Origin of the sequence: Streptomyces sp. NPDC096132, assembly GCF_044763345.1 — a bacterium.
In the GTDB taxonomy this organism is placed as follows: Bacteria; Actinomycetota; Actinomycetes; order Streptomycetales; family Streptomycetaceae; genus Streptomyces.
The window spans coordinates 130,955-186,829 of record NZ_JBIWGA010000016.1; the positions used below are offsets into that span (position 1 = coordinate 130,955).

Annotated in this window: 50 protein-coding genes and 3 pseudogenes (1 of these 53 running past the window's edge); 19 read left to right on the forward strand and 34 right to left on the reverse strand. The window is 71.7% G+C overall.

Going from position 1 to position 55,875, the window contains the following annotated elements; all coding sequences use genetic code 11:
• Positions 1-328 precede the first annotated feature (328 nt).
• Positions 329-1,099, forward strand: a complete 771-nt coding sequence (locus tag ACIRF9_RS33145; protein WP_403829704.1) for a phytanoyl-CoA dioxygenase family protein — start codon at positions 329-331, stop codon at positions 1,097-1,099.
• 28 nt (positions 1,100-1,127) lie between these two features.
• Here ACIRF9_RS33145 and ACIRF9_RS33150 read toward each other — a convergent pair whose 3' ends face one another.
• Complete coding sequence (locus ACIRF9_RS33150; RefSeq protein ID WP_403829706.1) at positions 1,128-2,852, reverse strand: glycoside hydrolase family 6 protein; 1,725 nt, start codon at positions 2,850-2,852, stop codon at positions 1,128-1,130.
• A 91-nt stretch (positions 2,853-2,943) separates the two neighbouring features.
• Complete coding sequence (locus ACIRF9_RS33155) at positions 2,944-4,437, reverse strand: cellulase family glycosylhydrolase (protein WP_403829709.1); 1,494 nt, start codon at positions 4,435-4,437, stop codon at positions 2,944-2,946.
• 316 nt (positions 4,438-4,753) lie between these two features.
• On the opposite strand from ACIRF9_RS33155, the gene ACIRF9_RS33160 reads away from it, so the two are divergent.
• Both ACIRF9_RS33160 and ACIRF9_RS33165 read left to right on the forward strand, forming a co-directional pair.
• Positions 4,754-7,669, forward strand: a complete 2,916-nt coding sequence (locus ACIRF9_RS33160; RefSeq protein WP_403829711.1) for a glycoside hydrolase family 48 protein — start codon at positions 4,754-4,756, stop codon at positions 7,667-7,669.
• A 214-nt stretch (positions 7,670-7,883) separates the two neighbouring features.
• Entirely contained in the window at positions 7,884-10,550 is a 2,667-nt protein-coding gene (locus tag ACIRF9_RS33165) for a cellulose binding domain-containing protein (protein ID WP_403829714.1), read from the forward strand.
• A gap of 64 nt (positions 10,551-10,614) precedes the next feature.
• Here the strand turns inward: ACIRF9_RS33165 and ACIRF9_RS33170 are convergent, their stop codons facing one another.
• Positions 10,615-12,486: a rhamnogalacturonan lyase gene (locus ACIRF9_RS33170; RefSeq protein WP_403829717.1), complete on the reverse strand. Its 1,872-nt coding sequence runs from the start codon at positions 12,484-12,486 to the stop codon at positions 10,615-10,617.
• 39 nt (positions 12,487-12,525) lie between these two features.
• Positions 12,526-13,483 (reverse strand): annotated as a pseudogene (locus ACIRF9_RS33175) (helix-turn-helix transcriptional regulator).
• A gap of 40 nt (positions 13,484-13,523) precedes the next feature.
• On the opposite strand from ACIRF9_RS33175, the gene ACIRF9_RS33180 reads away from it, so the two are divergent.
• Positions 13,524-14,024: a hypothetical protein gene (locus tag ACIRF9_RS33180; RefSeq protein WP_403829720.1), complete on the forward strand. Its 501-nt coding sequence runs from the start codon at positions 13,524-13,526 to the stop codon at positions 14,022-14,024.
• Positions 14,021-14,527, forward strand: a complete 507-nt coding sequence (locus tag ACIRF9_RS33185) for a hypothetical protein (RefSeq protein WP_403829722.1) — start codon at positions 14,021-14,023, stop codon at positions 14,525-14,527. Before ACIRF9_RS33180 ends, ACIRF9_RS33185 begins: the two co-directional genes overlap by 4 nt.
• Here the strand turns inward: ACIRF9_RS33185 and ACIRF9_RS33190 are convergent.
• The 3 genes from ACIRF9_RS33190 to ACIRF9_RS33200 form a co-directional block, all read right to left on the reverse strand.
• Complete coding sequence (locus ACIRF9_RS33190; protein ID WP_403829725.1) at positions 14,466-15,239, reverse strand: class I SAM-dependent methyltransferase; 774 nt, start codon at positions 15,237-15,239, stop codon at positions 14,466-14,468. The two genes, ACIRF9_RS33185 and ACIRF9_RS33190, sit on opposite strands and share 62 nt — an antisense overlap.
• 100 nt (positions 15,240-15,339) lie before the next feature.
• The gene (locus ACIRF9_RS33195; protein WP_403829728.1) at positions 15,340-15,645 is read right to left on the reverse strand and encodes a 4a-hydroxytetrahydrobiopterin dehydratase; all 306 of its coding nucleotides are present in this window, start codon (positions 15,643-15,645) and stop codon (positions 15,340-15,342) included.
• A 111-nt stretch (positions 15,646-15,756) separates the two neighbouring features.
• Positions 15,757-16,851, reverse strand: coding sequence for an ADP-ribosylglycohydrolase family protein (locus tag ACIRF9_RS33200; RefSeq protein ID WP_403829730.1), 1,095 nt, complete (start codon positions 16,849-16,851; stop codon positions 15,757-15,759).
• A gap of 60 nt (positions 16,852-16,911) precedes the next feature.
• Here ACIRF9_RS33200 and ACIRF9_RS33205 point away from each other — a divergent pair, with 60 nt between their 5' ends.
• Positions 16,912-17,742 (forward strand): helix-turn-helix domain-containing protein, encoded by an 831-nt coding sequence (locus ACIRF9_RS33205; protein ID WP_403829731.1) that lies wholly within the window; start codon positions 16,912-16,914, stop codon positions 17,740-17,742.
• Positions 17,743-17,756: 14 nt separating this feature from the next.
• Here the strand turns inward: ACIRF9_RS33205 and ACIRF9_RS33210 are convergent, their stop codons facing one another.
• Positions 17,757-18,194, reverse strand: a complete 438-nt coding sequence (locus ACIRF9_RS33210; protein ID WP_403829734.1) for a hypothetical protein — start codon at positions 18,192-18,194, stop codon at positions 17,757-17,759.
• A 292-nt stretch (positions 18,195-18,486) separates the two neighbouring features.
• On the opposite strand from ACIRF9_RS33210, the gene ACIRF9_RS33215 reads away from it, so the two are divergent.
• The 3 genes from ACIRF9_RS33215 to narJ all read left to right on the forward strand — a co-directional run bounded on the left by ACIRF9_RS33215 (position 18,487) and on the right by narJ (position 20,984).
• Entirely contained in the window at positions 18,487-19,350 is an 864-nt protein-coding gene (locus tag ACIRF9_RS33215) for a helix-turn-helix domain-containing protein (RefSeq protein WP_403829736.1), read from the forward strand.
• A 60-nt stretch (positions 19,351-19,410) separates the two neighbouring features.
• A complete protein-coding gene (locus tag ACIRF9_RS33220) occupies positions 19,411-20,217 on the forward strand; it encodes an SAM-dependent methyltransferase (protein ID WP_403829739.1) in 807 nt (268 codons plus the stop codon).
• Positions 20,218-20,426: 209 nt separating this feature from the next.
• Positions 20,427-20,984, forward strand: coding sequence for a nitrate reductase molybdenum cofactor assembly chaperone (narJ, locus tag ACIRF9_RS33225; RefSeq protein ID WP_403829741.1), 558 nt, complete (start codon positions 20,427-20,429; stop codon positions 20,982-20,984).
• Positions 20,985-20,993: 9 nt separating this feature from the next.
• On the opposite strand, the gene dnaK is transcribed toward narJ, so the two are convergent.
• The 7 genes from dnaK to ACIRF9_RS33260 all read right to left on the reverse strand — a co-directional run bounded on the left by dnaK (position 20,994) and on the right by ACIRF9_RS33260 (position 30,144).
• Positions 20,994-22,865, reverse strand: coding sequence for a molecular chaperone DnaK (gene dnaK / locus ACIRF9_RS33230; protein WP_403829744.1), 1,872 nt, complete (start codon positions 22,863-22,865; stop codon positions 20,994-20,996).
• A gap of 141 nt (positions 22,866-23,006) precedes the next feature.
• Complete coding sequence (locus ACIRF9_RS33235) at positions 23,007-23,897, reverse strand: glycerophosphodiester phosphodiesterase family protein (RefSeq protein ID WP_403829747.1); 891 nt, start codon at positions 23,895-23,897, stop codon at positions 23,007-23,009.
• Between the two features lie 95 nt (positions 23,898-23,992).
• The gene (locus ACIRF9_RS33240) at positions 23,993-24,421 is read right to left on the reverse strand and encodes an OsmC family protein (protein ID WP_403829750.1); all 429 of its coding nucleotides are present in this window, start codon (positions 24,419-24,421) and stop codon (positions 23,993-23,995) included.
• Positions 24,422-24,479: 58 nt separating this feature from the next.
• On the reverse strand, positions 24,480-26,279 hold the full coding sequence (locus tag ACIRF9_RS33245; protein WP_403829753.1) for a hypothetical protein: 1,800 nt from the start codon (positions 26,277-26,279) through the stop codon (positions 24,480-24,482).
• Entirely contained in the window at positions 26,276-27,325 is a 1,050-nt protein-coding gene (locus ACIRF9_RS33250) for an ATP-binding protein (RefSeq protein ID WP_403829756.1), read from the reverse strand. The genes ACIRF9_RS33245 and ACIRF9_RS33250 overlap by 4 nt, the downstream gene beginning before the upstream one ends.
• 176 nt (positions 27,326-27,501) lie before the next feature.
• The gene (locus ACIRF9_RS33255) at positions 27,502-29,658 is read right to left on the reverse strand and encodes a phage holin family protein (RefSeq protein WP_403829759.1); all 2,157 of its coding nucleotides are present in this window, start codon (positions 29,656-29,658) and stop codon (positions 27,502-27,504) included.
• A gap of 84 nt (positions 29,659-29,742) precedes the next feature.
• On the reverse strand, positions 29,743-30,144 hold the full coding sequence (locus ACIRF9_RS33260; protein ID WP_403829762.1) for a hypothetical protein: 402 nt from the start codon (positions 30,142-30,144) through the stop codon (positions 29,743-29,745).
• Between the two features lie 84 nt (positions 30,145-30,228).
• On the opposite strand from ACIRF9_RS33260, the gene ACIRF9_RS33265 reads away from it, so the two are divergent.
• Positions 30,229-31,002, forward strand: coding sequence for an MBL fold metallo-hydrolase (locus tag ACIRF9_RS33265; protein WP_403829764.1), 774 nt, complete (start codon positions 30,229-30,231; stop codon positions 31,000-31,002).
• Positions 30,999-31,631, forward strand: a complete 633-nt coding sequence (locus ACIRF9_RS33270) for a DedA family protein (protein WP_403829767.1) — start codon at positions 30,999-31,001, stop codon at positions 31,629-31,631. The genes ACIRF9_RS33265 and ACIRF9_RS33270 overlap by 4 nt, the downstream gene beginning before the upstream one ends.
• On the opposite strand, the gene ACIRF9_RS33275 is transcribed toward ACIRF9_RS33270, so the two are convergent.
• From ACIRF9_RS33275 to ACIRF9_RS33290, 4 genes are all read right to left on the reverse strand, one after another.
• Positions 31,628-32,698, reverse strand: coding sequence for an MBL fold metallo-hydrolase (locus ACIRF9_RS33275; protein WP_403829769.1), 1,071 nt, complete (start codon positions 32,696-32,698; stop codon positions 31,628-31,630). The genes ACIRF9_RS33270 and ACIRF9_RS33275 overlap by 4 nt on opposite strands.
• Positions 32,695-33,942, reverse strand: a complete 1,248-nt coding sequence (locus tag ACIRF9_RS33280) for an aminotransferase class I/II-fold pyridoxal phosphate-dependent enzyme (RefSeq protein ID WP_403829772.1) — start codon at positions 33,940-33,942, stop codon at positions 32,695-32,697. The genes ACIRF9_RS33275 and ACIRF9_RS33280 overlap by 4 nt, the downstream gene beginning before the upstream one ends.
• 231 nt (positions 33,943-34,173) lie before the next feature.
• On the reverse strand, positions 34,174-35,061 hold the full coding sequence (locus tag ACIRF9_RS33285; RefSeq protein WP_403829775.1) for a hypothetical protein: 888 nt from the start codon (positions 35,059-35,061) through the stop codon (positions 34,174-34,176).
• Positions 35,062-35,200: 139 nt separating this feature from the next.
• On the reverse strand, positions 35,201-35,989 hold the full coding sequence (locus ACIRF9_RS33290) for an RNA polymerase sigma factor SigF (protein WP_403829778.1): 789 nt from the start codon (positions 35,987-35,989) through the stop codon (positions 35,201-35,203).
• A 285-nt stretch (positions 35,990-36,274) separates the two neighbouring features.
• On the opposite strand from ACIRF9_RS33290, the gene ACIRF9_RS33295 reads away from it, so the two are divergent.
• From ACIRF9_RS33295 to ACIRF9_RS33315, 5 genes are all read left to right on the forward strand, one after another.
• Positions 36,275-38,065: a thiamine pyrophosphate-requiring protein gene (locus tag ACIRF9_RS33295; RefSeq protein ID WP_403829781.1), complete on the forward strand. Its 1,791-nt coding sequence runs from the start codon at positions 36,275-36,277 to the stop codon at positions 38,063-38,065.
• Positions 38,066-38,153: 88 nt separating this feature from the next.
• Positions 38,154-38,534 carry a DUF2795 domain-containing protein gene (locus ACIRF9_RS33300; RefSeq protein ID WP_403829784.1) on the forward strand — a complete coding sequence of 127 codons (381 nt, stop codon included), beginning with the start codon at positions 38,154-38,156 and terminating at the stop codon, positions 38,532-38,534.
• A gap of 203 nt (positions 38,535-38,737) precedes the next feature.
• Positions 38,738-39,283, forward strand: coding sequence for a type 1 glutamine amidotransferase domain-containing protein (locus ACIRF9_RS33305; protein ID WP_403829787.1), 546 nt, complete (start codon positions 38,738-38,740; stop codon positions 39,281-39,283).
• Entirely contained in the window at positions 39,280-41,382 is a 2,103-nt protein-coding gene (locus ACIRF9_RS33310) for a catalase (RefSeq protein ID WP_403829790.1), read from the forward strand. The genes ACIRF9_RS33305 and ACIRF9_RS33310 overlap by 4 nt, the downstream gene beginning before the upstream one ends.
• Positions 41,383-41,594: 212 nt before the next feature.
• Entirely contained in the window at positions 41,595-41,906 is a 312-nt protein-coding gene (locus ACIRF9_RS33315; protein ID WP_403829793.1) for a hypothetical protein, read from the forward strand.
• 173 nt (positions 41,907-42,079) lie between these two features.
• Here ACIRF9_RS33315 and ACIRF9_RS33320 read toward each other — a convergent pair.
• Positions 42,080-42,376, reverse strand: a pseudogene (locus ACIRF9_RS33320) (DUF6158 family protein); the annotation flags it as partial.
• 65 nt (positions 42,377-42,441) lie between these two features.
• Between ACIRF9_RS33320 and ACIRF9_RS33325 the strand changes: the two are divergent.
• The gene (locus ACIRF9_RS33325) at positions 42,442-43,551 is read left to right on the forward strand and encodes a Vms1/Ankzf1 family peptidyl-tRNA hydrolase (RefSeq protein WP_403829796.1); all 1,110 of its coding nucleotides are present in this window, start codon (positions 42,442-42,444) and stop codon (positions 43,549-43,551) included.
• Positions 43,552-43,768: 217 nt separating this feature from the next.
• Here the strand turns inward: ACIRF9_RS33325 and ACIRF9_RS33330 are convergent, their stop codons facing one another.
• Both ACIRF9_RS33330 and ACIRF9_RS33335 read right to left on the reverse strand, forming a co-directional pair.
• Positions 43,769-45,388: an ABC-F family ATP-binding cassette domain-containing protein gene (locus tag ACIRF9_RS33330; RefSeq protein ID WP_403829798.1), complete on the reverse strand. Its 1,620-nt coding sequence runs from the start codon at positions 45,386-45,388 to the stop codon at positions 43,769-43,771.
• A gap of 42 nt (positions 45,389-45,430) precedes the next feature.
• Entirely contained in the window at positions 45,431-46,117 is a 687-nt protein-coding gene (locus tag ACIRF9_RS33335; RefSeq protein WP_403829801.1) for a histidine phosphatase family protein, read from the reverse strand.
• A 196-nt stretch (positions 46,118-46,313) separates the two neighbouring features.
• On the opposite strand from ACIRF9_RS33335, the gene ACIRF9_RS33340 reads away from it, so the two are divergent.
• The gene (locus ACIRF9_RS33340; RefSeq protein WP_403829803.1) at positions 46,314-47,135 is read left to right on the forward strand and encodes a class I SAM-dependent methyltransferase; all 822 of its coding nucleotides are present in this window, start codon (positions 46,314-46,316) and stop codon (positions 47,133-47,135) included.
• A 53-nt stretch (positions 47,136-47,188) separates the two neighbouring features.
• On the forward strand, positions 47,189-47,359 hold the full coding sequence (locus tag ACIRF9_RS33345; RefSeq protein WP_403829806.1) for a hydrophobic protein: 171 nt from the start codon (positions 47,189-47,191) through the stop codon (positions 47,357-47,359).
• Between the two features lie 42 nt (positions 47,360-47,401).
• Here ACIRF9_RS33345 and ACIRF9_RS33350 read toward each other — a convergent pair whose 3' ends face one another.
• The 12 genes and pseudogenes from ACIRF9_RS33350 to ACIRF9_RS33405 all read right to left on the reverse strand — a co-directional run.
• Positions 47,402-47,686: a gas vesicle protein K gene (locus ACIRF9_RS33350; RefSeq protein ID WP_403829808.1), complete on the reverse strand. Its 285-nt coding sequence runs from the start codon at positions 47,684-47,686 to the stop codon at positions 47,402-47,404.
• Positions 47,683-47,871, reverse strand: coding sequence for a gas vesicle protein (locus ACIRF9_RS33355; protein ID WP_403829810.1), 189 nt, complete (start codon positions 47,869-47,871; stop codon positions 47,683-47,685). Before ACIRF9_RS33355 ends, ACIRF9_RS33350 begins: the two co-directional genes overlap by 4 nt.
• Positions 47,868-48,728 carry a GvpL/GvpF family gas vesicle protein gene (locus ACIRF9_RS33360; RefSeq protein WP_403829812.1) on the reverse strand — a complete coding sequence of 287 codons (861 nt, stop codon included), beginning with the start codon at positions 48,726-48,728 and terminating at the stop codon, positions 47,868-47,870. The genes ACIRF9_RS33355 and ACIRF9_RS33360 overlap by 4 nt, the downstream gene beginning before the upstream one ends.
• 182 nt (positions 48,729-48,910) lie before the next feature.
• A pseudogene (locus tag ACIRF9_RS33365) lies at positions 48,911-49,222 on the reverse strand (gas vesicle protein); the annotation flags it as partial.
• Positions 49,219-50,358 (reverse strand): SRPBCC family protein, encoded by a 1,140-nt coding sequence (locus ACIRF9_RS33370; RefSeq protein WP_403829814.1) that lies wholly within the window; start codon positions 50,356-50,358, stop codon positions 49,219-49,221. The gene ACIRF9_RS33370 and the pseudogene ACIRF9_RS33365, both read right to left, overlap by 4 nt.
• Positions 50,355-51,080, reverse strand: a complete 726-nt coding sequence (locus ACIRF9_RS33375) for a DNA primase (RefSeq protein ID WP_403829817.1) — start codon at positions 51,078-51,080, stop codon at positions 50,355-50,357. The genes ACIRF9_RS33370 and ACIRF9_RS33375 overlap by 4 nt, the downstream gene beginning before the upstream one ends.
• Positions 51,077-51,340, reverse strand: a complete 264-nt coding sequence (locus ACIRF9_RS33380; RefSeq protein WP_403829819.1) for a gas vesicle protein GvpG — start codon at positions 51,338-51,340, stop codon at positions 51,077-51,079. Before ACIRF9_RS33380 ends, ACIRF9_RS33375 begins: the two co-directional genes overlap by 4 nt.
• A gap of 7 nt (positions 51,341-51,347) precedes the next feature.
• A complete protein-coding gene (locus tag ACIRF9_RS33385) occupies positions 51,348-52,100 on the reverse strand; it encodes a GvpL/GvpF family gas vesicle protein (RefSeq protein WP_403829821.1) in 753 nt (250 codons plus the stop codon).
• Positions 52,097-52,537 carry a gas vesicle structural protein GvpA gene (locus tag ACIRF9_RS33390; protein ID WP_403829823.1) on the reverse strand — a complete coding sequence of 147 codons (441 nt, stop codon included), beginning with the start codon at positions 52,535-52,537 and terminating at the stop codon, positions 52,097-52,099. Before ACIRF9_RS33390 ends, ACIRF9_RS33385 begins: the two co-directional genes overlap by 4 nt.
• Positions 52,538-52,625: 88 nt before the next feature.
• Positions 52,626-52,913, reverse strand: a complete 288-nt coding sequence (locus tag ACIRF9_RS33395) for a gas vesicle protein (protein ID WP_403829825.1) — start codon at positions 52,911-52,913, stop codon at positions 52,626-52,628.
• A 181-nt stretch (positions 52,914-53,094) separates the two neighbouring features.
• Positions 53,095-54,024, reverse strand: a complete 930-nt coding sequence (ligD, locus tag ACIRF9_RS33400) for a non-homologous end-joining DNA ligase (RefSeq protein WP_403829827.1) — start codon at positions 54,022-54,024, stop codon at positions 53,095-53,097.
• Positions 54,021-55,875, reverse strand: partial view of a transketolase gene (locus tag ACIRF9_RS33405; RefSeq protein WP_403829829.1) — the 3' portion only. It continues 8 nt past the right edge of the window; the window shows 1,855 of its 1,863 coding nt (coding positions 9-1,863); its start codon lies beyond the right edge, outside the window; it ends in the stop codon at positions 54,021-54,023. Before ACIRF9_RS33405 ends, ligD begins: the two co-directional genes overlap by 4 nt.

A 55,875-nucleotide genomic window follows, 5' to 3' on the forward strand; every position in this document is an offset into this window, starting at 1 on the left:
GCCGGGGCCGTGTCCCTGGCCGGGGCCGTGTCCCTGGCCGGGGCCGTGTCCCTGGCCGGGGCCGTGTCCCTGGCCGGGGCCGTGTCCCTGGCCGGGGCCGTGTCCCTGGCCGGGCTCCTCGCCCTGGCCGGGCCCGTGCTCTCGCTTCTGCTCCTGCGGGTGGTGCGCCATGGTGGTCAGCCTCTCGTCCGGTATGCCGTCAGCGTGCGCCGACGCACCGCACCAAGGCCACTCGTGTTGCCGGGACGGCAAAAACCCACCCGGCGCTCTCCGCCGGGACGGCAAAAACGGGATGCGGGGCGCGCACCGGATCCCGGACGATGACCCGATGGAGGACGAGCTGGTCGAACGGTTCCTCGAGGACGGCTTCGTACGGATCGAGGGCGCCTTCCCGCCGCGGGTCGCCGCGGACTGCGCGAGGCTGCTGTGGCGGGAGACCGGTTACGACCCCGACGATCCCGGCACCTGGCAGGAGCCGGTGGTGCGGGTGAGCGGGATGACTGACGGCCCGTTCGCCGCCGCGGCCAACACACCGGTGCTGCACGAGGCGTTCGACCTTCTGGTCGGCGAGGGGCGCTGGATGCCCCGCTACTCCCTGGGCAGCTTCCCGCTGCGCTTTCCGCACGAGACCGAGCCCGACGACGCGGGCTGGCACATCGAGGGCAGCTACCAGCCGGAGGGCGCGTCCTGGCCGTACACCAACCTCCGCTCCAAGGACCGCGCCCTGCTGATGCTGTTCCTGTTCAGCGAGGTGACCGAGGCCGACGCACCGACCCGCATCCGGGTCGGCTCCCACCTGGACGTCCCGCCGCTGCTCGAACCGTACGGCGAGACGGGCGTCCCGGGCTTCGAGATCGCCGCCCGTCTGGAGGAGGCCTCCGCGGGGCGGCAGGTCGCGTACGCCACCGGCCGCCCCGGGGACGTCTACCTGTGCCATCCGTTCCTGGTGCACGCGGCCCAGCCGCACCACGGCACCCGCCCCCGTTTCCTGGCCCAGCCGCCGCTGTGTCCGGCCACTCCCTACGAGCTGGAGCGGCCGGACGGGGACTACTCGCCGGTGGAGTTCGCGATCCGCCGGGGCCTGGCCCGGGAGGGCTGAGCCCCGGCGCGTCCCACCGTCGCCGTCACTACAGCGGCGGGTAGGCGTTCTGCATCAGCTGCTGGAACTGGGCCGAGAACCAGTGCCCGGACAGCGGGGCGTTCGCCAGGGCACCCGACATGTTGTTGCCGTTGCGCGGGTTGCCCGTGTAGGTCGGGTCGCACATGCGGTCGAAGCCCTTGCCCTCGTCGTTCGGGATGGCGGAGCTGGAGCCGTCGGACTCACCCGGCGGCTTCATCCACACGTAGGCGTCGATCCCGGCGGCCGGAGCCGCCTGCGGGCGCTCGCCGAGGCCGGCGCCGGACTGGTTGCACCAGTTGCCGATGTGGATCCGGCGGTCGTAGCGGCCGCCGTCGACGTACGTGTCCACGCTGGTCGTGGCGCCCGGTCCGGTGGGCCGGGCGGTGCCGCCCCAGCCGTTGCGGGAGGTGTCGATCAGCATGCCGATGTTCGACCGGAAGCCGGTGGAGACCAGCTGGGTGCGGAAGGCCTGCGCGTACGACAGCTCGTCGACGTACCGGTTCCAGTCCACCCACTTCGACTGGCGTACGGAGGTGCCGTTGACGCTGTCGTTGATGGTGAAGTTGTTCTCCTTCAGGGCGCTGTAGTTCGCCGTGTTGGTGATGAACCCGTGTACATCGTCTACAGTCGCCCCTTCCGCGGTGGCGGCCTGGTAGAAGAGCTGGGCGGAGGGCGCGAAGTTGTCGTCCCAGCCGAGCCAGCCGTGGTGACCGGCGTCGATGTAGTTGTAGACGTTGGGGATGTCGCCGAGCTTGTTCAGGGCGTAGCCGACGCCCTTCACGTAGTTGCCGTTGGCCTTCATCGTGTCGCAGGCCGCGGTGGCGGTGGGCCGGCTGCCGGTGTTGGTGACCAGGTTGGGCAGCGAGTCGATCTCGATGGTGGTGACGATCCGCAGGCCCGCGTACTTGCTGTCGGCGAGGATCGCCGCGATCGGGTCGATGAACTGCGTCTTGTACTTGTCGATCTCCGTCGGGCCGAGTTCGCCGTTGGAGGCGAGGGCCGCGCAGTCACGGCCGGGCAGGTCGTAGACGACGAGCTGGACGACCTCTTCGCCGCTGCCCTTCTGGGCGAGGGCCGCGTCGAGGTGGGCGCGCAGGCCCATGCCGCCGCTGACGCCGTTGATCGCGGCGATGCGGTCCAGCCAGACACCGGTGGGCTGGTTGGAGATGCGGGATCCACCCGTTTCGGCGGCGGCCTTCGCCGACCACTCCGGGTTCACGTACACCTTGGCGCCCGCGTAGGGGTTGTCGACCCTGGTGGAGGGGGTGCCCGGGTCGGTCGGGGTGCCGGGGTCGGTGGGCCCGCCGGTGCCGCTGTCGACGTTGCAGGTGACGCCGTCGAGCGTGAACGTGGTGGGCACGGCGTTGGTGCCGCTGTAGGAGGCCTGGAATCCGAAGCTGACCGAACCGCCGGTCGGCAGCGTCCCGTTGTAGGTCTCGTTGTTCGCGGTGACGGCCGTACCGGACTGGCTGATCTTCGCGTTCCAGCCGTTGGTGATCTGCTGGTTGCCGGCGTACGCCCACTTCACCGACCAACTCGTCTTCGCGGCCGAGTTGTTGGTCACGGTGACGTTGGCGGTGAAGCCGGTGTCCCACTGGTTCTGCACCTTGTAGTCGACGCTGCACGGGATCGCGGCGATGCCCGGATCCCCGGGGACCACCGCGAGCGCCGTCCCGGAGGCGCCGGCGACCAGCGCCAGCGCGGCGAGTATCGCTGTTCTGCTACGGCTCATGAGTGCGGGTTTCCTTGTCCGTTGCGGGAGTTGTCCGTTGCGGGTCTGTTCCGTTCCCTTGGGGTCGTGCGGCTCTCTTTCTCGGTCGCGCCTATCCGTCGAGGGCGCGCAGACGGTCGCGCAGCCCGGTGCCGTACGCGGTGGGGGTGCCGTCGTAGTTCGAGATGAGGGACGGGCCGGAAGAGCAGTCCCAGGTGTTCCAGGTCCAGCCGAGGTACGACAGACCACGGTCGTCGAACCACTTCATGACCTGGTCGACGAAGGAGTGCGCGCAGGTGTTCTCGCCGATCTCCCCGGCCACGAGCGGCACTTGGGCGGCGACGGGGGCGAGCGTGGAGTTCCAGCAGCTCTCGTTCGCACAGGAATTGAAGTTGTAGACGTGGTACGCGGCCGCGAGATTGCCGGTCGGGTCCGTGGGCTTGTACGTCAGCCACTGGCCGAGGTCGTTGGAGTAGGCGATCCCGCCGGCGAGGATCACGTTCTGGGCGCCGGTCGCCCGTATGGAGTCGACGAGATCCTGCATACCGGCGACCTCGTACCCGATGCCGGGGCAGGTGCCGCCGTCCCGCCAGCACTGCCAGGCCTGGGTGGTCGTGGAGGTCGCACGGTCCGGGTAGGGCTCGTTGAACAGGTCGAACACGACGGCCCGGTCGCTCTTGAAGGTGTTGGCCACCGACGTCCAGAACGACGGTGTGTACTGCATGTCGGGCATCGGCTTCTGGCAGCTCGCGTGCACGTCGGAGCAGCCGGCCGAGTTGCCGGTGTACTGGCCGTAGGTCCAGTGCAGTTCGACGACCGGTGTCATGCCGTGCCCCTCGACACGGGCCACCAGGTCCTTCACCGCGTTGATGTAATTCGCCCCACCGTAGGCGGAGTTGATGTTCGACAGCCCTAGCCAGCACTCCTCGTTGAGGGGGATGCGGACGGTGTTGGCGTTCCAGTCGGCGATCGCCGCGACCGCGGCGTCGTCGACCGGGCCGTCCCAGATGCCTCGGCCCTGCACGCACATGAACTCGCCGCCGGACCGGTTCACGCCGAGCAACCGGCGGGTCCGGCCGTCGGCGTCCACGAGCTGGTTGCCCAAGACGTGCAGGGCGGGCGGCGCGTCACCGGTGTCCGGCGGGTCGGTCGGGGGCGGGGTCGTCGGTGTGGGGGTGGGGGTGGGTTCACTGTCGACGTTGCAGGTGATGCCGTTCAGCCTGAACCTCGTCGGTACGGCGTTCGTCGCGCCCTTCGAGGCGATGAAGCCCGCGCCGACGGCGGCACCGGTGCCGAGAGAACCGTTCCAGCTCTCGTTCGCCGCGGTGACGGTCGTACCCGACTGGGACCACTTGGCGCTCCAGCCCTGGGTGACCTTCTGCCCGCCCGCGAAGTCGAAGGTCAGGCTCCAACTCGACACGGGGGCCGCGTTGTTGGTGATCGTCACGGCACCCTGGAAGCCGGCGTCCCACTGGCTGGTGACGGAGTACTCCACCGTGCACGCGGGTGTGGCTCCCTGAGCCGTCATGACCGGCAGAGCCACGCCCGTCCCGAGGGCGACCGTGCCGGCGACGGCTAAAAGGAGTGAACGAGGGGGGTGTCGCATGAGCGACTCCTTGCAGCTCAGCGCGTCGTGACGGACGCGTCGACTGATGGAATCGCTCCCACTGGTGTCTCGAAGCTAGCGCCAAGCGCTGGCAAAGAACAGGGGAGTCGCTGACTTTCCCTCAACTTTCCGGCGTCGAATCTTTTCGACTCTTCAAGCATCTTGACCGCTCCCACCCCCGTCCCCACTATGGGAGCGCTCCCACTGGTTCAGGGCTTGTTGCTCCTCCCCCCACCGCAACGCCGACGGCCGACCGCCGACTGTCTACAGTCGCCCGCCGACCGCCGACTCCGAGCCGCAAGGAGGAACCGGAACCATGGACCCCTCACGCAGACGCCGCGCGGCGCGGCGCCTGTGGACCGCCGCCGTGGCGGCCCTCGCGCTTCCCCTCGCCATGCTGAGCACGAGCACGACTCCCGCCCAGGCGGCCGCACTTCAGTGCAGCGTCGACTACAAGACGAACGACTGGGGTTCCGGCTTCACCACGGACCTCACCCTCACCAACCGCGGCACGGACCCCATCAGCGGCTGGACCCTGACGTACTCCTACACGGGCAACCAGAAGCTGACGAACGGCTGGAACGGCACCTGGTCGCAGTCCGGCCAGCAGATCACGGTCAACAACGCCACGTACAACGGGACGATCGCGGCGGGCGCCGCGGTGAGCACCGGCGCGCAGTTCACCTACAGCGGCACCAACGCCGCCCCCGCGAGCTTCGCGATCAACGGCACCACCTGCACCGGCGCGCACCAGCCGCCCATCACCGTGCTGACCAGCCCCACCGCGGGCGCGGTCTACACCCAAGGGGACGCGGTCCCGCTCGCGGCGACCGCCGCGGCCGCCGACAGCGCGACCATCACCAAGATCGAGTTCTACGACGACACGACCCTGCTCGGCACCGACACGACCTCGCCGTACACCCTGTCGGCCTCCGGGTTGTCGGTGGGCAGTCACTCGCTGGTGGCGAAGGCCTACGACAGCCTGGGCGCGTCGGCGTCGTCGACTCCCGTCGGCATCACGGTCGCCTCGGGACCGGCCGTGGTCGCCTCCACGAACCAGCTGGCGGTGCAGCAGGGCAAGACCGGCACCTATGAGCTGAAGCTGTCGACCCAGCCCTCGGCCAACGTGACCGTCACGACCGCCCGTACCAGCGGCAACACGGGCCTGACGGTGACCGGCGGCGCGTCCCTCACCTTCACCCCGTCCAACTGGAGCACCGCCCAGAAGGTGACCGTCACCGCGGACGCCTCGGGCACGGGCGCGGCCACCTTCGAGTCGACGGCCACCGGCCATGCGAAGGCGTCGGTCACGGTCACCGAGATCGCCGGCAGCAAGGCGTACGACGCCCGCTTCCTGGATCTCTACGGCAAGATCACCGACCCGGCGAACGGCTACTTCTCCCCCGAGGGCATCCCCTACCACTCGGTGGAGACCCTGATCGTCGAGGCGCCGGACCAGGGCCACGAGACGACGTCGGAGGCCTACAGCTACCTTCTCTGGCTGCAGGCCATGTACGGCAAGATCACGGGTGACTGGACGAAGTTCAACGGCGCTTGGGAGATCATGGAGAAGTACATGATCCCCACCCATGCCGACCAGCCGACGAACTCCTTCTACAACGCGTCGAAGCCGGCGACGTACGCGCCGGAGCTGGACACGCCGAACGAGTATCCGGCGAGGCTGGACACGGGCGTGTCGGTGGGATCGGATCCGATAGCCGGTGAACTGAAGACTGCATACGGTACGGACGATGTCTACGGTATGCACTGGCTGCAGGACGTCGACAACGTCTACGGCTACGGCAACGAACCCGGCAAGTGCGAGGCCGGCCCGACCGCGACCGGACCGTCTTACATCAACACCTTCCAGCGGGGTGCGCAGGAGTCGGTCTGGGAGACGGTTCCGCAGCCGACCTGCGACGCCTTCAAGTACGGCGGCACGAACGGGTATCTGGACCTGTTCACCGGCGACTCCTCCTACGCCAAGCAGTGGAAGTTCACCAACGCCCCGGACGCCGACGCGCGAGCCGTGCAGGCCGCGTACTGGGCGGACATCTGGGCCAAGGCTCAGGGCAAGGGCAGTGACGTTTCGGCAACCGTCGGCAAGGCCGCGAAGATGGGCGACTATCTGCGGTATGCGATGTACGACAAGTACTTCAAGAAGATCGGCAACTGCGTCGGTCCGACCGCCTGCGCGGCCGGCACCGGCAAGGACGCCTCGCACTACCTGCTGTCCTGGTACTACGCCTGGGGCGGCGCCACGGACACCAGCGCCGGCTGGGCCTGGCGCATCGGCTCCAGCCACGCCCACGGCGGCTACCAGAACCCCCTGGCCGCCTACGCGCTGAGCTCCTACGCCGACCTCAAGCCCAAGTCGGCGACGGGACAGGCCGACTGGGCCAAGTCCCTCACCCGGCAGCTGGAGTTCTACCGCTGGCTGCAGTCCAGTGAGGGAGCCATCGCGGGCGGCGCGACCAACAGCTGGGCGGGCCGGTACGCCACTCCCCCGACCGGCACGTCGACCTTCTACGGGATGTACTACGACCAGCAGCCCGTCTACCACGACCCGCCGTCCAACCAGTGGTTCGGCTTCCAGGCGTGGTCGATGGAGCGGGTCGCCGAGTACTACCAGCAGACGGGGAACGCGCAGGCCAAGACGGTCCTCGACAAGTGGGTCGACTGGGCGCTGTCCAAGACCACGATCAATCCGGACGGCACCTTCCTGATCCCCTCCACCCTCCAGTGGTCGGGCCGGCCCGACACCTGGAACGCCTCGAGTCCCGGCGCCAACACGGGACTTCACGTCACCGTCGCCGACTACACCAATGACGTCGGCGTGGCCGCCGCGTACGCGAAGACATTGACGTACTACGCCGCCAAGTCCGGTGACACGGAGGCGAAGACGACCGCCAAGGCGCTCCTGGACGGCATGTGGACCAACTACCAGGACGCCCTCGGTATCGCGGTCCCCGAGACCCGCGCCGACTACAACCGCTTCGACGACGGCGTGTACGTCCCGAGCGGCTGGAGCGGCACGATGCCGAACGGCGACACGATCAACTCCTCCTCGACCTTCGCCTCGCTGCGTTCCTTCTACGAGAGCGACCCCGCCTGGTCGAAGATCGAGAGCTATCTCGCGGGCGGTGCCGCGCCCGTGTTCACGTACCACCGGTTCTGGGCCCAGGCGGACATCGCCCTGGCCATGGGTTCGTACGCGGAGCTCCTCGAATAAGTCCCCGCTAACGCTCCGCGTACCGCGCCGGGCGGCCCCCTTCCCGCATGGGGGGCCGCCCGGTAGTCGCACGTTCCGCACGACGCACCTCTCGCGCCACGCACATGTCGCGCGACGCACGTCCGCACATCACGTCTCGCACATCGCACGTCTCGCACATCGCACGTCTCGCACTCCCCCCGCACACATGGCATCGCGAGGAAGGACCCCCACCGTGCGAAGAAAGCGCATTCTCACGGCCGTACTGGCGCTCGCGGCCGGCCTGCTCGCCGGCGGCCCGCCCGCGCTGGCCGCCGACGGCGGCCCGAAGGCGACGCTGGCCGCAGAGTCGTACACCTGGAAGAACGCCCGGATCGACGGCGGCGGCTTCGTCCCGGGCATCGTCTTCAACCGCAAGGAGAAGAACCTCGCCTACGCGCGCACCGACATCGGCGGCGCCTACCGCTGGCAGGAGGCGAGCAAGACCTGGACGCCGCTGCTGGACCCGGTCGGCTGGGCGGACTGGGGGCACACGGGCGTGGTGAGCCTGGCCTCCGACTCCGTGGACCCGAACAAGGTGTACGCGGCGGTCGGCACGTACACCAACAGCTGGGATCCGGGGAACGGGGCCGTGCTGCGGTCGGCCGACCGCGGCGCCAGTTGGCAGAAGACGGACCTGCCCTTCAAGCTCGGCGGGAACATGCCCGGCCGCGGCATGGGTGAGCGCCTCGCGGTCGACCCGAACAAGAACAGCGTGCTGTACCTGGGCGCGCCGAGCGGCAAGGGCCTGTGGCGGTCGACGGACTCGGGTGTCACCTGGTCGCAGGTGACGAACTTCCCCAACGTCGGCAACTACGTACAGGATCCCAGCGACACCAGCGGGTATGCGAGCGACAACCAGGGGATCGTCTGGGTCACCTTCGACGAGTCGACGGGCACGTCCGGTACGGCGACGAAGACGGTCTACGTCGGGGTCGCGGACAAGGACAACGCGGTGTACCGGTCGACGGACGCCGGGGCGACCTGGTCTCGGCTGGCCGGTCAGCCGACGGGATACCTGGCGCACAAGGGTGTACTGGATACCGTCAACGGCTATCTGTACATCGCATACAGCGACAAGGGCGGCCCGTACGACGGCGGCAAGGGCCGGCTGTGGCGGTACACGACGGCGACCGGGACCTGGACCGACATCAGCCCGGTGGCCGAGGCCGACACCTACTACGGCTTCAGTGGGCTGACGGTCGACCGGCAGAGGCCCGGCACCGTCATGGCGACCGCCTACAGTTCCTGGTGGCCCGACACCCAGATCTTCCGCTCCACGGACAGCGGCGGCACCTGGACGAAGGCGTGGGACTACACGTCGTATCCCAACCGCTCGAACCGGTACACGATGGACGTGTCGTCGTCGCCGTGGCTGACCTGGGGCGCGAACCCGTCGCCGCCGGAGCAGACGCCCAAACTGGGCTGGATGACCGAGGCGTTGGAGATCGACCCGTTCAACTCCGGTCGCATGATGTACGGGACGGGCGCGACGATCTACGGCACGGAGAACCTGACCAACTGGGACAGCGGAGGCCAGTTCACCGTCAAGCCGATGGTGCAGGGGCTGGAGGAGACGGCGGTCAACGACCTCGCCTCTCCCCCGACCGGCGCACCGCTGCTCAGCGCCCTGGGTGACATCGGCGGCTTCCGGCACACGGACCTGACCAAGGTGCCGTCGATGATGTTCACCTCGCCGAACTTCACGACGACCACCAGCCTCGACTACGCCGAGACCAACCCGAACACGGTGGTCCGGGTCGGCAATCTGGACTCGGGTCCGCATGTGGCGTTCTCGACGGACAACGGCGCCAACTGGTTCGCGGGGACGGATCCTTCGGGGGTGAGCGGCGGCGGGACGGTGGCCGCGGCGGCGGACGGCACCCGGTTCGTGTGGAGTCCGGCGGGCACCGGTGTGCAGTACACGACCGGCTTCGGCACCTCGTGGCAGGCGTCGAGCGGGATCCCCTCCGGTGCGGTCGTCGAGTCGGACCGGACCGACCCCAAGACCTTCTACGGCTTCAAGTCCGGCAAGTTCTACGTCAGTTCGGACGGTGGAGCGACCTTCACGGCGAGTGCCGCGAGCGGCCTGCCCAGCGGTGACAGCGTGCGCTTCAAGGCGCTGCCCGGCACGAAGGGCGACGTGTGGCTGGCGGGCGGGGCGAGCGACGGCGCGTACGGGCTGTGGCACTCCACCGACTCCGGCGCGAGCTTCACCAAGCTGTCCACGGTCGAGCAGGCCGACACCATCGGCTTCGGCAAGGCGGCGACGGGCGCCTCGTACCAGACGCTCTACACCAGCGCGAAGATCGCCGGAGTGCGCGGCATCTTCCGCTCGACCGACAAGGGCGCGACCTGGACGCGGATCAACGACGATGCGCACCAGTGGGGTTGGACGGGCGCGGCGATCACCGGTGACCCACGCGTCTACGGGCGGGTGTACGTCTCGACGAACGGCCGGGGCGTCATCTACGGCGACACCTCCGACACCAGCGGAGGCGGAAGCGGAGGCGGCGACGGGGGTACGGACCCCACACCGACCGGTGCCTGCGCGGTGACCTACACGATCACCAACCAGTGGTCCGGCGGCTTCCAGGCGGACGTCAGGCTCGCCAACACCGGGACGAGCGCCTGGTCCGGTTGGAGCCTCGACTGGGCTTTCCCCAACGGCCAGTCGATCTCCCAGCTGTGGAACGCCGACTACACCCAGACGGGTTCGGCGGTGACCGCGAGGAACGTCAGCTGGAACGCCAACGTCGCAGCCGGCTCATCCGTGAGCTTCGGCTTCACCGGCACCTGGACGGGCTCGAACACGAAACCGACGGCGTTCAAACTGGGCGACCAGAGCTGCACGGTGAGTTGACGGCCCGATGACCGTGGGTGCGCGACCCCGGGCCGATACGGCCGGGGCGCGCACCCACGCTCGTTCAGGGGGTGTAGACCGTCGGGCGCGGTGCCGTCGGCATGCCGTTGCCGATGTAGAAGCTCGGGTGCGGCGGTTGGTTGTACGCCGTGTTCTGCCAGGCCAGACCTGTGCGGTACATCGTGTCGTGCAGGAGGGTCGTGATCCTCGTCGTCGTCTCGTACGGCGTCGAGTAGATCCGCAGGGCCGTGTTGTCGCCGGTCGGCCAGACGACCTCCTCGCGCCAGTCGCCGAGGATGTCGCCGGACAGGGACGGGGTGGCCTTGGTGCTGTTGTTGGAGTGGACGTTCGAGCCGGTCAGCAGGCGGATGTCGGAGGACGTGCCGTACTTGTCGATGTGGGTGCCGTCCAGGAGTTCGCGGGTGGTGTCGGCGTCCCACCAGGACAGGAAGTTGACGGAGGACGGTTCGCGGCCCTTGGTCGCGCCCGCCTCGTCGCGGATGGAGGAGTCGGAGGCGGACCAGACCTCGGCCCCGTCGTTGCCCGCCCAGATGTCGCCGGCGACGCCGCGGCCGTTGTCGCAGCAGGCGGCGAGCTGCCAATTGACGGTCCCGTCCGCCGGGTTGATGTACAGCTCGGCGGGCTGGCTGCTCGACTCCGAGACCTTGAAGTACTCCAGGCCCGCGTGGGACGGGTCGAGGTCGCCGAGGTGCTGGGCGTCGCCGTGGCCCGTCTTCGTCGTCCACAGGCCGTTGCCGTTGTCGTCTACCGCCATCGCACCGTAGACGATCTCGTCCTTGCCGTCGCCGTCGACGTCTCCGACGGAGAGGCTGTGCGAGCCCTGACCGTCGTATCCCTTGCCGGAGTTGGTGGAGGAGTTGGTGTCGAAGGTCCAGCGGCGGGTGAAGGTGCCGCCCCGCCAGTCCCAGGCGGCGATCACCGTGCGCGTGTAGTAGCCGCGCGCCATGATCAGGGAGGGGCGGGAGCCGTCCAGGTAGGCGGTTCCGGCGAGGAAACGGTCGACGCGATTGCCGTACGAGTCGCCCCAGGAGGAGACCGTGCCGCGGGCGGGGACGTAGTCGACGCTCTGCATCGCCTTGCCGGTCTGGCCGTTGAACATGGTCAGGTATTCGGGTCCGGACAGGACGTAGCCGCTGGAGTTGCGGTAGTCGGCCGACGAGCTGCCGATCACCGTGCCCGTGCCGTCGACGGTGCCGTCGGCCGTCTTCATGGCGACCTCGGCCTTGCCGTCGCCGTCGTAGTCGTACACCTGGAACTGCGTGTAGTGGGCGCCGGACCGGATGTTGCGGCCCAGGTCGACGCGCCACAGGCGGGTGCCGTCGAGCTTGATGCCGTCGAGGATGGTGTTGCCGGTGTAGCCGGACTGGGAGTTGTCCTTGGCGTTCGTAGGCTGCCACTTGAGGACGAAGTCCAGGGCGCCGTCGCCGTCGAGGTCACCCACGGAGGCGTCGTTGGCCTCGTAGGTGTACGCCACTCCGTCCGGGGTCGTGCCGCCCGCGGGCGGGGTGAGGGGAACATCCTTGTAACCGGTGCGCAGTTGGACCGCGTGGACGGAGTCGGCCTGTTCGACACCGCCCACGATCGCGCGGACCGTGTAGTCGGCCTGCGCGGGGGCGCCGGAGTGGAAGTAGTTGGTGGAGCCGGTGACCGGGGTCGAGTTGACCTTCGTGCCGGCCCGGTAGACGTTGAAGGAGACGCTGTCGGGGTCGGTGCCGAGCCAGCGCCAGCTGACCAGGTTGCCGCTGTCGGTGTGGACGCTGACGACGCCCCGGTCGAGGGCTTCGACCTGGCGTGCGGTGGCGGCTTCGGCGGTGCCGGTGCCGAGCGCGGTCAGGCCGGCGGCGACCAGGGCCGCCGCGGCCGTCGCCGCCGAGAGGAGGGCTCGGCGTCTGCGGTGCTTGTGCGGGTGCTGCACGGGGCGAACCTCCAGAGAGGACGGACGGGTTCCGCACTCTCAGTCGCCACGGGCTTCGGCCACGTTGCCGTATCTTTCGGCCAGTTCGGCCGCCGTGCGGGCGATCCGGAGGCGCAGTTCGACGGGTTCCAGGACCTCGATGCCCGTGCCGAGACGCAGGAACTCGCCGTGGGCGTGGTCGACGGACTCGATGGGGACCGTGGCCCGGATCCAGCCGTCCGTGTCCGCCGGTCCGTCGACCGTCATCGGCCGTCCGAGCGTCACGCCCGGCGCCAGCCGCACCACCGCCTCGGCCGTGTACAGCCGCCGGTGGAAGTCGCGCTGGTACGCGGTCCAGTGAGCGGCCAGGTCGAAGTCGTCCGGGCGGGTGAACTGCTCGTCGGTGCTCGTGAGTTCGAGGATCTGGTCGACGCGGAAGGTACGCGGGCCGGGTCCGGCCACCACGTACCAGCGGCCCGCCTTCAGGACGAGGCCGTACGGTTCGACGCGGCGATGTACGTCGGTGGGTGTCCGCCAACGACGGTATACAATATGCAGGATTCGGTTGCCCCATACGGCGTCGGCTACCGCCGGCAGATACGGCACCTCGTCCGCACCCGCGTACCAGCCCGGCGCATCCAGGTGAAAGCGCTTGCTGAGCCCGGTCGGCCTGCTCCCGCAACTCCGCCGGCAGGGCGGCGCGGACCTTCAGCTGGGCGGCGGACAGCACCGGGCCGAGGCCGAGGTCGGCGGCGGGACCGGGCACCGCTGCGAGGAAGAGGGCCTCCGCCTCGCCCGTGGTGAGGCCGGTGAGGCGGGTGCGGTAACCGTCGAGGAGGCGGTAGCCGCCCGCGTGCCCGGCGTCGCCGTACAGCGGGACGCCCGCGGCGGCCAGTGCGTCCATGTCCCGGTAGACCGTACGCACCGACACCTCCAGCTCCTCCGCGAGCTGGGCGGCGGTCATCCGGCCCCGGGTCTGGAGGAGCAGCAGGATCGAGACGAGACGGGCGGACTTCACTGCCACAGGATGTCAGTGAAGCGGCCCTAGCGTCCTCCCCATGGCTCCCACCTCCGTTTTCACCGAGAAACTGCTGACCGTTCCGCCCCCGATCGAGGTGGCGGGGCGGTGGGTCAAGCGCTATCACGTCACCTCCGACCCGGCGGGCATCGCGCCCGAGGTGGAGCGGGCGGCGTACGCGTTCCTGCCGGAGTTGCTGCCGGAGCCGGACGGGACACCGCCGGCCACGTTCGTCGTGCTGCACCGGGGCGACGACACCGGCGCCTACCTGAACGCGTACAGCTGGGTCTGGGACAACGTCCTGCACTTCCGGGGCGCGGCGGCGGGCCAGCCGGTGCTCGGCTGCCCGGACCTCGACCCCACCCGCTTCATCGCACCGGACCAGCCGTGGATCGGCTGCGTCTGGGAGCTGCCTCCGATCCTGCACGAACGGGACGCGTGGGTACGGCACATGCTCGCCCGCCCAGCACCCGAAGTCCCCGATCTCGACGCCTACTTGGCCGATTCCCTGCCCGAAGGAACCACAGGAGACCGTTCATGAGCAGCCCGCACGACTTCGACTTCTTCCACGGCGACTGGGAGGTCCGTCACCGCCGTCGCACCGACTTCCTCGACCCGGGCAGCGACTGGGAGGAGTTCCCCGCCACCAGCCGCTGTTGGCCCCTGTTCGACGGGGCGGCGAACGTCGACGAGATCGACATGCCCCACCTCCGTTCGAAGGGCGTGACCCTGCGCCTGTTCGACCACGAGAGCGGTCTGTGGTCGCTGAACTGGGCCTCCAGCCGCAGCGGACGGCTGTTCCCGCCGGTGGCCGGCGCCTTCACCGGAGGCCGTGGGGAGTTCTACGGCGACGACACGCACGACGGCAAGGACGTGCGGGTCCGGTTCGTGTGGTCGGGGATCTCCGACGCCACCGCCCGCTGGGAGCAGGCCTTCTCGCCGGACGGCGGGGAGACCTGGCTGACCAACTGGGTCATGGAGTTCACCCGGGCGACGACCGAGCCGGCGGCGGGACCGGTGGCTTCCGGAACGCCCGCAGGGTGAACTCCGGTTCGGCGCGCGGCCGTTCCTGGTCGGGCAGGGCTGCGAGACGCGCGGCGAACTCGTCGGCGAGGGGATGACCGGGCGGCAGGGTGACGAACCAGCCGCGCCGGAGGTCGGCGATCGCCCGACGCGGACTGCGGCCCTGCCCCCGGCCCGGAAACCGGCCCTGCCCGGCCGGGACCAGGCCGCAGCCGACGGCGTACGCCTCGACCAGCTCGGCCGCGTCGGACGCGGGACGGCGCGGGCGCGAGGCGAGGACGCCGTCGATGTCGCTGCCCACGTTGTGCGAGGCGCCCTTGTCGACGGTGGTGACGTACACCCCGCCCGGCCGCAGCACCCTGGCGCACTCGGCGACGATCCGCCGTACATCCCCGGCGTCCTCGACCAGGTGCAGCAGCCACACGCTGCTCACGGCGTCGAACTGCTCGTTGGAAAAGGGGAGTTGACGGCTGTCGGCGCGCACGATCGCACCGGGCAGCCGGGCGTCCGCCTGCCGGGCCATCGCGGGCGACAGGTCGACGCCCGTCACGCGGAGGGCGTCGCGGCCGGCCGCGAGCCGCCGGGTGACGATGCCGGTGCCGCAGGCGACATCCAGGAGACTGCGCGCGCCGGGCGGCAGCAGGCCCAGGACGGCCTCCGCGGCGGCGGCCGCGCGGGGTTCACCGCCGCGCGAGGCGTCGTAGCGTTCGGCTTCCTTGTCGTAGTCCAGCACGCGCCCTCCCCGTTCCGCCCGTCGACTGTATGCCGTATGCCGCCTGTCGGATGCCGGATGCCGGATGCCGGATGCCGCGGACCGTATCCCGTCGACCGCGTCAGTGCGCGCCGTGTCCGGCGGCCGCGGCCTCCACCCGGCGGGCGAGTTCGACGTCGAGGTCGGTGACGGCGCCGCCGACGCTGTGGGTGTTCACGGCGAGGGAGACCGTGTTGTAGCCGAGGGTGAGGTCCGAGTGGTGGTCGAGCTCTTCCTGGATCTGCGCGACATGGACGACCAGGGCGGTCGCGGCGAAGTGGGAGGCCAGCCGGTAGGAGCGGGTGAGGCGGTCGCCGTCGAGCGACCAGCCGGGCAGCTCGGACAGCCGGTCCTCGATCTCCTTCTGAGAAAGCGGTTCCACGGCCATGGTGTGGCTCCCTTCCTGGGTGTCGCGTTCCTGTCCAGCCTGCCACAGGAGAGCGACGGCGGCCCTGGTCAGGAGGGTTCCCGGCGCCCCTCGGCGGGAACCCTCGGGGCCTCAGGTCCGCGCGCCCTCGTCGGCGAAGTCGTCCGCAAGGGCGGCGATGCGGGCGCGGCCCTCCACCTGTCGCAGCCAGGTGTGCGGGAGGCCGTGGTCGCCGTACCGGGTGCCGAGCAGGTTGCCGCAGATCGAGCCCGTGGAGTCGCTGTCGCCCGAGTGGTTGACCGACAGCAGCAGGGCGTGCTCGACGTCGGCGTGTGCCAGGGCCGCGTAGACGCCGATCGCGAGGGCCTCCTCGGCGATCCAACCGGCGCCGAGCCGCTCCACTTTCTCCGCGGTGGGGTCGCCCTCGCCCGCCAGGTCCAGGGCCCGCTCCAGAGCCGTGCCGGTCTCCTCGTGGCCGGGGTGCCGGGCCAGCAGTCGCAGGGTGCGCAGGACGGCGCCCTCGATCGACTCCCCGTCCGCCAGGTACGAGACGATCGCGGCGAGCGCCCCGGCCGCGTAGTAGCCGGTGGGGTGGCCGTGGGTCATCTGGGCGCACACGGCGGCGAGGCGGAACGCGGTGTCGGCGGGTGCGCCGGTGAGGCCGAAGGGCGCGGACCGCATGACGGCGCCGCAGCCCTTGGAGTCGGGGTTGACCGGTCCCGGCGGGCCCAGTTCGGTCCACGGGTCGGGTACGAAGTCCTGCTCCAGGCCGCTCAGGCAGGCGTTGCCCGGGGCGCGGCGGGCGTACAGCCAGGGCTCGGTGACGAGGCCGTCGGCCGGGCCGGCGTAGCCGTGGGTGGTGGGCCCGCCGTCGGGGGCGGGTACGCGCTGGGTGTGCAGCCAGCGCTCGTAGGCCCAGCGCACCAGCCGGGGCCCGCCGCCTCCGATCCCCTTCCCGCGCTCGCGCCGGTGTGCCTGCTCGATGCCCTCCGCGCTGAACAGCGTCATCTGCGTGTCGTCGCTGATCCGGCCGACGACGCCCGTCGCGTCCGGGACGAGCCCGGTGACGCCCCGCTCGCCGTGCCGGGCGCGGATGCGGCCGAGGGAGTCGAACTCCACCGGGTAGCCCAGCGCGTCACCGAGCGCCCCGCCGAGCAGACAGCCGCGTACCCGTGCCCGGTACACCGCCTCGGCCTCGAACGTGAACCTCCGCGGATTCCACGGCACGGTCGTCCACCCACCTCTCGCCCGCGGCCCTGCGCCGGCTTCTCGACTACGGTCGTACGTATGGCCATTGTCGCGACCAGTACGAACGTCCCCTCCACCGGTCCCGCCGAGCAGGGCGTGGGTCCACTGCTGCGGGCCTGGCGGGAGCGGCGGCGGGTCAGCCAGCTGGAGCTGGCGCTGCGGGCCGGATCCTCGGCCCGGCACATCAGTTTCGTCGAGACGGGCCGCTCCCGGCCCAGCGAGGAGATGGTGTTGCGGCTGGCCGAGCACCTGGAGGTGCCCGTGCGGGAGCGCAACGCGCTGCTGCTGGCGGCCGGTTACGCCCCGCACTACGCGGAGACCCCGCTGGACGATCCGGCGCTGGACGCGTTGCGCACCGGCCTGGAGCGGCTCATCCAGGGCTACGAGCCGTACCCGGCGCTGGTGGTGGACGCGACGTACGACGTCGTGGCGGCCAACCGGGGGATCACCATGCTGCTGGAGGGCGTCCCGGAGTCCCTGCTGACCCCGCCGCTGAACGCGATGCGGCTCACGCTCCATCCGCGGGGCCTGGCACCGCGCATCCGCAACCTGCCCGAGTGGCGCGGCCATCTGCTGGACCAGATGCGGCGTCAGATCGCCTTGAACCGCTCGGCTCCGCTGCGCGCGCTGTACGAGGAGGTGGCCGCGTACCCGGTGCCGGAGGACGGGCGCCGTGACGAACCCGCCGAGCCCGTACCGCACTTCGCGCTGCCGTTGCAGATCGAGCACGACGGACGGGTGCTGTCGTTCATCTCGTCGATCTCCACGTTCAACACCCCCATGGACGTGACCGTCGCCGAGCTGGCCATCGAGACGTTTCTCCCGGCCGACCCGGCGACGGTCAAGTACCTTCACTCACTGGCTGGCTGATCGTCCATCAGGTGTCAGGAGCGCTGGTCACTCCTGGTCACCTTCAGGGCGAAGTGCTGGAGGGCGGCGAATCCGGCCACCGTCAGGGCCTGCAGCACCGTCCAGATCGCGCCCACCGTCGTGGGCGACAGCCCGATGGCGAGCGTGACACAACTGAGCACTGTCCAGGCGAGGTTGGCCTCCACGACCAGCCGTACCGGCAGCGCCGCCGGGCGAGCGCGGGAGGCGAGCAGACCGACGGCGATCGCGAACACCGTGAGGAACGCGCCCAGTTCGATCAGCAGGGTGGCGTCGACACCGAGGAGTCGGCCGAGGGGGCCGGACGTGGCGAGGTACGCGAGGCCGTTGACGCCCGTCACGACGGCGTCCACGGCCAGGAAGCGGCGCAGCGCGGTGTACGGCTCGGCGGTGCGGGCAAGGGCGGTGAGCGGGGCGGACTGGGCTGCGGACATGGCGAATCACCCTCCGTCGAGGTCAGAGTCGAGCTCGTGGTCGTGGTCGTGGTCGTGGTCGTGGTCGTGGTCGTCCGCCGGTGGTGGCGGGGACGCGGATCCCGGGCCGGAGTGCGCCGGCCCGGAACCCGGTGACTCCACGATCCCGTCCCGGCGCCGACGGGTCGATTACCCCCGACGTCATGTACTCCTGACGTCACGCGTGGCGAGGACCTCACCTCCGTACTCGTGAGACCGCGGCCGGAACATGACACACTGGCCCGCGTGCCTCGACACGTAGGGGAGACGTGGCGTGAGTGAGCGGCGACCCGCACCTACGGTGGGTCAGGTGGTACTCGGCAGACGGCTGCAGGAGTTGCGTGAGGCGGCCGGCCTCGGTCGTGAGGAAGCGGCGCGCGCGCTGCGCGTGGCTCCCGCGACCATACGGCGCATGGAAACGGCCGAGGTCGCGCTGAAGATCCCGTATGTGCAGGTGCTGTTGGAGACGTACGGCGTCCCCGTCGGCGAGGCCGAGGCCTTCGTCCGGCTGGCCGAGGACGCGAACCTGCCCGGCTGGTGGCAGCGCTTCCACGACGTGCTGCCGGAGTGGTTCAGCCTGTACGTGAGCCTGGAGGGCGCGGCCCGGCTGATCCGCAGTTACGAACCGCATTTCGTGCCGGGGCTGTTGCAGACGGAGCGGTACGCGCGTGCCGTCCTGGAGGCCGGGACGGTCGGGCGGACGACCCCGGAGGCGATCGAGCGGCACGTGTCGCTGCGCATGGCCCGCCAACGGCTGCTGGACGCCCCCAACCCGCCGCATCTGTGGGCGGTGATGGACGAGACGGTCCTGCTCCGCCCGGTGTGCGAGGACCCCTCCGTCATGCGCGAACAGCTCGACAGACTCCTGGAGTTGACCGAGCGCGACCGGATCACCCTGCAGATCGCCGAGTTCACCGACGGCCCGCACCCGGGGACCGTCGCGCCCTTCTCGCTCTTCCGTTTCGCGGAGCCCGAGCTGCCCGACATGGTCGTCACCGAGTACCTGACCGGGGCCCTGTACCTCGACTCGCGCACGGAGGTCTCCGCCCATCTGGAGGTCCTCGACCATCTGACGACGCATGCCGCGTCGGCCCAGGAGACACAGAAGATCCTGCGGGACGTCCGCGGGACCCTCTGACAGCACCGTTTCACGACAGCACGGACCACAACGGCCCCACGCGCGAGGAGAAGAGCCCGTATGACCGGATCCGAGGCCCGCAAGGAGCCCGTCCGTATCGACACCAGTCGGCCGCACCCGGCCCGCGTCTACGACTGGTGGCTGGGCGGCAAGGACAACTACCCGGTGGACGAGGAGCTGGCCCGGAAGATCCTCGCCGTGGACGGCACGGTGCTGCGCGGGGCGCGCGCCAACCGCCGCTTCATGCAGCGGGCCGTCCGCGCGGCCGCCGAGGACGGGATACGCCAGTTCCTGGACATCGGCACGGGCATCCCCACCGAGCCCAATCTGCACCAGGTCGCGCAGGGCGTGGTGCCGGAGGCGAAGGTGGTGTACGCGGACAACGACCCGATCGTGCTGCGGCACGCGGAGGCCCTGCTGCACGGCACGGCCGAGGGCTCCACGCAGTACGTGCACGCCGACGTCCGCGATCTCGAGACGCTGCTGACCCGGGCCGCGGACTCCCTCGACCTCGAGCAGCCGGTGTCGCTGTCGCTGGTGGCGCTCACGCACTACCTGGACGACACCGCCTACGACCTGGTGCGGGAGTACATGGCGCGGCTCGCCCCGGGCAGCTGGCTGATCCTCTCCCAGGTGACCCCGGACCTCAGTCCGGAGGCCATCGAGAACGCGGCGAACCACTTCCGCCGCAGCGGCACCCCCTTCTTCCCGCGCTCCCTCCCCGAGTTCGCCCGCTTCTTCGAGGGCCTCGAACTGCTCGGCCCGGGCGTCATCCCGGTCTCGGGCTGGCGGCCGGAACCGGAGGACGTGGCGGTGCAGGCGGAGGGCATCGTGCCGGTGTACGCGGGGGTCGCCCGCAAGGCGTGACCGTGCCCGGTGCGGATGCCGTGAAAGGTACCCGTACGGACGTCCCAAGCGCCCCGGGCGCCGTCCGTATGGGTGCCGTGCGGGTGCCGTGCTGCGCGACCGTACGGCCGTACGCCCGGACGGGCGCCGTGAACAGGTGCGTCGCGCCGCGCGCCCCTAGCGTCGGAGGACGGGGACCCGCACCGCGCCGGTGACGCGAAGGAGGCCCGATGCCGTCGGACGCCGTGCTCCACCAGGCTGCCGCGCTCTGTCTGACATATCCGGACGACGATCTGCAGGCCCGGCTGTCCCTGCTGCGCGAAGCGGCCCCGCAGCTGCGGGAGTTCGTGGACCACGCGGCGCTCACCCCGGTGCGGGAACTGGCCGCGCACTACGTGGAGGTGTTCGACCCCGAGGGCCTGCACAGCCTGTATCTGAGCCGGTGGACGGACGGCGGCGACGCCGGCCGGCTCGGACGGGCGGCGGAGGGGGTCCCCTTCGAGGACCTCTACCGGCGGCACGGGCTGGAGTTCACCGGCGAGGAACGGCCCGACTTCCTGCCCGCGGTGCTGGAGTACGCCGCCCGCACCGGCGACACGGAGCCGCTCACCCGGCACCGCGAGGGGCTGGAGCGGCTCCGCTCCCGGTTGGCAGGCCTCCGCACACCGTATGCCTCGGTCCTGGATGCCGTATGCGCCATACTGCCGACTGTATGCACATCGGCGCCCACCGTACGCACCACACCGACGACCGTACGCACCACACCGCCGACCGCATACATACCGTGATCAATACGTCTAGGCGCCCTTGGCCTGGTCCCGGTCCTCGTCGACGATCTCCGCGTCGACCACCGTCTCGTCGTCGTCCTGGGCCGGGCGCCCGGTGTGGTCCTCGGTGGGGCCGGTGGTCGGTGGCTGCTGGGCCTGGGCGTACATCGCCTGGCCCATCTTCTGGCTGACGGTGGCGAGCTTCTCGACGCCGGCCCGCAGGGCACTGATGTCGGTCTGCTGGTCCAGCAGGCCCTTCAGGTCGGCGACCGCCGACGACACCTCTTCCCTGGTCTCGGCGGGCACCCGTTCCTCGTTCTCACGGAGGAACTTCTCGGTCTGGTAGACGAGTTGCTCGGCCTGGTTGCGGGTCTCGGCGGCCTCGCGGCGGGTGCGGTCCTCCTCGGCGTACTGCTCGGCGTCGCGCATCATGCGGTCGATGTCGTCCTTGGGGAGAGCCGAGCCGCCGGTGACGGTCATCTTCTGTTCGCGGCCGGTGGCGAGGTCCTTCGCGGAGACGTGCATGATCCCGTTGGCGTCGATGTCGAAGGCGACCTCGATCTGCGGGACGCCGCGCGGGGCCGGAGGCAGGCCGGTGAGGTCGAAGACGCCGAGCTTCTTGTTGTAGGCGGCGATCTCGCGTTCGCCCTGGTAGACCTGGATGCCGACGGAGGGCTGGTTGTCGGCGGCGGTGGTGAAGATCTCCGAACGGCGGGTGGGGATCGTGGTGTTGCGTTCGATCAGCTTGGTCATGATGCCGCCCTTGGTCTCGATGCCGAGGGACAGCGGGGTGACGTCGAGGAGGAGGACGTCCTTGACGTCTCCGCGGATGACGCCGGCCTGGAGGGCGGCGCCGACGGCCACGACCTCGTCGGGGTTCACGCCCTTGTGCGGGTCCTTGCCGGTCAACTCCCGTACCAGATCGGTGACCGCGGGCATCCTGGTGGAGCCGCCGACGAGGATCACGTGGTCGATCGCGGACAGCTGCACCTTGGCGTCCTTGACGGCCTGATGGAAGGGCGTCCGGCAGCGGTCGAGCAAGTCGGCGGTGAGCTCCTGGAACTGAGCGCGCGTCAGTTTCTCGTCGAGGTGCAGGGGGCCCTCGGCGGAGGCCGTGATGTAGGGGAGGTTGATGGTCGTCTCGGAGGACGACGACAGCTCGATCTTCGCCTTCTCGGCGCCCTCGCGCAGTCGTTGCAGCGCCATCTTGTCGTTGCCGAGCTCGATGCCGTACTGGCCCTTGAACTTCTTCACGAGGTGCTCGACGACCCGCTGGTCCCAGTCGTCGCCGCCGAGGTGGGTGTCGCCGTTGGTGGCCTTGACCTCGATGACGCCGTCGCCGATCTCCAGCAGGGACACGTCGAAGGTGCCGCCGCCGAGGTCGAAGACGAGGACCGTCTGTTCCTCGCCGCGGTCGAGGCCGTAGGCGAGGGCGGCGGCGGTCGGCTCGTTGATGATCCGCAGCACCTTCAGGCCGGCGATCTCCCCGGCCTCCTTGGTGGCCTGCCGCTGGGCGTCGTCGAAGTAGGCGGGCACGGTGATCACCGCGCCGGTGACGTCCTCGCCCAGGTAGGCCTCGGCGTCCCGCTTCAGTTTCTGCAGGACGCGGGCGGACAGTTCCTGGGCGCGGTAGCGGGTGCCGTCCACGTCGCCCTGTTCGGGGAAGCGCCAGTGCGCGTCGCCCATGTGCCGCTTGACCGAGCGGGCGGTGCGGTCGACGTTGGTGACGGCCTGCCGCTTGGCGACCTCACCGACGAGCACCTCGCCGTTCTTGGCGAAGGCCACGACCGAGGGGGTGGTCCTGGCCCCCTCCGCGTTGGCTATGACCGTGGGTTCGCCGCCCTCCAGGACGGCCACCACCGAGTTCGTGGTCCCGAGATCGATGCCGACCGGACGTCCCATCGCCGTCCCCTTCCGCCAGGGAGCCTCCCGTGCCACCGGACTTCCAGCACAAATGGTGCGCGGGCTCCTGTCAATGGGGCACCGAGGGCGCACGCCCGCGCGGGCCCGTTCCCCGTGCGGGGCCGGGCCGGGGCGCGCCCCTCAGGGGGACGGGTGCCCCGCCGGAGGGGTTCGATGCGTTGCGCCACGCAGCTCCACCGCCCGCCGCGGCCGGTCGGTGATCACGACGTCCACCCGGGCGTCGGCGAGGAAGCGGCGCAGTCCGGCGTCGTCGTTGACCGTCCAGACCATGGTGAACAGGCCGTGCCGGGCCGCCCGGCGCAGCACGGTGGCCCGGGCGAGCAGCCGGTGCACGGCCACGCCGTGCGCGCCGCAGGCCCGCAGGCGGCGCATCGGGAACAGCTCGCCGGCCCGGGTGCCGGCCAGCCGGGCGGCGCCCACCTCCTGGCGGTCGCGGCCCAGGGACAGGGCGGTGCGCACCCCGGGGAAGGTCCGGGTGATCGCGGCGACGGAACGGTCCTCCAGGGTCGTGGCGACGAACCCGTCCCGGCCGAGCAGCGCCACCGCCCGGTCGATGACCGCGTGCTCGTAGCCGGTCTCCTTCAGGTCCAGGTGTCCGGCCAGTCTGCCGGCGACCAGGGCCATCACGTCCTCCACGGCGGGGACGTCGTATCCGGCGCGTCCGCACAGTTCGGCGTGGGTGATCCGGTCGACCGGCGGTCCGGTGGGGCCGCCGGCCCGGGCGTCGTGGTGGACGACGAGCACGCCGTCCGCTGTGCGCCGGATGTCGAACTCGGCGTACTCGGCTCCGGAGGCGAGCGCGTCCTCGTACGCCTGGAGGGTCGCGGCGCCGCGGCGCTCGGAGCCGCCCCGGTGGGCGGAGACGGCGGGACGGATGTGCGGCGTCTCCGGGGCCTCGGGGGTCTGCGCCGTCTCCGGGGTCCGCGCCGACTCCGAGGTCTCGGGCGTCTGCCGCGCCCCCGAGTTCTCGAGGTTCGGCGGCGTCTCGGGCGTCTGCGATGCGCTGATCACCGCTTCATGATCGACGATTCCCGGCACCGCCGCTCCCCCTCCCCCCAGCCGGCCGGCACACCAGGCGTGCCGGCCGGCCCAGGCGGTTCGTCGGGTCAGGCGAGCTTGGCCGACAGGGTGATGGTGGTGCCGGTGAGGGCCTGGCTGACAGGGCAGTTCTTCTTGGCGTCCTCGGCGGCGGCCACGAACGCGTCGTCGTCGATGCCGGGGACCGTGCCCTCCACCGTCAGGTGGATGCCGGTGATGCCCTCGCCCGGCTGGAACGACACGTCGGCCGAGGTGACGAGCTTGGTGGGCGGGGTGCCGGCGCCGTTCAGGGCGTGCGACAGGGCCATGGAGAAGCAGCTGGAGTGGGCGGCGGCGATCAGTTCCTCCGGGCTGGTCTTGCCGTTGGCCTCCTGGGAGCGCGAGGCCCACGTGACCGGCTGCGCCTCGATGGCACCGGAGGAGTCGAAGTTGACGACACCGCTGCCCTCGATCAGGCTGCCTTCCCAGACGGTGTGTGCGGAGCGCGTGGTTGCCACGGTGGTTCCTTCCGAAAGCCGGGTGTTTCCTTGGGATCCCATCCGATCACATTCCGGCTCACCGCACCCGGAACACCGGTCCCTGAGCCGTGAACGGCAGCCGGCCGCCCTGCGGGATCAGGTACGCGTGGTCGCGCCGGATCCGCAGGACGTCGCACCAGCCGTCGGTGATGACCAGGACCGGCGCGTCGCGGGGGAAGTCGTCGGCGCGGTGCAGCAGGTCGATGCCGGGCTGCAGGACCGTACCGCCGCGTCCGCGCACCCGGACCCGGCCCGCGATCTCGGTGACGGGCAGATAGCCGGCGTCGTAGGGGGCGGCGTCGCAGAAGACGACGCGGGCGGCCGGTACGTCGCGGGCCTCGGCGTAGGAGGCGATCGCACCGAGGGCCTTGCCGAGGAGGGCGCTCGGCATGGATCCGGAGGTGTCCAGGACGACGCCGAAGGTGCAGCGCGGGACCTCCTCCGGCGGGAAGTAGCGGCCGGCGCGCGGGATGTCGGGGGTGGAGGCCTGACGGCGCGCGGGACGGGCGTACGACCGTACCGGCTCGGGGCGTGGTACGAACTCGTCGAACCAGCGGGCCAGTCGGGCGTCCCAGGGCAGCGGCGGGTGGCTCAGGGCACGGATCTCCTCCACCAGCCCGCCGGGCAGATAGCCGCGTTCCTCGCGTTGATGCAGGTCGAAGCCCTGGGCGAGGCCGCGGCGGTAGAAGCCGTCGAGGTCGACGCACGCGCGGGGCGGGCCGAGCGGGGCGCCGAGGACGTCGCCGGAGCCCCTGCCGCGCGGGGTGGCGAGGCGGCGCATGCGGCGCAGGTCGCGGGCGATGCGGTCGTAGACCTCCTCGGCGGACAGGCCGGTCAGCTCCGGGTCGTACAGCAGCCCTTCGGGCATCGTGCCGACCTGCATCTCGCGCAGCCAGTCGTTGATGACGAAGTCGCAGGCGACGTTGAAGAGGTACGGGTCGCGGGTGCCGCAGCGGTCGCCGTGGCGCAGGGCGGCGTGCAGCATCTCGTGGGCGAGGACGAACCGCCATTCGTCGTCCTCGAGGCGGTGCAGGGGGTTGATGTAGATCTCGCCGGCCTCGGCGTTGACGGCGGCGATCTGGATGCCGTGGGCGCGGGCGAGTTCGGCGTCGGGGACGAGGCGGATGCCGGACGCGATGCCGCCGAGCAGCGGGTAGGAGGAGATGAACCAGCTCAGCGCCCTGTCCCAGGGGCGCTGGGGGTCCAGGTCGTCGTCGAGGGACGCGCGTCGGCCGCCTGCCATGTCCATCGCCGCGGAGACGGTCCGGGTGAGGGCGGTGGCGAAGGCGAGCTGCCGGTCGGGCGGCTGCCCGTTCCACCGGATGTCCCAGGTCAGCAGCAGCTGGTCGGGTTCCGGTCCTGCCGTGCCGCAGTGTTCGTAGGCGGCCGGGAGGCCGGTGCGGCGCCAGCGGGCGGCGAGCTGCTCGTCGTCGCCGTCGGGGTAGGTGAGCGGGTGGTCCTCGGGCGGCTTGCCCACCGTAAAGGTGAGCAGGAAGCGGTTGACGACCGTGCAGCGGGCGGCGAGTTCGTACCGGTCGGGCTGGATGCGGACGCCGGCGGCGGCGGGGAGGTGGCCGAAGCCGAGGTGGAGGGCGGCGTGGGCGAGCGACCAGGCCCATTCGGCGGGGTCGGCGACGCGGGCCGGGTGGGCGTGGATCGTGCCGTCGGAGTCGACCCGGACGAGGCCGTCGCGGGGCGCCAGCGTGCAGTCCTCCTTGCGGCAGACGCTGAAGGCGACGGCGTCGAGCGCCGGGTTGGCGCGCATCAGCCGCAGTCCCTCGCCGAACGCCTCCGCCGCAAGGTCGCGCTTCCTGCGGCCGCGGCCGGACCGGGTCACCGGCGGGCCTCCACCAGCCGGGGCATGTCGCGGGCGGCCTCCACCAGGAACCAGGAGGGCAGGGCGGGGTTGCCGTCGGCGTCGGAGGCGATGACGGTCTGCGCGACCTCGACGGATATCTCGGCGAGCTGCACGAGGAGCGACTTGGCGCGGTACGCGGTCTGCCGGCCGTTCGCCGACATGTGCTCCTTGACGGCGGGGAGTTCCTTGATCAGGCGGCCGCGGAAGGAGTCGGCGAGGTAGTAGAGCAGGTCGCGGTCCTCGACGCGGTGCGGCCAGGGCGCGTCGCCCTTGAGGACGGCCTCGATGCCGTACCGGCTGCGGACGATCTTGATGTAGCCGCAGAAGGCGGTGGCGTGCGCGGGCGTCAGCGTGCCGTGCGCGAGGACCTTGAGGGTGTTCTCGTCGAGGTCGCGGCCGAAGGAGTGCAGGGCGTCGGAGAGCATGTGCCAGGAGCGGGGGGTGGAGAACGGTTCCTCGGTCTTCGGCGGCTTGGACCACAGGTGGTCGGGCCGGTCGGTGAGGTGGTCGACCACCCACGGGTGGATGCCGTTGCCCGCCGCCCAGGCCAGCCAGTCCCGCGGGGAGGCCTCCAGGTGGACGTGGGTGAGGCGGTTGACGAGCGCGGAGGCGAGGGCGTTGTCGGTGGCGCGGTTGCCGGCGCCGATGACGATCGAGCCCTTCGGCAGCTCGTAGTTCCCGATACGGCGGTCCAGGATCAGCGAGTAGAACGCCTTCTGCACGTCCGGGGTGGCCGCGTTGAGCTCGTCCAGGAACAGGCAGTACGGCTCGTCGCGGGCGATCGCCTCGGGCGGGCAGAACACCGACCGTCCGTCGCGGATCTGCGGTACGCCGATCAGGTCCTCCGGCGCGAGCTGCGTCCCGAGCAGGCTCACGCACTCCAGGCCCAGCGACTCGGCGAACTCCCTGACCAGGGAGGACTTGCCGATGCCGGGGGCGCCCCAGAGGAAGACCGGACGGACGGTGGCGAGGCCGAGGAGGAGTTCGGGGATGCGGGAGGGCGTGACGGTGACGGCTGCCTGCAAAGCAGGGGCTCCTTGCGACGGTCGGAGAGGGAGAGCGCGAGACGGGCGCGGACGCGCGAACTGCGACCAGTGTGTGCGTACGACCCGGTCGGCGCAGCCGATTTTCGGGCGCCGCGAGCCCTCGGTGGCCCAGCCGTGCCTTCAGGCGGAGCGGGCCCCCTGCCGTGGGCCGGTTTTCAGGCGGCCCGTTCCTCCGGGGCCGGCTCCAGCGGTATCTGGGGGCCGTCGGACTCGCGCAGCCAGCGGCGCAGGACGCGGTGGAGGTGTTCGGCGCCGGCCAGTGCCTCGCCGTCCTCGACGGGGGCGGACAGGGCGAGCGGGGACAGCAGGAAGGGTCTGGCCTGGGCGCCGCCGAGGCCGCCGTGCGAGCCGATCTGCTCCTCGAAGGCGAGGACCTCGCCGTCGGCCGGGTCGTGGAAGGAGTTGACCATGATGTCGGCGGTGTGCGGGAAGGAGTGCGTGCGGCGCACGGCGTCGGCGGCGCCGGGCCCGAACACGGCCAGCGGGCCGGGGTCGTCGTCGAGCCGGTCCAGGGGTGTCTCCGCGCCGTACGCGCCGAGGACGACCCCGCCGTGTTCCTCGCTGCGGACCAGGAGGAAGCCGATGCCGGGATGGTTGGCGAGGGTGGACAGCAGGGCGGGGTGGCGGGCGTCGATCTCCTCCTTGGTCATCCGGTGCGGGACGTCCGGGAAGGAGATCAGGCCGAGGTTGCCGGAGGCCAGCACGATCGGCTCGGAGCGGCGGCCGGGCGGGCGGTGCTGTTCGCCGCCCTCCTCGACGGGCCGGCGCAGCGCCGCCCGGACGGCCGCGCGGGCCTCGGCGCCGCTGTGCGTGCGCTCGGCGCGGCGCGGCACGGGCAGTCCGCAGCCGGCCCGCACCAGGTCGCCGAGGGTGAGGCCGTAGCGGGCGCGGAAGGTCTCGCCGGGGCTCTGGCCGTGGTCGGACAGGACGACGATCCGGTACGGGCGGGGGGCGTGCTCGGCGACGTTCTCGATCAGGGCGAGGGCCCGGTCGAGGCGGCCGAGGACCTGCTCGGTGTCCCGGCCGAGCGGTCCGGAGTGGTGGGCCACCTCGTCGTAGGCGACGAGGTCGGCGTAGACGGCGGTGCGGCCGGCGAGCAGGTCGCCCATGACGGCGGCCACGACGACGTCCCGTTCGACGACGGTCGCGAAGGCGCGTACGAACGGGTACAGCCCGCCGCGTCCCACGCGCGGGCGTTCCTTGCGCAGCCGGGCGCGGGTGGACTGGACGACCTCGCGGACCACCTCGGCGACGAACGACAGGGCGGTGCGCACGGCGTTGGCCGGGTCGGAGAAGTAGGCGAAGTACCCGGCGCGGGAGCGGGTCTCGCGGCTGCGCCGACGGGTGGCGATGGACAGCACGAGGGCCTGTTCGTCGGCGCCGCCGCTGAAGAGGTTGCCGCGGCTGGCGCCGTCGGCGGTCAGCAGTCCGCCGTCGCCGGTGCGCTCGACGGCGCGGCGCTGGAGCTCGACGGCGTCGGCGGGGCGGTTGCAGACCATGACCTCCCGGGTGTCCTTCTCGTACCAGCGGAAGGCGGGCACGTCGTGGTTGCTGCCGTGCAGGATGCCTAGCTGGCTGGCGCCGGTCTGGCTGGACCAGTCGGTGCGCCACGGGGTGAGGCGGTGGGTGGGCCGGTGGGCGGGGCCGTCGGGCGGGGGCCGGTCGCGGGACCGCTGGGGGCCGGCGCCCCGGTCCCGGCCCTGTCGGGGGTCCTGGTCCGGGCCGTCGCCGAGCCAGCGGGCGACCGTCGGCATCAGTCCCTTGCGGACGGCGGCGGCCAGCACGTCGTGGCCGACGCCGTCGAGCTGGAGGAACACGGTGCCGGGGGTGGAGGGGCAGGGCGGGCCGCCTCTGCGGCGGCGGTCGGCGAGGCGGTAGAGACGGCGGCGGTAGGCGTCGTCGTCGCGGACGGCCAGGGCACCGCCGGTCGCGGAGGCGACGGCGGACATCACGGCGGCGACGATGACGGCGGTCTCGGGGGCGGCCTCGGTCTCGCCGGAGGGCGTCAGCCGCAGGGCGATCAGCAGCAGGGAGCCGTTGAGGAAGAACACCAGCAGGCCCAGGACGAGCGCCGGCACGAGCAGCAGCAGGCGGACCAGGAGCGGCCAGGCGAGGGCGGAGAGGACGCCGAAGACGCCGGCGCCGACGGCGGCGGTGACGGCGATGGTGGTGGCGCTGTCGCCGTCCGCGGACTGCAGACGGAAGTCCGGCAGGATCCCCGCGAGCACCAGCATCGTCAGGGTGGAGACGGCCCACACCGCAAGACTCCGCCCGGCCTGGCTGACGGCCCGCCGCCACCGCACCCCTCGCACGCCCCGTCCACCTCGTCTTCCGGCCCCGACGCCGTGGGAGGGGCCGTGGTCCACCCTGTCACACGGGACTGACAGCCGGCCCGGTCACCGTCCGTCGTACCCGGCCGTGGGCATCGACAGGCGCCGGTGGACGTGGGCCTTCATCTGGGCGTCGTAGGCGGGTTCGGCGTAGCCGACCGTCTCCACGCGCACCCCGCGCCGGGCGCACTCCTCGGTGAACTCCTCGACGTCGGACAGCGCGCTCTCCAGGACGCGGCGGCTGGGCGCGACGAACAGGTCGACGCCGGGCCGCACCCCGTCCCACAGGACGCAGTGGTCGGCGCGCAGTCCGCGCACGAGCAGTTCGCGGCTGACGACGTAGCCGCGCTGGGCGGCCCAGCGCGCGCACATCGCGTGCTGGCTGCGGGAGTCCACCAGGAAGGGATCGGCGTCCAGTTCCTCGAGCGGTGTCAGACTCGCGATCGCCGTGACCCGCACCGGTCCCATGGCGTCCCCCTCACCTCCGGGTTTCGCCGCCGACCCTACTCCTGCCCGTAGGCTTCGGGGGAGTCGCGCGAAGGAGGCAAAGGGGTGCCGGTGGAGATCACCTGGTGGGGTCACGCGACCTGCACGGTCGAGGATTCGAACGTGCGCGTGCTGACCGACCCCCTGTTCGTGCGCCGGCTCGCGCATCTGCGCCGCCGCCGGGGCGCGCTGCCCCCGCCGGCCGCGTGGCGCGCGGACGTGGCGCTCGTCTCCCATCTGCACGCCGACCATCTCCATGTGCCCTCGCTGGCACGCCTCGCGCCGGGCACGCGCGTGCTGGTGCCGCGGGGTGCGCCGCGCGCCGTCCCGGCGCTGCGGCGGCTGGAGCATCTGCAGGTCGACGAGGTGGAGCCGGGCGACGAGACGTCGGTGGGCGGGGTGCGGATACGGGCCGTGCCCGCGCGGCACGACGGGCGGCGGCTGCCGGTGGGCCCGCGCCGCTCCCCCGCGCTCGGGTACGTCGTCGAGGGCGAGGCGCGCACCTACTTCGCCGGGGACACCGGGCTGTTCGAGGACATGGCCGAGGAGGTCGGGCCGGTCGACGTGGCGCTGCTGCCGGTGGGCGGCTGGGGGCCGTATCTCGGTGAGGGGCATCTGGACGCGGGGCGGGCAGCGGAGGCGCTGGCGCGGCTGGCGCCGGGGAGCGCGGTGCCGGTGCACTACGGCACGTACTGGCCGATCGGGATGGACGCCGTGCGCCCCCATGAGTTCCATGCTCCGGGTGAGGAGTTCGTGCGCCTCGCGGCGCGGCGTGCGCCGGGCGTGACGGTGCACCGGCTGGGGCACGGGGAGAGCGTGCGCCCGGAGGTGGCGCGGTGAGGTGGTGGCTCGCCGCGGCCGCGACGACGGCGGTGCCGACGGAGTCCACGCAGCAGGCGCTCGGCTATCCGTCGCTGTTCCTGCTGGTGCTGATCGGGGCGCTGGTGCCGGTGGTGCCGACGGGGGCGCTGGTGAGTTCGGCGGCGGTCGTGGCGTTCCATCAGACGGCGCCGTTCTCGCTGGCGATGGTGTTCGTGACGGCGTCCCTGGCGGCGTTCCTCGGGGACGCGACGCTGTACTGGCTGGGGCGGCGCGGGATGGGCTCGAAGAACGGCTCGCGCTGGCTGGAGGCGCTCCGTTCGCGGGCGCCGGAGGAGCGGCTGGCGCAGGCGCAGCAGCGGCTCGCCGAGCACAACGTGGCCGTGCTGGTGCTGTCCCGGCTGGTGCCGGCGGGCCGGATCCCGGTGATGCTGGCCTGCCTGATGGCGAAGTGGCCGCTGCGCCGCTTCGTCCGCGGCAATCTGCCGGCCTGTCTGGCGTGGGCGCTGACCTACCAGTTGATCGGGATCCTCGGCGGTTCCCTGTTCCCGGAGCCGTGGCAGGGCGTGGTGACGGCGGTCGCGCTGACCGTGGTGGTCAGCGCGGCCCCGAGCGTATGGCGGCGGATCAGGAGACCACGGGCCGCCTAGCCGAGTATGCGTGAGCCCCCGATGGGCAGGTCCCACAGGTCCTCGCGGGCGCGGCCGGCCTTCTCCCAGGCCGTGCGTACCCGGTGCAGGGGCTCCAGCACCGGCTCGGCGGAGAGGACGAAAGCAGCCCAGTGCATGGGGGCCATGCGGCGGGCGCCCAGGTCGAGGGTGGCCCGGACCGCCTCCTCCGGGTCGCAGTGGACGTCGCTGAGCCACCAGCGGGGGTCGTAGGCGCCTATGGGCAGCAGGGCGAGGTCGATGCCCGGGTAGCGCCGTCCGATGCGGGAGAACCAGTGGCCGTAGCCGGTGTCGCCGGCGAAGTACACGCGCTGCCCGTCGGGCGCGGTGAGCACCCAACCGCCCCACAGGGAGCGGCAGGTGTCGTTGAGGCTGCGCTTGGACCAGTGGTGGGCGGGGACGAAGTCGAGGCGGACCCCGGACAGTTCGGCCGCCTCCCACCAGTCCAGCTCGGTCACGCGTGTGAAGCGTCGGCGCTGAAACCAGCGGCCGAGCCCGGCCGGCACGAACACGGGCGTGTCGCGCGGGAGCCGGCGCAGGGTGGGCGCGTCCAGGTGGTCGTAGTGGTTGTGGCTGATGACGACCGCGTCGACGGGCGGCAGGTCCTCCCAGGGGATGCCGACGGGGGTGATGCGGGCCGGGGTCCCGAGGATGCGGCGGGACCACACCGGGTCGGTGAGGACGGTCAGCCCGCCGATCCTCAGCACCCAACTGGCGTGTCCCGCCCAGCCGACGGCGACGGTGCGGGCGTCCACGCGGGGCAGCGGGGCCGGTGCGAACGGCAGCCGGGGGATGTCGGCGAGGCCTTCCTTGCCGGGGCGTACGGAGCCCTCGCGGGCGAAGCGGGCGAGGGCCTTGAGGCCGGGCAGCGGAGCAGTCAACCGGTCGTGGAAGGTACGGGGCCACACCCGCCGCTCCCCCAGCGGGCGGGGCTCGGCGAGGGGCGGGACGGCAGGCGCGGAAAGTGCTGAGGGGGCTGACGGGGCGTCGGTGTCGCGGGTGGTCACCGCGGCGGTGGGGGTGGTGGTCGACTCGGACTGCTGCGTCATCGAGGAGGCTCCCATCGCTGAGCGTCGTCACGGAGATCGTCGAAGACCGACCTCAAGAGCATCAACGCGCGTTGCACGTGTGGCAGTTCCAACGGCGCGGGTGAGGTGAGGCATTCCGTGCGCTCGGCATCCGTGCCGCCCAGCAGCGCGCCGGTGGACAGGCGTACCCGCAGCGCCCCGAGGTCGTCTCCGAAACGGTGGCCGCCGGGCGCGGGCATGCCGAGCCGGGCGGTGAGGAAGTCCTCCAGGTCCTGCGCGTCGCCCACCCCGTGCCCGGCGAGCGCCTCCCGCAGGGGGCCGAGGTCGGCGTACAGGTGGCGTCCGGCCTGCGGCGGCAGGGCCAGCGCGCCCGCGGCCACGACAGTGGCGTGCAGCTCCCGGGCCACGCGCGCGTGCAGACGTACGCCGGCGGCCACGCGCGCGAGGACCGGCTCGGGCTCTGAGAGGGCGTGGGCGGCGGCGGCGGCGACCGGTGCCGCCACGCGCGCGTCGAGGGCGGTGAGGACGTCGAGCACGCGCGCGTGCAGATCGTCCCCGGCGGCCGAGGCGGGGAGGAGGGCGACAGCGGCCGGCCAGCCGTCGGGCAGCAGCGCGCCGGCCAGGTCGGTGACGACGGTGACCTGCTCGGGCAGCATCTCGGCGGGGCTGACCAGCACGGTGTCGTGCGGGGCGTGCAGGGTGTCGCGCCAGGTCTCGTCGCTGACCAGGTGCAGACCCTCCCCGGTGGCGGCCTCGACGGCCTCGTGCAGCACCTCGGGCGGGGCGACGGTGGCGGTGGGGTCGTCGGCGACGGACAGCACCAGCAGCCGCGGGTCCCCGCCCTCCGCGCGGACCCGGCGCACGGTCTCCAGCAGGGCGTACGGATCCGGTACTCCCCCGCACTCGGCGGGCGTCGCCACATGGAAGGCGGGGCGTCCCAGCAGGCGGGCGTACGGCGCCCACCAGGCCGCGCAGGGCCGGGGCACCAGGACGTCGCCGCCGATCGCGGCGGTCAGCGCGAGCAGCAGGGCGTGGGCGCCGGGTCCGGCGACGACCCGGCCGGGCTCGGCGGGGATGCCGCGCCGGTCCCAGTAGCCGCGGGCGGCGTCCAGGAGCGCGGGGCCGCCGCCGACGGGTTCGCCGTACGCGCGCGTGGCGGCTCCGGCGAGGACGGACGCGAGTGCGGGGAGCACGGGCAGTCCGTCGGGCGGGAGCGGTGGGCCGTAGCGGACGGGCCCGTGGCCTTCCGGTTCCGTGCGCCGCATGGGGTCCTCCGCGCAGTCCGTCCCTGATGCCGTGTGCGGTGTGCCGTGTGCCGTCGGCCGCCGGGGCCGCGTGCCATGTGTGCCGTGTGGTGCCCGATGTGCCGGTGGTGCGTGGCGTCTCGTACGGGGCCGGTCGTGCCCCCGGGCTGTGAGTACCCCGTGTGCCCCGGGCCCATGGCTGCCGGCCGGCGTTGCGCCGGTCACAACGGGCCTGCGGCCCTTCCGGCGGGGTCAGACGTCCGCCCGGGGCCCGCGCCGACGCAGCAGCCGGTGCGCGGCCGCCCCGCACGCGCCGGCGATCAGCAGGCCGCCGGCGACGAGTGCGGGCACCGAGTCACGGAAGGCACCGCCGCTGCCGGCCCGAACGCCGTGTTCGACGGTGGCGGGGGTGGTGGCGTGGCCGGTGGGGCGGGTGGTGTCGCAGGGGGTGTCGTGGGGGCAGGCGTGGCCCTTGTCGCAGGAGGTGCGGTCGGGACAGGCGGGATCGCCCTTGTCGCCTTCGTCACCCTTGTGACCCTCGTCGCTCTCGTCGCTCCTCGCACCCCCGTCGCTCTCGTCACCCTTGTCGCCCTTGTCGCCCTTATCACCCTTGTCGCCCTCGTCACAGGAGGTGCCGTGGAGGCAGGTGGAGCTGATGTCGCACCCCGGCTGGCCCGGGAGGCGGGCCGGGGTGCAGGGCGGGGTGCCGCCGCCGCTGTCGCTGTCGCCGCTGCTGGGGCGGGCCACGTCGAAGGTCGCGCTCCAGGGGCTGCCCTGTCCCCCGGGCGGTGCCGGGCAGGTTCCGTCGACGGTCCATGCGGTGTCCGGGCCGGCCCCGCCGTCCGCCTCGCCGAGGTCGGAGGCGATGGGGGCGCTGCCCTGATAGGCGGGCCCGGCCGCCGCTCCCTCGTCGTCCGCGGGGACCCTGTTCAGCTTGACGGTGCCCTCGGTGAAGGCCTGCGAGACGGCGTCCAGGGTCTCGGGGGCCGTGCCGTCGACGGGGTCGCAGGAGACGGAGACGGTGACGTTGCCGCCCGGGTCGACACTGCCGACTTCGGCCGCCGGGTCGGCGGCCGCGACCGGCCCTGCGGCGACCAGCAGAGCGGCGGCGAGGAGGAGGGGGGCGGCGGTGCGGCGCATGGAACGGCTCCTTCGGCCGACGGCGGCGGGGCACGGCGTTCATGCCTCGCCCTCATCACAGCCGCAGAGCCGCCGGGCCGCGCGCGGCCACGGGCCATTGGCGGGACGCGATCCCGCCACACGGGTGACTTTTCGAGCCCTACACGGCGTCCTTCAGAACCTGCTCCCGCAGCCGGTCACAACACCGGTTGATCAGCCGGGACACATGCATCTGCGAGATCCCCAGCCGCTCCGCGATCCGGCTCTGTGTCATGTCCCCGAAGAACCGCATGTACAGGATCGCCCGCTCCCGCTCGGGCAGCGCCGCGAGCCGGGGCCGTACGGCCTCCCGGTCCACGACCGTGTCGAGGGCCGGGTCGGCGGCCCCCAGCACATCGCTCAGCGAGTACCCGTCCTCGCCGCCCGGCAGCTCGGCGTCCAGCGACAGCGCGGTGAAGCTGTCCAGCGCCTCGAGCCCGACCCGTACGTCCTCCTCGCTCAGCTGCGCCTGTACGGCGATCTCGGTGACGGTCGGGCGGCGCCCGGGCACGGTCTGGGACAGGTCCTGGCAGGCGAAGCGGACGCGGTTGCGCAGGTCCTGGACCCGGCGGGGCACGTGGACGGTCCACAGGTGGTCGCGGAAGTGCCGTTTGATCTCACCGGTGACGGTGGGCACGGCGTAGCTCTCGAACGCCTTGCCGCGCCCGGGGTCGTAGCGATCGACGGCCTTGACCAGGCCGAGGGCCGCGACCTGGCGCAGGTCCTCGTAGTTCTCGCCGCGGTTGCGGAAGCGTCCGGCGATGCGGTCGGCCATGGGGAGCCAGGCCTCGACGATCTGGCCGCGGAGCGTGTCGCGGCGGGGGCCCGGCGGCAGTGCGGCGAGCCTGCGGAAGGCCTCGGCGGTATCGGGGGCGTCGTCGTGCGGGTGGTGCCTCGCTCGGGTTCGCATCCTGCGTTGCAACTCCCTCGGAAGTGCTCAGGGTTGAACCGGTCACCGTGGGAGTGCGGCAGCAGCCCGACCGGGCCTGCCGGGGCCGCCGGCTGCGGCGGTCCCACGGACGTGCCTCCGGTCCGAAGCACTGCCGGTGCGCCTGCCCCCGGGCCCCGCCCGCAAACGCCCGCCCAGGTTTTCCGGTCGCCCCCGGGGTCACTCGTCAGGCGTCACGGCATACGCACATCCGCATGTCGCCCTTTCCCGTTTTCCCGTTTTCCCGACGTCCGGGAGGTCCCGTCCATGAGCACCAAGGTCTCCGACCACATCCTGCAGCGGCTGCGCGAGTGGGGTGTTCAGGAGGTGTTCGGTTATCCCGGCGACGGCATCAACGGTCTGCTGGCCGCCTGGGGCCGGGCGCAGGACCGGCCGCGGTTCGTGCAGTCGCGGCACGAGGAGATGTCCGCGTTCCAGGCGACCGGTTACGCCAAGTTCAGCGGCCGCCTGGGGGTGTGCGCGGCGACCTCGGGGCCGGGCGCGATCCATCTCCTCAACGGCCTGTACGACGCGAAGCTCGACCACGTGCCGGTCCTGGCGATCGTCGGCCAGACCCACCGCACGGCGATGGGCGGCTCGTACCAGCAGGAGGTTGACCTGCACACCCTGTTCAAGGACGTCGCCTCGGACTTCGTGGAGACGGTGACCGTCCCGGAGCAGCTGCCGAACGTCCTGGACCGGGCGATCCGTACCGCGTACGCCCGCCGCTGCCCGACCGCGGTCATCGTCCCCGGTGATGTCCAGGAACTCGAATACGCCGCCCCCACCCACGAGTTCAAGATGGTCCCCTCCAGTCTCGACCGCAGCGACTGGACGGCGATCCCCTCGGAGGAGTCCCTGGAGCGGGCCGCCGAGATCCTCAACTCCGGTGACAAGGTGGCGATCCTGGCCGGGCAGGGCGCGGCCGGGGCCCGCGAGGAGGTCGAGCGGATCGCCGAGGTGCTGGGCGCGGGCGTGGCCAAGGCACTGCTCGGCAAGGACGTCCTCAGCGACGAACTCCCCTACGTCACCGGCTCGATCGGTCTGCTCGGCACCCGCCCGTCGTACGAGCTGATGCGCGACTGCGACACGCTGCTGACGATCGGCTCCTCCTTCCCGTACACACAGTTCCTGCCGGAGTTCGACAGGGCGCGGGGCGTGCAGATCGACATCGACCCGCACATGGTGGGGATGCGCTATCCGTACGAGGTGAATCTCGTCGGCGACGCCAAGGAGACACTGCGGCGGCTGATCCCGATGATCCGGGGCGAGGAACGCGGCCGCGAGTGGTTCGACACCGTGTGCGACAACGTACGGCGCTGGCACGAGGTGATGGAGCGGCGGGCGCGGCTGTCCGCCGACCCGATCAACCCGGAGTACGTGGCCCGCGCCCTGGACCCGCTGCTGCCGGCCGACGCGATCGTCACCTCCGACTCCGGTTCGGTGGCCAACTGGTACGCCCGGCACCTCACGATGCGCCCCGGCATGCGCGCGTCCCTCTCGGGCACGCTCGCGACGATGGGCTGCGGGGTGCCGTACGCCATCGGGGCGAAGTTCGCGCACCCGGACCGGCCGGCGATCGCGCTGGTCGGGGACGGGGCGATGCAGATGAACGGCCTCGCCGAGCTGATCACGGCGGCCAAGTACCGGGACCGCTGGCAGGATCCGCGGCTGGTGGTCGCCGTGTGGAACAACCACGACCTCAACCAGGTGACATGGGAGATGCGCGCCATGGAGGGCGCCCCGTCGTTCCTGCCGTCGCAGGAACTGCCGGACGTGCCGTACGCGGCGTTCGCCCGCTCGCTCGGGCTGACCGGGGTGCGGGTGGAGAAGCCCGAGGACGTCGAGGCGGGCTGGCGTACGGCCCTGGAGGCGGACGGACCCGCGGTCGTCGAGTTCCTCACCGACCCCGCCGTGCCGCCGGTCCCGCCGCACGCGACCTGGGAGCAGATGGAGGCGACGGCCGAGTCGATCCTGAAGGGCGACGCCGACCGCGGCGCCATGATCAAGCGGGGGTTCAAGGCGAAGATGCAGGAGTTCCTGCCGGGACGGAAATGACGGCGCCGGCCATCCGTCGCCGGGATCCCGTGTCGGCTCCCGCCCCACGGGTACGCGGTGGACCGGCCCCGAAGATCTGGAGGGAGACATGCAGCGAGGCAGTGACCGGCTGAGCGTGCACCGGGACGAGGAGATGAAGCACGAACTGCAGGGACTGCTCCGGTCCGGGCATCCCACGCGGTCCGAGGAATGGCACGACCCGGAACCGTCCGCCGAGGACGATCCCGAGGTCTGGGGCGGTCCGGTGGTACCGGGCACCTCCCGGGCGTCCCTGGCGACGGTCCGGCTGGAGCTGGGCCGGATCCTGGGGCGGAGTTCCTTCCCGGCCGGCCCGGGCGAGCTGTCCGTGGCCCTGCGCCGCAGGAACGCGCCCGACGCTCTGGTGGAGTCCGTACGGCGGCTGCCGCACAAGGAGCGCTACGCCAACGCGGCCGAACTGGCCGAGGCGCTGGTCGGGAGCGGCCGGTGACCCGGCGGCGGCGCTGATCCTCCCCCACCGCCCACAAGGGCGTGGGGGACCCCCCGCCGACGACGGCCGAGACGGACCTCCCCGAAGCGCTCCCCGGTGCGGAGCGAGCGCGAGGTCAGGCCCCTGGAGCAGCACATCCACCACAAGCGGCATGCCGGGGCGACGCGGCCCACCGGCGTGCCACGAAAGGACGTCGAACGATCATGCGTATCGCGTTTCTGACGGCACCCGAGGGCGTCGAACAGGTCGAACTCACCGATCCCTGGCAGGCTGCGGTGGACGCGGGCCACGAGCCCGTGCTGGTGTCGACGAAGTCGGGCGAGATCCAGGCCTTCGACCATCTCGACAGGGCGGACACGTTCGTGGTGGACGAGGTCGTCGGTGAGGTCCCCGTGGAGTCCTTCGGCGGGCTGGTCCTGCCGGGCGGCGTCGCGAACCCGGACTTCCTGCGGATGAAGCCCGAGGCCGTGGCGTTCGTGAAGGACTTCTTCGCGCAGGGGCGGCCCGTCGCCGCGATCTGCCACGCCGCGTGGACGCTCGTCGAGGCGGACGTCGTACGCGGCCGTGAGCTGACGTCGTGGCCGAGCCTCAGGACGGACATCCGCAACGCCGGCGGCACCTGGGTCGACGAGCAGGTGAAGATCTGCGACCACGGCCCGAACAAGCTGGTCACCAGCCGCAAGCCGGGCGATCTGAAGGCGTTCTGCGAGGCGTTCCTGGACGTGTTCGCCGAGGAGGGGGGCCGATGAGTTCCCCGGACGACCGCAAGGGCCGGCAGCTCGACGGCTTCCGCGCCGAGGACCCGGCCTCCGGGCCGCTGACCACCGACCAGGGCGTGGAGGTCGACCACACCGACGACTCGCTGGCCGCCGGCGAGCGCGGTCCGACCCTGCTGGAGGACTTCCACTTCCGGGAGAAGCTCACCCGGTTCGACCACGAACGCATCCCCGAGCGGGTGGTGCACGCACGGGGAGCGGGCGCCTACGGATACTTCGAACCGTACGAGTCCTGCGCCGAGTTCACCCGTGCGGCCTTCCTGCGGGACCCGTCGGTGCGCACCCCGGTGTTCGTGCGGTTCTCGACCGTGCAAGGGCCGCGGGGCTCGGCGGACACCGTGCGGGACATCCGCGGCTTCGCGACCAAGTTCTATACGTCCGAGGGGAATTACGACCTGGTCGGGAACAACGTTCCGGTGTTCTTCATCCAGGACGGCATCAAGTTCCCGGACTTCGTGCACGCGCTGAGGCCGGAGCCGCACAACGACATCCCGACCGGCGCCTCCGCGCACGACACGCTCTGGGACTTCGTGTCGCTCCAGCCGGAGACCCTGCACGCGATCATGTGGCTGATGTCGGACCGGGCGATCCCGCGCAGCTACCGCATGATGCAGGGGTTCGGGGTGCACACCTTCCGGTTCGTGACCGCGGACGGACGCGGCACGTTCGTGAAGTTCCACTGGAAGCCGCGGCTGGGTGTGCACTCGCTGGTGTGGGACGAGGCCCAGGAGTGCCAGGGCCGCGACCCGGACTTCAACCGGCGCGACCTGTGGGACTCGATCGAGGCCGGCGAGTACCCGGAGTGGGAGCTGGGTGTCCAACTGGTGCCGGAGGAGGACGAGTTCGCGTTCGACTTCGATCTCCTCGACGCCACGAAGCTCATCCCGGAGGAGCAGGTGCCGGTGCGCCCGATCGGCCGTATGGTCCTCGACCGCAACCCGGAGAACTACTTCGCGGAGACCGAACAGGTCGCCTTCCACACCGCCAACGTCGTCCCCGGCATCGACTTCACCAACGACCCGCTGCTCCAGGCCCGCAACTTCTCCTACCTGGACACCCAGTTGATCCGGCTGGGCGGCCCCAACTTCAGCCGGCTGCCGGTGAACCGGCCGCTCGCGCCGGTCCGCACCAACCAGCGCGACGGCTACCACCAGAGCACGGTCCACCGGGGCACGAACTACTTCCCCAACTCCCTCGGCGGCGGCTGCCCGGCCCCTGCGGGCGTCGACGGCGCCTTCACCCACTCCACGGAACGCGTCGACGGCGCCAAGATCCGCCGGCGCAGCCCGAGCTTCCAGGACCACTACAGCCAGCCCGCACTGTTCTGGAACAGCATGGCCGACTGGGAGAAGCGGCACATCGTGCAGGCGTTCCGGTTCGAACTGGGCAAGGTCGAGACGCGGGAGATACGGACCCGTACGGTCGGGCAACTCGGCCATGTCGACGCGGACTTGGCGCGGGAGGTGGCGCGCGGCATCGGGGTGACCGAGCCGTCGGGCGCGACGGAGACGGCGTCCAAGCAGTCCTCCCCGGCCCTCAGCCTGGAGTCGCTGCGCGGCGAGGAGTCGATCCGCACCCGACGGATCGCGGTGCTGGTCACCGACGGGGTGGACGCGCATCAGGTCGCGTCGGTGCGGGAGGAGCTGGCCGCTCGGGGAGCGGTCGTGGAGGCGCTGGCGGCGACGGACGGGAGCGTGGCGACGGCCGACGGTGAACGGTATGCAGTCGACCGCGCACTGCCGACCGTCGCCTCCGTGCTGTACGACGCCGTCCTGCTGCCCGGCGGCCCCACCGGCACTCCACCCGTCACCAAGGATCCGGACGCCATGCGCTTCGCACGGAGCGCCTTCCGGCACGGCAAGCCCGTGGGGGCGCTGGGATCCGGGGTGGGCGTGGTGGCGGCGCTGAAGCCGGCGGGGGTGCGGCTGTCCGCCGAGTTCCACCGGGTGGTGACCGACCAGGGCGTGGTCACCGACACCTCACCGGGCACGGCGAGCGCGGAGTTCACCCAGGCGTTCGTGACCGCGGTCGCGGAACATCGGCACTGGGGTCGGCCGCCTGTGCAGGGCTGAGGGCGACGGTATGCGGGAGGCGGTCGACGGTATGCGGGATGCGGTCGACGGCGGGCCATACGGTCGACCGCACCCCCCGGGTGGCAGGCCAGTGGTTGCGGTGGGTGAGTCGGCGTGTTGGGGTGCAAAAGGTGCAATCGTAACATACGGTGCACATTCGTAACGTTCAGTTACGTAACGAGACACACCACCCAGACAGCAAAGGGGATGTAATGCGCACGCTTCGCAAGGCCGGCCTGGTGGCCGCCATGATCGGCAGCCTCACCCTGGCCGGCGCGGGAGTCGCCTCCGCCTACGACGGCGGCGACAACCAGAACTGCGTTCAGACGGGCGAGGTCCAAGTCGGCCTGGTGAACCTCTCGGACGTGAACCTCGGACTCAACGCACTCAACCTCCTCGACTTCGGGCCGAAGAGCCAGGACGCCTCGGACTCGAACCAGTTCAGCTGCGTCAACGGCGAGGGCAACTACACCGCTCAGGTCCATGGCGACGGCGACAAGGGCTCGGGCCACAAGCACGGCTGAGCCCACTGAACCGGGCGGCCCCGGGACCCGACTTCGGGTCCCGGGGCCGCTTTGCGCCGCACTCGGTGACGGTATGCAGCCGATCGTATGCGGTCGACCGTATCCCGTCAGCCTATGGCGGACCCGCCCGACGAGCCCGACCCCCACTTGCCCACGGGAGTCTCCGCCCGAGCCGTCCCCGCGGCAGCGGGGCGCGCGCTGCTGCCGCCGTTCCCGGCTGCGGCCCGCTCCCTGGCCCCCTCGCGGGTGCGGCCGGGGGCGACGAAGCGGCGCGGATTGCGGCGCAGGTACTCGCCCTCGAGCTGGGCCATGCGGTCGTTGTGGGCGCGCAGAGCGTCGTTCGAGCCGTACAGCAGGGTGTCGTGGCGCGTGCGGTGGATCGTCTCCAGCTCTTTCATGAGCTGCTGGTCGTCCAGCCGGTCCGGGTCGACTCCGGTCATGGTGGTGCCCCGCTCGTCGTGTTCGTCCATGCGGTTCGGGTACCCGCCCGGGGAGCACACCAGCACGACCCCCGAGCGGCATCCGGGAGGGAGCCATGGATCTCGCCTTTCTGCATCCACTGTACGAACATTCCGGCCCCTGGGCCTCCGTGTACGTCGACACCTCCCGGCACACGGAGAACACGGCGCACGAGCGTCACCTCACGGCCGCCGCGATGGCCCGCGAGCTGGCCCGCCAGGGGGCCGACGACGCCACCTGCCGGGCGGTGGAGCACGCGATCGAGGAGCTGGCCCACTCCTCCGAACCACACGGGCGGGCCCTGTTCGCGCGGGCCGGCGAAGTCGTCCTCGACCCGGCGCTGGCCGCCCGGCCGCCGCAGGGGGACTGGGCCGAGTGGGCACCGCTGCCGAGGGTCGCGCCGCTGCTGGAGCTCGCCGACCAGGACCCGGTGTGCGTGGTGGCGTACATCGACCGCAAGGGCGCGGACTTCGAACTGCGGACACCGTGGACCCGCGAGAAGGTGAACACGGTCTCCGGTCGGCAGTATCCCGTCCACCGCACGGCGACGGCCGACTGGTCGGAGCGGCACTTCCAGCTCAAGGTCGAGAACACCTGGGAGCACAACGCGGTGGAGATCGCGGACGCGCTCACCGTCTGCCAGGAGGAGACCCGCGCCGATCTGCTGGTCCTGGTCGGTGACGACCGGGAGCGGCGGGCCGTGCACGAGCGGCTGCCGCGGCGGCTGCGGAGCCGGGTGGTCGAGATGGAGCGCGGTTCGGGCAGCCGACTGCTGGACGAGGACGTGGAGGACGCCCGGGCCGCACATGTGCGCCGTCGCAACGAAGCCGAGCTGGAACGTTTCCTCGCCGCCCGCGCCCCGGACGAGGAGGGGCACGCCGGGGCCGTGGAAGGGGTGCCGGCGCTGGTCGAGGCGGCCCGTGAGCACCGTATCGACGAACTGCTGATCCGCCCGGACGGCCCCGACGCCCACCGTGAGGTGTGGATCGGCGAGGACCCGGACCAGGTGGCGGTGCGCCGTACGGAGCTGAGGACGCTCGGCGAGCAGCACTCCTGGTCGGCCCGGGCGGACGACGCGCTGATCCGGTCGGCGGTCGCCACGGACGCGAGCGCGCTCGTCGTACGGTCCGAGACGCCGGAGGATGCGCCGGTGGGCGGGCTCGGCGCGCTGCTGCGCTGGAAGTGAACCCCTCCGGCCAGTAGTGAGCAACCTCCGGCCGACAGTGAGCAACCTCCAACCGGCGGTGAACCCCTCCGGCCAGTAGTGAGCAACCTCCGGCCGACAGTGAGCAACCTCCAACCGGCGGTGAACCCCTCCGGCCAGTAGTGAGCAACCTCCGGCCGACAGTGAGCAACCTCCAACCGGCGGTGAACCCCTCCTGCCGGCCGTAGCCCTCCTCCCGTTACCTGGCCCGCTCCACACGCCGCTCGTCCCAGACCGGGTCCGAGGTCTCCCGGACCCGGCCGTCGCTGCCGAAGACCAGGTAGCGGTCGAAGGAGCGGGCGAACCAGCGGTCGTGGGTGACGGCGAGGACCGTACCCTCGAAGGCCTCCAGGCCTTCCTGGAGGGCCTCGGCGGACTCCAGGTCGAGGTTGTCGGTCGGCTCGTCGAGCAGCAGCGCGGTCGCGCCCTCCAGCTCCAGGAGCAGGATCTGGAAGCGGGCCTGCTGGCCGCCGGAGAGCCTGTCGAAAGTCTGTTCGGCCTGCTGGGTGAGTTCGTAGCGGCGCAGCCGGGACATGGCGGCGCCCCGGTCCTGGGAGTGTTCCTTCCACAGGATGTCGAGGAGCGTGCGGCCCTGGAGCTCGGGGTGGGCGTGGGTCTGGGCGAAGTGCCCGGGGACCACGCGTGCGCCGAGCTTCCACTCACCCGTGTGCGCCACGTCGCCACCGGCGAGCAGGCGCAGGAAGTGCGACTTGCCGGAGCCGTTGGAGCCCAGGACGGCGACGCGTTCGCCGTAGAAGACCTCCAGGTCGAAGGGTTTCATCAGGCCGGTCAGCTCAAGTCCCTTGCAGGTGACGGCCCTTACGCCGGTGCGGCCGCCCTTGAGGCGCATCTTGATGTCCTGCTCGCGCGGCGGCTCCGGGGGCGGGCCGGCCTCCTCGAACTTGCGCAGCCTGGTCTGGGCGGCCTGGTAGCGGGAGGCCATGTCGGGGCTGATGGAGGCCGCCTGACGGAGGTTCAGAACGAGCTTCTTCAGCTGGGCGTGCTTCTCGTCCCAGCGGCGGCGCAACTCCTCGAAGCGGGCGAAGCGTTGGCGGCGGGCCTCGTGGTAGGTGGCGAAGCCGCCGCCGTGCACCCAGGCGTCGGCGCCGGTGGGCGAGGGCTCCACGGAGACGATCTTCTCGGCGGCGCGGGAGAGGAGTTCGCGGTCGTGGGAGACGAAGAGGACCGTCTTGCGGGTCTCCTTCAGCCGCTCCTCCAGCCAGCGCTTGCCGGGGACGTCGAGGTAGTTGTCGGGCTCGTCGAGGAGCAGGACCTCGTCGGTGCCGCGCAGCAGGGCCTCCAGCACGAGTCGCTTCTGCTCACCGCCGGACAGGGTCCGTACGAGCCGGAACTGCGCCTTGTCGTAGGGCACGCCGAGCGCGGCCGTGGTGCACATGTCCCAGAGCGTCTCGGCCTCGTAGCCGCGCGCCTCGGCCCAGTCGGAGAGGGCCTGGGCGTACTGGAGCTGCGCGGCCTCGTCGTCGACCGTCATGATCGCGTGCTCGGCCTTGTCGACGGCCTTCGCGACCTGCTGGATACGGGGCGAGGACACGGAGACGAGCAGGTCGCGCACGGTCGTCTCGTCCCGTACGGAGCCGACGAACTGGCGCATCACGCCGAGGCCGCCGCTGACGGTGACGGTGCCGCCGTGCGGCTTCAGCTCGCCGGAGATCAGGCGCAGCAGGGTGGTCTTGCCGGCGCCGTTCGGTCCGACCAGGGCGACCGCGGCCCCTTCGCCCACCCGGAAGGACACGTCGCCGAGCAACGCCCTCCCGTCGGGGAGGTAGTACTCGAGGTGCGCGGCTTCCAGATGTCCCATGAGGAGGCATTCTGCGGGCCACCCCGCGCCACCCGCAAACTCTTAATGCTCCTGCCCGCCCCCTCCCACCGGGCCGCTCTCCTCCGCCCCGGCCTCGCCCGCCGGGCCGGCCTCCCCCGCCGGTACGACCGTGGCGCCCGCCCAGGTCAGAACCTTCCAGCCGTCCGCGGGGGTGCCCTCCAGGATCACCGTGCCGGTGTTGGCGAGGCGGTGGGCCGCGGCGAAGGGGACGTCGATGTTGTGGGCGCGGGCGGCGGTCCAGGTACGGATGGCGGCGCCGTGGCTGATCAGGGCGACCGTCCCCGCACCGGTCCCGGCGGCCTCGGCGATCACGGCGTCGTACCTCGCGAGGAACTCGGTGCCGTTCTCGCCGCCCGGGATGCGCAGGTCCACGTCACCCGCGGCCCAGGCGAACACCGTGCGCATGTAGAGCGCGCCGTGGTCGGAGTCGCCGGGCAGCATCTCCAGGTCGCCGGCGAAGACCTCGCGGATGCCGTCGCGGACGAGGACGTCGAGGCCGCGGGCGGCGGCCAGGGGCGCGGCGGTGAGCTGGGTGCGGACGAGGGTGGAGGCGTACAGCGCCTCGATGTCCTCGTCGGCGAGGGCCGCGGGCAGGGCCGCCGCCTGTTGTCCGCCGAGTTCCGTCAGGCCGGGGCCGGGCACGGTGGTGTCCAGGAGGTAGTCGACGTTCGTCGGGGTCTGGCCGTGGCGGACGAGCAGCAGGCGCATGCGGTGACTCTCCCGGTCGCGGACGCCGCCCCGGCGAGAGACGGCCGCTTCAGGGTACCCGGGCGTTTACTGACACTCCGTCAGTCCACATGCCAGAACGGATGGTCTCAAAATACGGTCGGTGCGCGTACGGTGATGAGCCTCGCCCCGGACTTCACGGAGCCCGGGGGCCGGTACGCCGAGAAGGGGTAGAGCCATGCCGAAGGCACAGGAGACCGCCGTCTACACGCACGGGCACCACGAGTCGGTGCTGCGGTCGCACACCTGGCGGACCGCCGCCAACTCCGCCGCGTACCTGCTCGGTTCGCTGAAGCCCCACATGCGGATCCTGGACGTCGGCTGCGGCCCGGGCACCATCACCGCCGACCTGGCGGCCCTGGTCCCCGACGGGCACGTCACCGGCGTCGACCAGGCGCCGGGCATCCTGGAGCAGGCGCGCGCCACCGCGGCCGAACGGGGTCTGGCCAACGTCGACTTCGCGGTCGCGGACGTGCACGCCCTGGACTTCCCGGACGAGACGTTCTGCGTGGTCCACGCCCACCAGGTGCTCCAGCACGTGGGCGACCCGGTGCAGGCGCTGCGCGAGATGCGGCGGGTGACGAAGCCGGGCGGGTACGTCGCGGTGCGCGACTCGGACTACGCGGCGATGACCTGGTACCCCGCCTCGCCCGGGATGGACGACTGGCTGGACCTGTACCGGCGGGTGGCGCGGGCCAACGGCGGCGAGCCGGACGCCGGGCGGCGGCTGAAATCCTGGGCGCTGGCGGCCGGGTTCACCGACATCACGGCGACCTCCGGCACCTGGACGTTCAGCACCCCGCAGGAGCGGGAGTGGTGGAGCGGCCTGTGGGCCGACCGCACCCTGGCCTCGGCGTACGCGCAACGCGCCACACAGGGCGGGCACGCCACCCCGCGGCAGCTGGAGGCCGTGTCGGAGGCCTGGCGGGAATGGGGAGAGCGGGAGGACGGCTGGTTCGCCGTCCTGCACGGGGAGATCCTGTGCCGAAAGGAGGCCTGACCCGAGGATGATTCGCGAAATTCGGGAAACCCGGAATGCAGGAGGTTCACACTATGGTTCCCATCCTGCTGGTACTGCTGTTGGTGCTGATACTTTTCGGTGCCGGATTCGCGGTGAAATTGCTCTGGTGGATCGCACTCGCGGTTCTCGTTCTCTGGCTCCTGGGATTCCTCTTCCGCGGGACGTCCGCGGCGGGAGGCAGGGGACGTTGGTACAGGTGGTGAATTGACCCCACCCCCGGAGGGGTCATTCCCGGCCCTCGGGAGTCATTCCCGGGGAAGCAGCGGTCCGAGCGGCCCGAGGTCCAGATTCAGGTCCTCGGGCCGCAGTCCGTAACGGTCGCGCAGCTCGGTCATGCGGTCGTCGAGCAGCATCAGCGTCAGCCCGATGCGCTCCTCCTGCTCCTCGCTGAGGTCCCCCTGGTCGAAGCGGCGCAGCGCCTGCCGTTCCATCAGCTGGCGCAGCAACTCCACCACGGTGAGGACGAGTTTGACCAGGTCGCGCTCGACGGTGTCGGGCTCGAGGTCCACCCGCTTGCGGCGGGCGGTCACAGCGCGTCCCCGAACGGCGAGGGCACTTGTTCGTTCACGGAGCTGATCAGCGCGTTCAGGTCGATACGGACGAGGTCGACGTCCGCGATGCGCAGGGTGACGTCCCCCGTGATGACGACCCCGCCGGCCAGCAGCCGGTCGAGCAGGTCCACCAGGGCGACCTCACGGCGCTCCACGACGGTCATGCGTCCTTCCCCTCCCCCTCTTCCTCTACCTCTTTGCCGACACTTACCTCTTCGCCGGCACCTGCCTCTTCGCCGGCACCTGCCTCTTCACCGACACCTGCCTCTTCACCGACAAACGAATAAGCCGCCCACGGTCCGGTGAGTTCCACGCGGATCCCGGATTCCTCGCCCTTGGTTCGGTCCACGATTTCCACGAATTCCTCGGACTGTGCGCGCGGCACGAGATAGGCGGCGTTCAGCACGTTCTGTCCGGCGCCGGTGGAAAGGGCCGAGTTCTGCGGCGGGTGGAGCCGGGAATCCTCGGCGTGCGCGCGGAGCGTGGAGTGCAGCCGGCCGGCGAACCGTTCGGCGCGCTGCCAGGTGTCGTCCTGCGCCCTGGCCTTCTGGCGCCGCTGCAGCAGATAGTCCCGCCCCGAGGCGGGTTTCGTCACCGGCGGCGCGGCCGCGGCGGGCTCGGCCTCCGGTTCGACGTAGACCTTGACCCCCCACTCGACCCGCCCGGACAGCCGGTCCAGGGTGCGGCGGAAGTGCTCCTCGCGTGCCTCCATCATCACGCGGACGCCGCTGTCGTCGCGGAAGACGGTGGCGAGCCGCAGCGGCAGCGGTGTGGTGACGGCCGTGAGCGCGTCGACGACCTGCTGGTGGGCGCGGGCGGTGCCGGACAGCCAGTCCAGGTCCTCCAGATGGCGGCGCAGCGGCTCCTCGGAGAAGTCCCGCTCCGGTACATGGCTGACCACGGCGATCAGGCCGTGGTGGGTGAGCAGCCGGGGCGGATCGCCCGCGACCCCCGTCAGATCGGTCTGCAGGGGCGCGCCGAGCGGGTGGCACACGGCGTAGACGTAACGCAGTCCGGTCATGGAGACTCCTCACGGACGTCCTGCGGGGCATCCTCTCGAGCTTCCCCGGCCTTACGAGGCTTCCGTCCCTCCCTCGGCTCCCGCTTCTTCCGCGTTTCTCGGGGCTCCCCCGCCTCACGCGGCTGCGCCGCGGCGCCGCCCCGGACCTCCCGGGGCTCCACGGCTCGCCGCGCCCGGCCGGAGCCGGTCTCCAGTTCCTCCAGCCGGGCCAGCCGCTCGCGCAGCTCGGCGTTCTCCCGCGCGAGTTCCTCGCGGCGGGCCCGGGTGGAGAGGGCGGGGTCGTCCTCCCACCAGTCGATGCCCATCTCCTTGGCCTTGTCGACGGAGGCGACGACGAGCCGGAGCTTGACGGTGAGCAGTTCGATGTCGAGCAGGTTGATCCGGATGTCGCCCGCGATGACGATCCCCTTGTCGAGGACGCGTTCCAGGATGTCGGCGAGATTGGCGCTGCCGCCCTGGCCGTACGGCTCCGGTAGCCGGCCCGGCATCGTCATCGCCGGCTCCTGCCCTCGGTGTCCGCTTCCTCGTCCTCGGGCTCCTCCTCGTACTCGCCCTCGGGCTCCTCCTCGTCGTACTCGTCCTCGTCCTCGGGCTCACCCTCCCCTTCCGTCTCCTCGTCCTCCTCCTCGGCGTACGGGCCTTCCTCGTCCTCGGCGGAGGGGCCCTCCTCCTCGTACTCCTCATCGTCCTCCCGGCCGCTCTCCTCCGCGACCGCGTCCTCGTGGGACCGGACGACCTCGCCGTCGCGGATCTCGCCGCGCCAGCCGTCCTCCGCCTCTCCCTTCAGGGTGATGAAGCGGGCGAAGTTCTTCAGGTCGAGACGGGCCCGGCGGCCCTGGGCGCGCCAGATGTTGCCGGTCTTCTCGAAGAAGCCCGAGGGGTAGTACTCGATGACCAGCAGGACACGGGTGAGGTTGTCGGCGAGCCGGTGGAAGGAGACGACACCCTTCGTGCTGCCCTTGGCACCCTCCGACGTCCAGGAGATCCGGTCGTCCGGCACCTGTTCGGTGGTCTTCGCCTTCCAGCTGCGGTTGGACCAGAAGACCTTCAGCTGCCAGTCGGACTCGACGTCGTCCGCGCGCTTGGCGCTCTTGACGCCCTTGGCGAAGGTGCTGAAGTCCTGGAACTGCGTCCACTGGTCGTAGGCCGTGCGCAGCGGCACGCCGACGTCGATCTGCTCGATGATCACGGTCGGCTTGTTGCCCGCCCTGCCCTTCTTGCCGCTCTTGCCGCCGCCGAGGTTCTTGACAGCACCCATCACGTTGTCCTTCACCCGCGAGGCACCGAGTTCGAGTGCGGAGCGCAGCGGGCCCTTGCCGTCGGCGAGCTTGCGGCCGCCCTCCAGGGCGAGCTTGGCGAAGCCGGGGCTGTTGCCCTCGGCGATGTCGTTGAGCTTGCCGGTGGTCTCGCCGAGCTTGCGCCCGACGCCCGTCAGCAGCCGCTCGGCCTGGGCGGCGAGGTATTCCTGCACCTCCTCCTTCAGCCGGTCGGCGGCCTCGCTGTGGGCCAGGCCGGAGAGGGGGTTCGCGCCGTCCGTCGCCGTGCCGGCCGCCTTGCCCGCCGCTCCGGAGGCCGCCGAGGTCGCTCCGGACGTCGCCGAGGAAGTGGCGGATCCGAGGGTCCCGGTCATCGCTCACCGCCTCCCTTCCGTCCCCCTGTCCGTCCTCCGCCGCTCGCGCCGCCGCGGGAGGCCGTGCGCGCCGCGGTCTTGCGGGCGCCGGCGGTCTTCTTCGCGGCCGGCTTGCGGGCCGGTGCCTTCTTGGCCGGCGCCTTCTTGGCGGGGGCCTGCTTGGCCGCCTTCTTCGCCGGCGCCTTCCTGGCCGCCCTCCTCCTCGACGGCTCCTCGGCCTCCTCTTCCTCTTCTTCCTCCTCGCTCTCCTCGCGGTCCTCGGGCTCCTCGGGCTCCTCGGGCTCCTCGGGCTCCTCGCCCTCGTCCTCGCCCTCCTCCTCGGCGTCCGGCTGCTCCTCGTACTCCTCGTCCGCCTCCTGCTCCTCCTCCTGGTCCTCCCGCTCGTCCTTGCCCTCGCCGGGCACCACGCCCTCCAGCTGGTCGCGCACCTCGGCGGTACGGCCGTGAAGCCGGTCGGCGAGTGCCTCGATCTGCCGTTCGACCAGGGCGCCGGAGGCGGCCTTGCCGACCCCGCGCAGGTCCTGGCGGAGTTCGTCGCCGATGGCCTTGAACTGCGGATTGTCCTGGAGCTGCTGGGACACCAGGTCCGCGAGGGCCCGCGGTGTCAGGCTCAGCTTCTTGCCCGCCGCCAGCGAGCCGAGGGCGAACGCCAGTTTCGCCTTCTTCGTACGTCCGAGGACGTATCCGGCCCCGAGCGCGAGGCCAAGTGCCATACGGTTCATCGTGTCGTCCCGTCGTCCGTTCCCGCGCTCCTGCGCGTCGCGATCTCCAGCCGGTCGAGGAGTTCGTCCTCCATCCGGTCGAACTCGTCCTCCGTGATCTCGCCGGCCTCCAACCGCTCCTCCAGGCGGCCGAGTTCGGCCCGTACGGTGGCGGGGTCGTAGTAGATCCGCTCCGCCTCCCGCAGTACCTGTCCAATCACCCACCCACTGCCGCGCACGGGCGCGAACGGCAGCAGGAGGACCTCCGAGATCAGTCCCACGGCTCACCTACTCCCCGGCGCTGCCCGCGGGTCCGGACGGACCGGGCTCGACGAAGCTGTACGGCGGCAGCGGGCCGTTGACCCGTATGTCGAGGTGCGGGCGCGCCTTGCGCAGTTCCTCCGCGGCGTCCAGGAACCCGGCGGCCGAGTCCCGGTCCACGAGGAAGGAGACGTTGGCCAGCCAGCCGGTGGACTCGGGGCCCACGCTGGTGGCGGCGGCCAGCGGCTGAAGGGTCTGCTGCACGTCGGCCGCGTCCTCGGCCTCCCGTGCGGTGACCGCGGCGGCGACCATCTCGCCGAGCTGCAGCCGCTGCTCGTAGGTGCCGCCGCCCGCCTGCCGGTTGGCCTCGGCGAGGGCCCTCAGTTCGGGGCTGTCGGCCATCACCTGGTGCAGTACGGCCTCCTCCACGTGGGAGGCCTTGACGTTGTACTCGACCTTGCCGTCGAGGGCGTCGAGCCGCTCGCGGTAGTGCTCGGCGCGCTCGGCGAGCACACCGGTGACCGCCTTGTCGTCGGGGGCGACGCTGCCGAACCGCATGGGCAGCACGCAGCCGTCGGCGCCGGCCTCGGCGAGCACGGTCTGGTGGGCGAGGAGCTCCTTGCGCTTGGGGCGCAGTTCCTCGGGCGCGTCGCTGACGACCGCCGCCAGCTCGCCCTCCGCCAGCACCCGCACCGGCCTGGGCGGGTCGCCGACGCCCCCGAGACCGTCGGGGAGGTCGGGGTGCGAGCGCGCGGTGATGGCGTACACGTACGTACTCACCCGTCCTCCTCCTTCCGGCGCGCCGTGGTGCTCTTGCGGGGCCGCGGCCTGGACTCCCGCTCGGGCTCCCTCGAGGAGCCCTCGTCACGGGCCTGCTTGAAGGCGTCGGAGATGGTCTCCGCGGCGCCGGACAGCGCGCCCTTGGACTTGCCGCGCGCGCCGGACTCGGTGATCTCGCCGACCATGTCGGGCAGCCCGGGAGACTTGCGGGGCCCCGCCTCCAGGTCGAGGCGGTTGCACGCCTCGGCGAACCGCAGATAGGTGTCGACGCTGGCCACCACGACCCGTACGTCGATCTTCAGGATCTCTATGCCGACCAGGGACACCCGTACGAACGCGTCGATGACGAGACCCCTGTCTAGGACGAGCTCCAGCACGTCGTAGAGACCGCTGCTGCCGCCTCCACCGCCGGTCTGTTGTGCCGGGACAACGGTCATGTCGCCCGTGCCTCCTTGTGTCGGATGGGATGGTGCCGGATGGGATGCATGAGAACGTGTGGGGGATGGGGTGCTGCGGGCCTGCGGCCTAGCGGCCGCCGGACCGATGTGCGTCGGCCCGCCCGCGTTCGTAGCGGCGAACGCGCCGGTAGCCGGTGAGCTGTCCCCCGGGGTCGAGTTCGACCTGGTAGCTCGCCATCAGGCTCATGGTGTCGGGGACCCTGGCGAGTTCCAGGACCTCGATCTCCAGGGCCCAGCCGTCGTCCGTCCGCTCGAAGGACGAGACGCTCTCGGCGGCCATGCCGGTCAGCTCGGCGAGCTGGGAGCGTGCCTGGCGCAGCACCTCCATCGGGCTCGGCCGGTCCTCGTCCGCCATGGTGTCGTCCTTGCCCTTCGGTTTCCGTCCGTGGTCGCCGGGCCGCCGCGCGGGGCGCTTCGGCCTCTGTACGTCACGTGATGTGCGTGTCGGTTCTGTGTTCGTCGTGTCGGACATGGCCACCTCTTCCTCCGGGTGGCCTGAAGGCTCTTGGCCAAACCTTCACGAGCGACGGAGTGCCTCACGCGCCGCGCAGCGCGTCGAGCCGGCGCCGGGCGGGCCCCAGGGCGCGGCCGCGGCCGGACGTGGCGGACCAGGGGCGGGTGCGGGCCTGGTCGACGGCGTCCGCGACGGTCCAGCGGCGCGGGCCGAGGTCCGGGTCATCGAGCTGGTCCCAGGTGATCGGCACGGCCACGGGCGCGCCGGGGCGGGCACGCACGGTGTAGGGGGCGACGGCGGTCTGCGCGTAGGCGTTGCGCCCGACGTCGAGGTAGAGCCGGTCGCCGCGGTCCTGCTTGCGGGCGGCCGTGGTCAGCCGGTCGGGGTGGGCGGCGGCGAGCAGTTCGGCGGTGTCCCGGGCGAAGGCGCGCACCTCGTCGAAGTCGTGCCGCCCGTCGAGGGGGACGACGACGTGCAGTCCCCGCGAGCCGGTGGTCATCAGGTCGCAGGGCAGCCGCAGTTCGTCGAGCAGCCCGCCCACCCACCGGGCCGCCTCGCGCACCGCGTCGAAGTCGTCGCCGGAGGGGTCGAGGTCGAAGATCATCAGGTCCGGCCGGTCGAGCCGGCCGGTCCGCGACAGCCAGCGGTGCAGGGTGAGGCAGGCCTGGTCGGCGAGGAAGGCGAGGGTGGCGGAGTCCTGGCAGACGGTGTGGCGGACGGTGCCGTCCTCCTTCGGCACCTCGACCCGGGTGATCCACTGCGGATACTGCTCGGGGGTGTTCTTCTGCATGAACCGGGGTCCGTCGACGCCGTCCGGGTGCCGTTCCAGCATCAGTGGCCGGCCGCGCAGGTGCGGCAGCAGGAACGCGGCGACCGACCGGTAGTACGCGACGAGGTCCTCCTTGGTGTACTCCGGGCCCTCGCCGTCCCCCGGGAAGAGCACCTTGTCCGGCCGGTGCACCTCGACGGTACGGCGCCCGGCGCGCACCCTGCGGACCTCGGCACCGCTCATGGCACGATCGCCGTCTCCACCAGCAGCCGGGCGGACGCGGCGATCGACTCGGCGTCGATGCCCGCGGCGTGCAGTTGCTCGGCCGGGGACGCCGAGCCCGGCATCGTACGGACGGCGAGCCGCACCAGACGGGGCATCGGGCGGCCGTCGAGGAACGGGTCGAGGACGGCGTCGCCGAGGCCGCCCTCCGGGTGGTGGTCCTCCACCGTCATGAGACAGCCGGTCTCCTCGGCCGCCCGGCGCAGCGTGACCCGGTCGACGGGCTTGACCGAGTACAGGTCGACGACACGGACCGCGATGCCCTCCCCGGCCAGGGCGTCGGCCGCCTCGAGCGCCTCGTGGACGGTGACACCGGCGGCGACGATCGTCAGCCGGTCGCGGTCGGAGGCGCGCAGCACCTTGCTGCCGCCGACGGGGAACTCCTCGTCGGGCCCGTAGAGCGTCGGGCCGCCGCCGCGCGAGGTGCGCAGGTAGCGGATGCCGTCGAGGCCCGCCATCGCGGTGACCAGCTGGGCGGTCTGGTTCGGGTCGCACGGGTACAGCACGGTCGAGCCGTGCACGCCCCGGAACATCGCCAGGTCCTCCAGGCCCATCTGCGAGGGCCCGTCCTGCCCGATGGCGACGCCCGCGTGCGACCCGACCAGGTTGATCCCGGCGCCGCTGACCGACGCCATCCGCACGAAGTCGTACGCCCGGGTCAGGAAGGCGGCGAAGGTGGAGGCGTACGGCACCCAGCCGCGCGTCGCGAGGCCGACCGCGGCGGCGACGAGCTGCTGTTCGGCGATGTAGCACTCGAAGAACCGGTCGGGGTGTTCCTTGGCGAAGAACTCGGCGCGGGTGGAGTCGCTCACCTCGCCGTCGAGGGCGACGACGTCGAGGCGGGCGGTGCCGAGCGCGGCGAGGGCCTGCCCGTAGGCGTCGCGGGTGGCGACGGTCTCCCCAAAGCCGCGGGAGGCCTTCTCCCAGCGGGGCAGGTCCAGGTGCCCGTCGGGGACGGAGTGCAGCATGCGGGCGGCGGGCGGCTCGTGCACCTCGACGCGCAGGCCGCGGATCCCGCCCAGCTCCTCGATCGCCTCCTCGGGGTCGGGCAGCGGCTTGCCGTGCAGGCCCTCGCGGTCCTGGACGCTCTCGACGCCCTTGCCCTTGAGGGTGCGGGCGAGGATCACGGTGGGCTGGCCCCGGGTGGAGGCCGCCTCGCCGTAGGCGCGGTCGACGGCGTCCACGTCGTGCCCGTCAATCTCCACGGTGTGCCAGCCGAAGGCCTGGAAGCGGCGGGCGTAGGCGTCGAGGTCGTGGCCGTGCCGGGTGGGGCCGCGCTGGCCGAGCCGGTTGACGTCGACGATCGCGGTGAGGTTGTCGAGATGCTCGTACGCGGCGTGCTCGGCGGCCTCCCACACGGAGCCCTCGGCGAGTTCGCTGTCCCCGCACAGCACCCACACCCGGTAGCCGGTGCGGTCCAGGCGCTTCCCGGCCAGCGCGATGCCGACGCCGACGGGCAGGCCCTGGCCGAGCGACCCGGTGGCCGTCTCGACCCAGGGCAGCCGCCTGGGGGTGGGGTGCCCTTCGAGGCGGCTGCCGAGCTTGCGGAAGCCGAGCAGTTCGTCGTCGTCGATCGCGCCGGCCGCCTTGTAGGCGGAGTAGAGGAGCGGGGAGGCGTGGCCCTTGGAGAGGACGAAGCGGTCGTTGGCCGGGTGGGCGGGCCGGTCGAAGTCGTAGTGGAGGTGGTTCGCCAGCAGCACCGCCATCAGGTCCGCGGCCGACATCGAGGACGTCGGATGCCCGGAGCCCGCGGCGGCGGAGGCGCGCACACTGTCCACGCGCAACTGCTGACCCAGTTCGGTGAGTTCGGCG

Bases quoted from the DNA above. Each gene is read 5' to 3' on its own strand.
- ACIRF9_RS33145 (WP_403829704.1), top strand. From the start codon at position 329: ATGGAGGACGAGCTGGTCGAACGGTTCCTCGAGGACGGCTTCGTACGG.
- ACIRF9_RS33275 (WP_403829769.1), bottom strand. From the start codon at position 32,698: ATGACGCAGCAGTCCGAGTCGACCACCACCCCCACCGCCGCGGTGACC.
- ACIRF9_RS33360 (WP_403829812.1), bottom strand. From the start codon at position 48,728: ATGACCGGACTGCGTTACGTCTACGCCGTGTGCCACCCGCTCGGCGCG.
- ACIRF9_RS33155 (WP_403829709.1), bottom strand. From the start codon at position 4,437: ATGCGACACCCCCCTCGTTCACTCCTTTTAGCCGTCGCCGGCACGGTC.
- ligD (WP_403829827.1), bottom strand. From the start codon at position 54,024: ATGAGCGGTGCCGAGGTCCGCAGGGTGCGCGCCGGGCGCCGTACCGTC.
- ACIRF9_RS33180 (WP_403829720.1), top strand. From the start codon at position 13,524: ATGGCTCCCACCTCCGTTTTCACCGAGAAACTGCTGACCGTTCCGCCC.
- ACIRF9_RS33210 (WP_403829734.1), bottom strand. From the start codon at position 18,194: ATGTCCGCAGCCCAGTCCGCCCCGCTCACCGCCCTTGCCCGCACCGCC.
- ACIRF9_RS33260 (WP_403829762.1), bottom strand. From the start codon at position 30,144: ATGGGACCGGTGCGGGTCACGGCGATCGCGAGTCTGACACCGCTCGAG.
- ACIRF9_RS33325 (WP_403829796.1), top strand. From the start codon at position 42,442: ATGGATCTCGCCTTTCTGCATCCACTGTACGAACATTCCGGCCCCTGG.
- ACIRF9_RS33290 (WP_403829778.1), bottom strand. From the start codon at position 35,989: ATGCGAACCCGAGCGAGGCACCACCCGCACGACGACGCCCCCGATACC.
- ACIRF9_RS33370 (WP_403829814.1), bottom strand. From the start codon at position 50,358: ATGACCGGGACCCTCGGATCCGCCACTTCCTCGGCGACGTCCGGAGCG.
- ACIRF9_RS33355 (WP_403829810.1), bottom strand. From the start codon at position 47,871: ATGACCGTCGTGGAGCGCCGTGAGGTCGCCCTGGTGGACCTGCTCGAC.
- ACIRF9_RS33280 (WP_403829772.1), bottom strand. From the start codon at position 33,942: ATGCGGCGCACGGAACCGGAAGGCCACGGGCCCGTCCGCTACGGCCCA.
- ACIRF9_RS33335 (WP_403829801.1), bottom strand. From the start codon at position 46,117: ATGCGCCTGCTGCTCGTCCGCCACGGCCAGACCCCGACGAACGTCGAC.
- ACIRF9_RS33345 (WP_403829806.1), top strand. From the start codon at position 47,189: ATGGTTCCCATCCTGCTGGTACTGCTGTTGGTGCTGATACTTTTCGGT.
- ACIRF9_RS33375 (WP_403829817.1), bottom strand. From the start codon at position 51,080: ATGAACCGTATGGCACTTGGCCTCGCGCTCGGGGCCGGATACGTCCTC.
- ACIRF9_RS33205 (WP_403829731.1), top strand. From the start codon at position 16,912: ATGGCCATTGTCGCGACCAGTACGAACGTCCCCTCCACCGGTCCCGCC.
- ACIRF9_RS33390 (WP_403829823.1), bottom strand. From the start codon at position 52,537: ATGACCGTTGTCCCGGCACAACAGACCGGCGGTGGAGGCGGCAGCAGC.
- dnaK (WP_403829744.1), bottom strand. From the start codon at position 22,865: ATGGGACGTCCGGTCGGCATCGATCTCGGGACCACGAACTCGGTGGTG.
- ACIRF9_RS33195 (WP_403829728.1), bottom strand. From the start codon at position 15,645: ATGGCCGTGGAACCGCTTTCTCAGAAGGAGATCGAGGACCGGCTGTCC.
- ACIRF9_RS33185 (WP_403829722.1), top strand. From the start codon at position 14,021: ATGAGCAGCCCGCACGACTTCGACTTCTTCCACGGCGACTGGGAGGTC.
- ACIRF9_RS33310 (WP_403829790.1), top strand. From the start codon at position 39,280: ATGAGTTCCCCGGACGACCGCAAGGGCCGGCAGCTCGACGGCTTCCGC.
- ACIRF9_RS33160 (WP_403829711.1), top strand. From the start codon at position 4,754: ATGGACCCCTCACGCAGACGCCGCGCGGCGCGGCGCCTGTGGACCGCC.
- ACIRF9_RS33285 (WP_403829775.1), bottom strand. From the start codon at position 35,061: ATGCGCCGCACCGCCGCCCCCCTCCTCCTCGCCGCCGCTCTGCTGGTC.
- ACIRF9_RS33340 (WP_403829803.1), top strand. From the start codon at position 46,314: ATGCCGAAGGCACAGGAGACCGCCGTCTACACGCACGGGCACCACGAG.
- narJ (WP_403829741.1), top strand. From the start codon at position 20,427: ATGCCGTCGGACGCCGTGCTCCACCAGGCTGCCGCGCTCTGTCTGACA.
- ACIRF9_RS33315 (WP_403829793.1), top strand. From the start codon at position 41,595: ATGCGCACGCTTCGCAAGGCCGGCCTGGTGGCCGCCATGATCGGCAGC.
- ACIRF9_RS33300 (WP_403829784.1), top strand. From the start codon at position 38,154: ATGCAGCGAGGCAGTGACCGGCTGAGCGTGCACCGGGACGAGGAGATG.
- ACIRF9_RS33395 (WP_403829825.1), bottom strand. From the start codon at position 52,913: ATGGCGGACGAGGACCGGCCGAGCCCGATGGAGGTGCTGCGCCAGGCA.
- ACIRF9_RS33330 (WP_403829798.1), bottom strand. From the start codon at position 45,388: ATGGGACATCTGGAAGCCGCGCACCTCGAGTACTACCTCCCCGACGGG.
- ACIRF9_RS33150 (WP_403829706.1), bottom strand. From the start codon at position 2,852: ATGAGCCGTAGCAGAACAGCGATACTCGCCGCGCTGGCGCTGGTCGCC.
- ACIRF9_RS33220 (WP_403829739.1), top strand. From the start codon at position 19,411: ATGACCGGATCCGAGGCCCGCAAGGAGCCCGTCCGTATCGACACCAGT.
- ACIRF9_RS33295 (WP_403829781.1), top strand. From the start codon at position 36,275: ATGAGCACCAAGGTCTCCGACCACATCCTGCAGCGGCTGCGCGAGTGG.
- ACIRF9_RS33305 (WP_403829787.1), top strand. From the start codon at position 38,738: ATGCGTATCGCGTTTCTGACGGCACCCGAGGGCGTCGAACAGGTCGAA.